55 protein-coding genes and 1 other RNA gene (2 of these 56 cut by a window edge) are annotated in these 57,671 nt (G+C 46.5%); 48 read left to right on the top strand and 8 right to left on the bottom strand.

What is annotated here, in order from left to right; translation table 11 throughout:
• From addA to J2Z28_RS00835, 4 genes are all read left to right on the top strand, one after another.
• On the top strand, window positions 1-92 hold the 3' end of the coding sequence (gene addA, locus J2Z28_RS00850) for a helicase-exonuclease AddAB subunit AddA (protein WP_211080816.1). It extends 4,327 nt beyond the left edge of the window; the window shows 92 of its 4,419 coding nt (coding positions 4,328-4,419); its start codon lies off the left edge, out of view; the stop codon is at window positions 90-92.
• Between the two features lie 59 nt (window positions 93-151).
• Window positions 152-1,336: an exonuclease SbcCD subunit D gene (locus J2Z28_RS00845; protein ID WP_211080815.1), complete on the top strand. Its 1,185-nt coding sequence runs from the start codon at window positions 152-154 to the stop codon at window positions 1,334-1,336.
• A complete protein-coding gene (locus J2Z28_RS00840; RefSeq protein ID WP_211080814.1) occupies window positions 1,333-4,749 on the top strand; it encodes an SbcC/MukB-like Walker B domain-containing protein in 3,417 nt (1,138 codons plus the stop codon). Before J2Z28_RS00845 ends, J2Z28_RS00840 begins: the two co-directional genes overlap by 4 nt.
• A 590-nt stretch (window positions 4,750-5,339) precedes the next feature.
• Complete coding sequence (locus tag J2Z28_RS00835) at window positions 5,340-5,684, top strand: hypothetical protein (protein WP_017687233.1); 345 nt, start codon at window positions 5,340-5,342, stop codon at window positions 5,682-5,684.
• 763 nt (window positions 5,685-6,447) lie between these two features.
• Here J2Z28_RS00835 and J2Z28_RS00830 read toward each other — a convergent pair.
• Both J2Z28_RS00830 and J2Z28_RS00825 read right to left on the bottom strand, forming a co-directional pair.
• Entirely contained in the window at window positions 6,448-7,581 is a 1,134-nt protein-coding gene (locus J2Z28_RS00830) for a bifunctional cystathionine gamma-lyase/homocysteine desulfhydrase (protein WP_211080813.1), read from the bottom strand.
• A gap of 1 nt (window position 7,582) precedes the next feature.
• Window positions 7,583-8,506: a PLP-dependent cysteine synthase family protein gene (locus J2Z28_RS00825; protein ID WP_211080812.1), complete on the bottom strand. Its 924-nt coding sequence runs from the start codon at window positions 8,504-8,506 to the stop codon at window positions 7,583-7,585.
• 248 nt (window positions 8,507-8,754) lie between these two features.
• Between J2Z28_RS00825 and J2Z28_RS00820 the strand changes: the two genes are divergently transcribed.
• The 24 genes from J2Z28_RS00820 to rnpB all read left to right on the top strand — a co-directional run bounded on the left by J2Z28_RS00820 (window position 8,755) and on the right by rnpB (window position 31,550).
• Window positions 8,755-9,114 carry a histidine triad nucleotide-binding protein gene (locus J2Z28_RS00820; RefSeq protein ID WP_017687236.1) on the top strand — a complete coding sequence of 120 codons (360 nt, stop codon included), beginning with the start codon at window positions 8,755-8,757 and terminating at the stop codon, window positions 9,112-9,114.
• A gap of 232 nt (window positions 9,115-9,346) precedes the next feature.
• A complete protein-coding gene (gene rpsU / locus J2Z28_RS00815; RefSeq protein WP_005547957.1) occupies window positions 9,347-9,520 on the top strand; it encodes a 30S ribosomal protein S21 in 174 nt (57 codons plus the stop codon).
• A 15-nt stretch (window positions 9,521-9,535) separates the two neighbouring features.
• Window positions 9,536-9,979 (top strand): GatB/YqeY domain-containing protein, encoded by a 444-nt coding sequence (locus J2Z28_RS00810; RefSeq protein ID WP_017687237.1) that lies wholly within the window; start codon window positions 9,536-9,538, stop codon window positions 9,977-9,979.
• A 223-nt stretch (window positions 9,980-10,202) separates the two neighbouring features.
• Window positions 10,203-11,585 (top strand): NfeD family protein, encoded by a 1,383-nt coding sequence (locus J2Z28_RS00805; RefSeq protein WP_051153847.1) that lies wholly within the window; start codon window positions 10,203-10,205, stop codon window positions 11,583-11,585.
• 166 nt (window positions 11,586-11,751) lie between these two features.
• Window positions 11,752-12,762: a flotillin-like protein FloA gene (floA, locus tag J2Z28_RS00800; RefSeq protein ID WP_017687239.1), complete on the top strand. Its 1,011-nt coding sequence runs from the start codon at window positions 11,752-11,754 to the stop codon at window positions 12,760-12,762.
• 13 nt (window positions 12,763-12,775) lie between these two features.
• A complete protein-coding gene (locus tag J2Z28_RS00795) occupies window positions 12,776-13,375 on the top strand; it encodes a hypothetical protein (RefSeq protein ID WP_211080811.1) in 600 nt (199 codons plus the stop codon).
• A 178-nt stretch (window positions 13,376-13,553) separates the two neighbouring features.
• Window positions 13,554-13,847 (top strand): sporulation protein YqfC, encoded by a 294-nt coding sequence (gene yqfC / locus J2Z28_RS00790; RefSeq protein WP_211080810.1) that lies wholly within the window; start codon window positions 13,554-13,556, stop codon window positions 13,845-13,847.
• A complete protein-coding gene (gene yqfD, locus J2Z28_RS00785; RefSeq protein WP_211080809.1) occupies window positions 13,844-15,037 on the top strand; it encodes a sporulation protein YqfD in 1,194 nt (397 codons plus the stop codon). Before yqfC ends, yqfD begins: the two co-directional genes overlap by 4 nt.
• A gap of 6 nt (window positions 15,038-15,043) precedes the next feature.
• Window positions 15,044-16,015: a PhoH family protein gene (locus tag J2Z28_RS00780; protein WP_017687243.1), complete on the top strand. Its 972-nt coding sequence runs from the start codon at window positions 15,044-15,046 to the stop codon at window positions 16,013-16,015.
• A 16-nt stretch (window positions 16,016-16,031) separates the two neighbouring features.
• Window positions 16,032-18,281, top strand: coding sequence for an HD family phosphohydrolase (locus J2Z28_RS00775; RefSeq protein WP_211080808.1), 2,250 nt, complete (start codon window positions 16,032-16,034; stop codon window positions 18,279-18,281).
• Window positions 18,282-18,315: 34 nt separating this feature from the next.
• Window positions 18,316-18,813, top strand: coding sequence for an rRNA maturation RNase YbeY (gene ybeY, locus J2Z28_RS00770; protein WP_211080807.1), 498 nt, complete (start codon window positions 18,316-18,318; stop codon window positions 18,811-18,813).
• A complete protein-coding gene (locus J2Z28_RS00765; RefSeq protein WP_017687246.1) occupies window positions 18,813-19,184 on the top strand; it encodes a diacylglycerol kinase family protein in 372 nt (123 codons plus the stop codon). The genes ybeY and J2Z28_RS00765 overlap by 1 nt, the downstream gene beginning before the upstream one ends.
• 342 nt (window positions 19,185-19,526) lie before the next feature.
• Window positions 19,527-19,940, top strand: a complete 414-nt coding sequence (locus J2Z28_RS00760; RefSeq protein WP_017687247.1) for a cytidine deaminase — start codon at window positions 19,527-19,529, stop codon at window positions 19,938-19,940.
• A 39-nt stretch (window positions 19,941-19,979) separates the two neighbouring features.
• Entirely contained in the window at window positions 19,980-20,879 is a 900-nt protein-coding gene (gene era / locus J2Z28_RS00755; RefSeq protein WP_017687248.1) for a GTPase Era, read from the top strand.
• Between the two features lie 104 nt (window positions 20,880-20,983).
• Window positions 20,984-21,124, top strand: a complete 141-nt coding sequence (locus J2Z28_RS00750; protein ID WP_074095877.1) for a YqzL family protein — start codon at window positions 20,984-20,986, stop codon at window positions 21,122-21,124.
• A gap of 33 nt (window positions 21,125-21,157) precedes the next feature.
• Complete coding sequence (gene recO, locus J2Z28_RS00745; protein ID WP_211080806.1) at window positions 21,158-21,910, top strand: DNA repair protein RecO; 753 nt, start codon at window positions 21,158-21,160, stop codon at window positions 21,908-21,910.
• A 410-nt stretch (window positions 21,911-22,320) separates the two neighbouring features.
• The gene (gene glyQ, locus J2Z28_RS00740; RefSeq protein ID WP_017687252.1) at window positions 22,321-23,208 is read left to right on the top strand and encodes a glycine--tRNA ligase subunit alpha; all 888 of its coding nucleotides are present in this window, start codon (window positions 22,321-22,323) and stop codon (window positions 23,206-23,208) included.
• The gene (gene glyS / locus J2Z28_RS00735; protein WP_211080805.1) at window positions 23,201-25,276 is read left to right on the top strand and encodes a glycine--tRNA ligase subunit beta; all 2,076 of its coding nucleotides are present in this window, start codon (window positions 23,201-23,203) and stop codon (window positions 25,274-25,276) included. Before glyQ ends, glyS begins: the two co-directional genes overlap by 8 nt.
• Before the next feature lie 229 nt (window positions 25,277-25,505).
• The gene (locus J2Z28_RS00730; protein ID WP_017687254.1) at window positions 25,506-25,973 is read left to right on the top strand and encodes a YaiI/YqxD family protein; all 468 of its coding nucleotides are present in this window, start codon (window positions 25,506-25,508) and stop codon (window positions 25,971-25,973) included.
• A 47-nt stretch (window positions 25,974-26,020) separates the two neighbouring features.
• A complete protein-coding gene (dnaG, locus tag J2Z28_RS00725) occupies window positions 26,021-27,841 on the top strand; it encodes a DNA primase (protein ID WP_211080804.1) in 1,821 nt (606 codons plus the stop codon).
• Window positions 27,842-27,884: 43 nt separating this feature from the next.
• Window positions 27,885-29,024 (top strand): RNA polymerase sigma factor RpoD, encoded by a 1,140-nt coding sequence (rpoD, locus tag J2Z28_RS00720; protein ID WP_017687256.1) that lies wholly within the window; start codon window positions 27,885-27,887, stop codon window positions 29,022-29,024.
• A gap of 184 nt (window positions 29,025-29,208) precedes the next feature.
• Window positions 29,209-29,967 carry a tRNA (adenine(22)-N(1))-methyltransferase gene (locus J2Z28_RS00715; protein ID WP_133385556.1) on the top strand — a complete coding sequence of 253 codons (759 nt, stop codon included), beginning with the start codon at window positions 29,209-29,211 and terminating at the stop codon, window positions 29,965-29,967.
• Window positions 29,943-31,058: a Nif3-like dinuclear metal center hexameric protein gene (locus tag J2Z28_RS00710; RefSeq protein ID WP_211080803.1), complete on the top strand. Its 1,116-nt coding sequence runs from the start codon at window positions 29,943-29,945 to the stop codon at window positions 31,056-31,058. The genes J2Z28_RS00715 and J2Z28_RS00710 overlap by 25 nt, the downstream gene beginning before the upstream one ends.
• 82 nt (window positions 31,059-31,140) lie before the next feature.
• An RNA gene (gene rnpB / locus J2Z28_RS00705) (RNase P RNA component class A) lies at window positions 31,141-31,550 on the top strand.
• Between the two features lie 258 nt (window positions 31,551-31,808).
• On the opposite strand, the gene J2Z28_RS00700 is transcribed toward rnpB, so the two are convergent.
• A complete protein-coding gene (locus J2Z28_RS00700) occupies window positions 31,809-33,038 on the bottom strand; it encodes an aminotransferase-like domain-containing protein (protein ID WP_211080802.1) in 1,230 nt (409 codons plus the stop codon).
• A 107-nt stretch (window positions 33,039-33,145) separates the two neighbouring features.
• Between J2Z28_RS00700 and pdxR the strand changes: the two genes are divergently transcribed.
• Window positions 33,146-34,666 (top strand): MocR-like pyridoxine biosynthesis transcription factor PdxR, encoded by a 1,521-nt coding sequence (pdxR, locus tag J2Z28_RS00695; protein ID WP_211080801.1) that lies wholly within the window; start codon window positions 33,146-33,148, stop codon window positions 34,664-34,666.
• An 86-nt stretch (window positions 34,667-34,752) separates the two neighbouring features.
• Window positions 34,753-35,010: a hypothetical protein gene (locus tag J2Z28_RS00690; RefSeq protein WP_017687261.1), complete on the top strand. Its 258-nt coding sequence runs from the start codon at window positions 34,753-34,755 to the stop codon at window positions 35,008-35,010.
• A 100-nt stretch (window positions 35,011-35,110) separates the two neighbouring features.
• On the opposite strand, the gene J2Z28_RS00685 is transcribed toward J2Z28_RS00690, so the two are convergent.
• Window positions 35,111-36,985, bottom strand: coding sequence for a S8 family peptidase (locus J2Z28_RS00685; RefSeq protein ID WP_211080800.1), 1,875 nt, complete (start codon window positions 36,983-36,985; stop codon window positions 35,111-35,113).
• A 283-nt stretch (window positions 36,986-37,268) separates the two neighbouring features.
• On the opposite strand from J2Z28_RS00685, the gene J2Z28_RS00680 reads away from it, so the two are divergent.
• The 6 genes from J2Z28_RS00680 (at window position 37,269) to thiI (ending at window position 42,078) form a co-directional block, all read left to right on the top strand.
• Window positions 37,269-37,775 (top strand): YpuI family protein, encoded by a 507-nt coding sequence (locus tag J2Z28_RS00680; RefSeq protein ID WP_062835484.1) that lies wholly within the window; start codon window positions 37,269-37,271, stop codon window positions 37,773-37,775.
• A 165-nt stretch (window positions 37,776-37,940) separates the two neighbouring features.
• The gene (locus J2Z28_RS00675) at window positions 37,941-38,159 is read left to right on the top strand and encodes a DUF1540 domain-containing protein (protein ID WP_074095869.1); all 219 of its coding nucleotides are present in this window, start codon (window positions 37,941-37,943) and stop codon (window positions 38,157-38,159) included.
• 35 nt (window positions 38,160-38,194) lie between these two features.
• Window positions 38,195-38,608 carry an MFS transporter gene (locus J2Z28_RS00670; RefSeq protein WP_211080799.1) on the top strand — a complete coding sequence of 138 codons (414 nt, stop codon included), beginning with the start codon at window positions 38,195-38,197 and terminating at the stop codon, window positions 38,606-38,608.
• Between the two features lie 149 nt (window positions 38,609-38,757).
• A complete protein-coding gene (locus tag J2Z28_RS00665) occupies window positions 38,758-39,510 on the top strand; it encodes a lytic transglycosylase domain-containing protein (RefSeq protein ID WP_211080798.1) in 753 nt (250 codons plus the stop codon).
• Between the two features lie 172 nt (window positions 39,511-39,682).
• Window positions 39,683-40,831 carry a cysteine desulfurase family protein gene (locus tag J2Z28_RS00660; protein WP_211080797.1) on the top strand — a complete coding sequence of 383 codons (1,149 nt, stop codon included), beginning with the start codon at window positions 39,683-39,685 and terminating at the stop codon, window positions 40,829-40,831.
• Window positions 40,832-40,836: 5 nt separating this feature from the next.
• The gene (gene thiI / locus J2Z28_RS00655) at window positions 40,837-42,078 is read left to right on the top strand and encodes a tRNA uracil 4-sulfurtransferase ThiI (protein WP_026080966.1); all 1,242 of its coding nucleotides are present in this window, start codon (window positions 40,837-40,839) and stop codon (window positions 42,076-42,078) included.
• A gap of 123 nt (window positions 42,079-42,201) precedes the next feature.
• Here thiI and J2Z28_RS00650 read toward each other — a convergent pair whose 3' ends face one another.
• Window positions 42,202-42,912, bottom strand: coding sequence for a TerC family protein (locus tag J2Z28_RS00650; RefSeq protein ID WP_211080796.1), 711 nt, complete (start codon window positions 42,910-42,912; stop codon window positions 42,202-42,204).
• A gap of 87 nt (window positions 42,913-42,999) precedes the next feature.
• Here J2Z28_RS00650 and J2Z28_RS00645 point away from each other — a divergent pair, with 87 nt between their 5' ends.
• The 6 genes from J2Z28_RS00645 (at window position 43,000) to J2Z28_RS00620 (ending at window position 48,772) form a co-directional block, all read left to right on the top strand.
• Entirely contained in the window at window positions 43,000-43,659 is a 660-nt protein-coding gene (locus tag J2Z28_RS00645; protein WP_211080795.1) for a TerC family protein, read from the top strand.
• A gap of 297 nt (window positions 43,660-43,956) precedes the next feature.
• Window positions 43,957-44,451, top strand: coding sequence for a hypothetical protein (locus J2Z28_RS00640; protein WP_211080794.1), 495 nt, complete (start codon window positions 43,957-43,959; stop codon window positions 44,449-44,451).
• A 177-nt stretch (window positions 44,452-44,628) separates the two neighbouring features.
• Window positions 44,629-46,473 (top strand): translational GTPase TypA, encoded by a 1,845-nt coding sequence (gene typA / locus J2Z28_RS00635; RefSeq protein ID WP_211080793.1) that lies wholly within the window; start codon window positions 44,629-44,631, stop codon window positions 46,471-46,473.
• 299 nt (window positions 46,474-46,772) lie between these two features.
• Window positions 46,773-47,069 (top strand): YlaH-like family protein, encoded by a 297-nt coding sequence (locus J2Z28_RS00630; protein ID WP_079349632.1) that lies wholly within the window; start codon window positions 46,773-46,775, stop codon window positions 47,067-47,069.
• A 90-nt stretch (window positions 47,070-47,159) separates the two neighbouring features.
• On the top strand, window positions 47,160-48,221 hold the full coding sequence (locus tag J2Z28_RS00625) for an LCP family protein (RefSeq protein WP_211080792.1): 1,062 nt from the start codon (window positions 47,160-47,162) through the stop codon (window positions 48,219-48,221).
• A gap of 98 nt (window positions 48,222-48,319) precedes the next feature.
• Window positions 48,320-48,772 carry a pyridoxamine 5'-phosphate oxidase family protein gene (locus tag J2Z28_RS00620; protein ID WP_017687276.1) on the top strand — a complete coding sequence of 151 codons (453 nt, stop codon included), beginning with the start codon at window positions 48,320-48,322 and terminating at the stop codon, window positions 48,770-48,772.
• 7 nt (window positions 48,773-48,779) lie between these two features.
• Here the strand turns inward: J2Z28_RS00620 and J2Z28_RS00615 are convergent, their stop codons facing one another.
• Window positions 48,780-49,475, bottom strand: coding sequence for a YhcN/YlaJ family sporulation lipoprotein (locus J2Z28_RS00615; RefSeq protein ID WP_211080791.1), 696 nt, complete (start codon window positions 49,473-49,475; stop codon window positions 48,780-48,782).
• Window positions 49,476-49,627: 152 nt separating this feature from the next.
• Between J2Z28_RS00615 and J2Z28_RS00610 the strand changes: the two genes are divergently transcribed.
• Both J2Z28_RS00610 and J2Z28_RS00605 read left to right on the top strand, forming a co-directional pair.
• A complete protein-coding gene (locus tag J2Z28_RS00610) occupies window positions 49,628-50,962 on the top strand; it encodes a PhoH family protein (RefSeq protein WP_024628438.1) in 1,335 nt (444 codons plus the stop codon).
• A 221-nt stretch (window positions 50,963-51,183) separates the two neighbouring features.
• Window positions 51,184-52,455, top strand: a complete 1,272-nt coding sequence (locus J2Z28_RS00605; RefSeq protein ID WP_211080790.1) for an ABC transporter substrate-binding protein — start codon at window positions 51,184-51,186, stop codon at window positions 52,453-52,455.
• 99 nt (window positions 52,456-52,554) lie between these two features.
• Here J2Z28_RS00605 and J2Z28_RS00600 read toward each other — a convergent pair whose 3' ends face one another.
• Window positions 52,555-53,634 carry a hypothetical protein gene (locus J2Z28_RS00600; RefSeq protein ID WP_211080789.1) on the bottom strand — a complete coding sequence of 360 codons (1,080 nt, stop codon included), beginning with the start codon at window positions 53,632-53,634 and terminating at the stop codon, window positions 52,555-52,557.
• 184 nt (window positions 53,635-53,818) lie between these two features.
• Window positions 53,819-54,055 (bottom strand): DUF2626 domain-containing protein, encoded by a 237-nt coding sequence (locus J2Z28_RS00595; RefSeq protein WP_017687281.1) that lies wholly within the window; start codon window positions 54,053-54,055, stop codon window positions 53,819-53,821.
• Between the two features lie 314 nt (window positions 54,056-54,369).
• On the opposite strand from J2Z28_RS00595, the gene J2Z28_RS00590 reads away from it, so the two are divergent.
• The 4 genes from J2Z28_RS00590 to J2Z28_RS00575 form a co-directional block, all read left to right on the top strand.
• A complete protein-coding gene (locus J2Z28_RS00590; protein ID WP_036674824.1) occupies window positions 54,370-55,020 on the top strand; it encodes an RsfA family transcriptional regulator in 651 nt (216 codons plus the stop codon).
• 150 nt (window positions 55,021-55,170) lie between these two features.
• On the top strand, window positions 55,171-56,130 hold the full coding sequence (locus J2Z28_RS00585) for a ketopantoate reductase family protein (RefSeq protein ID WP_211080788.1): 960 nt from the start codon (window positions 55,171-55,173) through the stop codon (window positions 56,128-56,130).
• Window positions 56,130-56,504 carry a DUF3397 domain-containing protein gene (locus J2Z28_RS00580; RefSeq protein ID WP_036614898.1) on the top strand — a complete coding sequence of 125 codons (375 nt, stop codon included), beginning with the start codon at window positions 56,130-56,132 and terminating at the stop codon, window positions 56,502-56,504. Before J2Z28_RS00585 ends, J2Z28_RS00580 begins: the two co-directional genes overlap by 1 nt.
• 153 nt (window positions 56,505-56,657) lie before the next feature.
• Window positions 56,658-57,671, top strand: partial view of a peptide ABC transporter substrate-binding protein gene (locus tag J2Z28_RS00575; RefSeq protein WP_211080787.1) — the 5' portion only. The gene runs 684 nt beyond the window's last position; 1,014 of the gene's 1,698 nt are visible here — the first part of the coding sequence; the start codon lies at window positions 56,658-56,660; its stop codon lies off the right edge, out of view.

Below are 57,671 nucleotides of genomic sequence, written 5' to 3'. Positions count from 1 at the left end.
TGTATGGACGGGCCATTGAAGATATATTGGGACGGAAAGTTGACCGGAAGTGGCTGTACTTTTTTGATGGTGGACATGCAGTGAAATTGTAAAAGAACTGGATCGGAATTCAAAACCATGGATTTTATATGGGAGAGGGGTGGAACGGACGATGCGTATTTTGCATACAGGGGACTGGCATTTGGGAAAAACGCTGGAAGGACGAAGCCGACTGCGTGAACAGGAAGATTTCGTTGATGAACTCGTCAGGGTGGCTGATGAGCAGCAGGCGGATGCCATATTGATGGCCGGGGATGTGTATGATTCGGTGAATCCTCCCGCAGCGGCGGAACAACTATTTTATGAAGCGGCAGCACGTCTGACGGAGCATGGAAGACCTCTTGTGGTGATTGCAGGAAATCATGATCAGCCAGAACGTGTAGCTTCTGTAACTCCACTTGTGAACAGGCAGGGCATTACACTCGTAGGGATGCCTACTTCAGAAGCGGTAACCATTCATGCAAAGCGAACCGGAGAAATTGCACAGATTGCCGCACTACCTTATCCTTCTGAAGCCAGATTGAATGAATTGCTGACAACAGATGGGGACGAAAATGTGCTTCGTCAGGCATACAGTCAACGGGTGGGCATGTTAATGCAGCGTCTGGCAGCTTCTTTTCGCCCGGATACCGTGAACTTGGCCATGAGCCATATCTATGTGCTCGGCGGACTTGAGAGTGATTCGGAACGTCCGATTCAGATCGGTGGGGCCTACACGGTAGACCCTTCGTCTTTATCGACTGGTGCGCAATACACGGCGCTCGGACATCTTCATCGTGCACAGGCTGTCAAAGGAGACGGTGTGATTCGATATAGCGGTTCTCCTCTCGCCTACAGCTTCTCAGAAGCGGGGCAGAGCAAGTCTGTCACGATGGTTGATCTGGCACCGGGTGGAGCAGCACAGGTAGAAGAAGTTTTGTTAACGTCCGGGCGTCCACTTGTTCGTTGGCAGGCGCGGGGTGGTCTGGCAGAAGTATATCGCTGGCTGGACGAGGGACGTGATCCGCAGGCTTTTATCGACATGGAAGTGTGGCTGGACGAGGCAATGTCCCTGAAGGAGATTCAGCAGCTGCGAAAATCACATGAAGGTATCATTCACATACGCCCCGTGTATCCCGAGATGGCTGCAGCAGGAATTTTGGAGCAACGATCCGAGTTACCTGTACATGAACTGTTCCGTAAATTCTATCAGCGTCAGACCGGTGGTGCACAGCCGGAAGACAGCCTAGTACAGCTTTTCCTGGAACTTGTGGATGAAGACGAGCCGGGAGTGCGTGAGGAGGTCGAGGAAAGATGAAGCCAATTCTATTAAAAGTTGCCGGACTGCAAAGTTATCGGGAGATGCAGGAAATTGATTTTACCGTACTGACGGAGACGGGACTATTCGGTATTTTCGGTCCAACGGGTAGTGGCAAATCTTCCTTGCTCGATGCCATCACACTCGCCATGTACGGAAAAGTGGAACGTGCGGTGAACGGCACGCAAGGCATTATGAATCATGCAGAAGATTCGTTGTCGGTTGCTTTTACATTTGAACTGATGTCAGCTGAAGGCACTCGGAGGTTCCGGGTAGAGCGACGTTTCAAACGAAATAATGAAGTGTCGGTGAGTAACACGATCAGCAAATTCATAGAGACGGTCAATGGCGAAGAACAGGTACGTGCCGACAAATTGGCAGATGTGAATCGCTGCGTTGAAGATGTGATTGGTTTGAAGATGGATGATTTTACACGGGCAGTGGTGCTTCCGCAAGGGAAGTTTGCCGAGTTTTTGTCACTCAAAGGCAGTGAACGTCGCCAGATGTTGCAACGATTATTCCATCTGGAGAAGTACGGGGACCAGTTGGCCATCAAATTAAGTCGACGGGTCAAGGATAATGATATGGTTCACCAATCTCTTGCTGCGGAGCAACAGGGACTTGGTAATGCCAGCAAGGAGACACTGGAAGAGACCAAACGTCTTCTTCAAACCGCAGTTCAACAGTCTGAATTGTCCCGCAAAGCGTTGGATGAAGCTGCGAAGGAAGCCGAACAGCTGGGCAAAACACGTGAGTTAAGCAACGAACGGCAGGCCCGTACGGATGAACAGCAGAAGCTGAAAGCACTGGAACCACAGATAGAGGCTGGCGAACAACGGCTGAAACAATCCGTTGCGGCAGATGTAATACTGCCTGCATTGCAGACGGTTCGAGATGCCACAGCTACACAGAAGCAGCGGCAGGATACCGCCGAGACAGCTCATCAGCAAGCACTGGAACATGAGCGTCTGGCTGTTCAGGAAGCGGAGAAGGCCGAGACGGCACGTACGCAAATGACTGAGGAAGAACCGAAACTTTTGCTGCGCCTGGAGCAACTCGAACAAGCGAAAGAGCTGCAACGGGAACGGGACGGACTTCAAGCCGATTGCTCGCGTCTCGCGCAGCTTCTGGAACAGGGACAAGGCGAACAGACTGCGCTGGGACAGCAGCTTGAGAAAGAAAAGGAGTTGCAGCAGCGTGGGCGTAAACGGCGTGAGGAACTACAGGAGAGCCTCAAGCCAAATGAAGTGAAATCAGAGGAACGCAGGCAACTTCAGGCTGCGCTTGAACTGAAGCATCGTGTGGATACTGCCGCGGAGCAGCTGCAGCAAAACAGGACTGACATGCAAGCTTATAAGCAGTCGGCAGAACAGGGAGCCGACAAGCTGAAGGGGGCGGCTGAGGAAGAAACACGCCTGAGTGATCAGCGTCAGCATCTGGTAGAACAGGCGTCAGCAGGTCTTGAGGCCTTGCTTGGCTGTGAGCAGGACATCAGTCGCGAACAAAGCCTGCTGGCCCTTGCGGAGGAACAGCTGCGTGGCACGATGCGTGAGCAGGAGCTGCACCGGCTGTCCTCCGCCTTGCGCGCCGAGCTGCGTGACGGCGAGCCATGCCCGGTGTGCGGCTCGCCGCACCACCCGCTCCCGGCTGCGCCGCCGGGAGAAGGTCCGCACGCAGGCGATGCGGACCTGGAACTGCTGCGCAGCCTGCACGCGGAGCTGCAGGAGCTGCGCTTTGGGCTGCGCCAGCAGCTGCACGAACGTCGCAGCCTGCTGACGCAGCTTGGCGCTGCGGCCGGCTCCGCTGCCGCAGCCGAGGCCGCGCCTGCGGCAGCGGAGCCCGAGCCCGCCGGGTCGCCCGAACACGGGCGCTCCCCGGCAGGCTGGGCATCGCGTGCCGCTGCGCTGCGCGAAGCCGCGCAGGCGCTGGCTGCCGCAGCAGCGCCGCTCCAGGCCGAAGCCGCCGCGTTGCAGCAGGCGGCTGTGGGCGCGCAGCAGCGCCGCATGGAAGCGGCAGCAGCGCAGGAGGCCGGCCGTGCCGGGCTCGCCCAGGCGGAGCGCAAGCTGGCCGAGAGTGAGGCCGCAGTGGTTGCCTTGCAGGGCCGCTGGGCCACGGAACTGCCGGGCGTCGCTCAGGAGGAGGCCAAGGCCCTCTATCAGGCGATGCAGGAGCGCGATGCGCGCGCCGAAGACATCAAGGAACGTCTGAACAAAAGCGTGACATTCCTTGAGGAAAAAGATCAGAGCATCCAAACTCTCCAGCAGAAGCTGGTTGAATTGGACAAACAACTGATCCAGTGGCAAACGCAGTGGCAGGGCAATAGTAAACAGCTGGCCGAGAAGGAAGAACGCCTGCGCCAGTGGGTTGGAGAGCAGCGGGTAGAAGATCTGATTACTGCGGCTCAGGCTCGTCTGGATGGACTGCGGAAAACAGCTTCGGACTCGGCACAACGCTTCAAAGAAGCGGACACGCTGAAGCAGGAATCAGCGAAGAAAGACGTTATGGCTCAGCAGGCAGCCGCCTCGGCAACAGAACATCTGCAACAGGCACAGGAACGGTGGAAGCAATTGCTGGAACAGTCCCCGTTTGACTCGGATGATGCTGTTGTATCCGCGGCAATTCCTTCACATGAAGCAGAACGACTGGCAGGAGAGATCCAACAGCACCGTGAACGTGAGCGTGAACTGGCATCCCAGTTGCGTGAATTGGAACAAAAGCTGGGTGGTGCTGCCGTATCGGAGGAACAGTGGTTAGCCTGCACCGAACGTTTGCAGCAAGTCCGAATTGAAGATGAGGCAGCCCTTCGTGCCAAGGCACGCGCAGAACGTGATTTGGAGGATGTGGAGCAGCGACATGTTCGCTGGACCGAACTGGAGAACAAGCGGGTGGAGGTAAGCCGTCAAGGCGAACTGCTCAGCAAGCTGCAATCCGCGTTCAGAGGCAATGCTTTTGTCGAGTATATTGCCGAAGAACAACTGATGCAGGTTAGTCATGCGGCATCTCAGCGTCTGCGCTTCCTGACCAAACAGCGTTATTCACTGGAGGTGGATTCCGGTGGTGGTTTTGTAATCTGTGATGATGCCAACGGGGGAGTCAAACGACCGGTATCGACGTTGTCAGGTGGTGAGACGTTCTTGACCTCATTGTCACTGGCTTTGGCATTGTCGGCCCAGATTCAGCTGCGAGGTCAGTACCCGCTTCAATTCTTCTTCCTGGATGAAGGGTTCGGTACACTTGACCCGGAGTTGTTGGATACCGTTATTACGTCTTTGGAAAAACTGCATGACGACCGATTGGCTGTCGGTGTAATCAGTCACGTGCCTGAACTTCGTGCACGCTTGCCGCGCAAACTTGTGGTGATTCCAGCAGGTGAGGCCGGAAACGGCTCACGGGTGGTCTTGGAGACACTGTAGAGGGCAATGTGTAAGCAATATAGGACATAGAAGCGCCTCTAATAGTCCAAGCAAAATGAATAATAGAGGTTGTTCAAAAAGTCCGCTTTTGATTACGAATGGTGCCTAGCGGCATCATCAACATCGAATATGGAATTCAGCCGAAATAAGTAGGGGCTTATGAAGGTTGTTTCCTTCGGAAATATTGCGGTTGCTCACGTAGCTCTATCTATGCTCCGCTACTCCATTTCTAGCTTTATCCCGTCTTTTTGGTACTGAAAACCGCCCTTTTTAAACACGCACTATTACCGAATATTATTATTGTAAAAATATTTCTTTTCTTGCTTTTATAACATAGCGGAGTGAGTTTCATCACAGATACAGGTTCATCCTGCTGTTATACTACAGTTAAGCCGACAAACTTTATTTAAGTACCCCGGCGGACATCTGATCAGGACGTTTCCTGAATAGATGTCCGCGCAGCAGACTTCCAAGGAAGCCGCTCACGGGGTGCTTCTTTTTTTTGTGTTTGCTCGTCAGTAGTGTCAATTCGCCCAGTTCTGAATACCATGAAAAGGTGATCAAGAGCAGAATCAGGGAGGCGTTGGCAAGTGGAAAAAGTGGAAGCGAAGAAAATATGCAAGGAACACATGCACCGTTATGTATGTGTACAGATGAATGACGGTATGCACTACGATGGCATTATGGAAAATGTGGATGACGAAATGATCTACCTGGCTGTTCCCGTTGGACCGGAAGCCATGGTGAATCATGCGAACTGGGCTCCAAATGCAATGCCGGGAGCAAACTATCCGATAGGTCATACTCGCGGATTTTACCCAGGATACGGGTACCCTACTCCTTATCCATATTATGGTTATGGACGTAGACGTTTTAACCGGCTTGTGCTCCCGTTATTTGGGCTTACAGCGTTAAGTCTGTTACCGTATTATTGAGATTGAATATCAGGCATAAACTATAGTGAGTCATTCTCATGCACCTTATGAAAGTTTTTGAAAAAGAATAAGTTGAGGATGGCTATGTTTCATTCATGGATACTGTAAAGTATGAAATAGAGCGGTCTTATCACATATGGAGTCCAGCCTGATGTATCGCGACAGTCATTGCAATACAACGGGCAACATACCGAACATCCAAAAGGTCATGCCTGTGCAGAAGCGAACTTCTGTAAGGCATGACCTTTTTTTGAACCTAATTAGTGTAAGGTCGATGATGAACGGATAGTACATAGCGTGTATTCAAACTTGCTGAAAGCAGAAGCTGGCCTGAACGTGTCCGCAGCAGACGCGAACCGCATCCTGAATATGTGAGAACGTGCCTATGTGCGAGTAAATGATTAAGACACCGCAAAGCTTTAATTCTCTATTCGATAAAAATCTTCGCTTCGGGATGGAATCGCTGCTGTTCTCTTGCCCACGGTTGGAGGAGCAGAGCATGGTGTGCGAGCGCTGACGAATCTGAGGCATCTTATTCAAGCCTTTGAAGCGCCCGCAGAATTTTAAGGAATCTGATACACGTTATAACCGAATAAAGAGCTGCTTTCAGCATTTTTTTGAGGTTATTTTGGGAAATAACGTGCCTACTGTTCCTTATAATTTCAAATGAGGGCCTGAACGCCAAATAAGACGTCCTGTGTTCCTTAGAAAATCGTCGACTACCCATTCGCGAGCATCAGGCAGTATGGACTTCAAAAAGCCCTTAACTTAATGCAGATTTCAAATCCTCAAGTAAATCTTCAACATCCTCGATCCCAACGGAGATACGAATCAAACCATCCGTGATCCCCAATTCTTGCCGACGTTCATAGGGAATGGAAGCATGTGTCATTCGGGCAGGTACAGAGATTAAACTCTCCACCGCGCCCAGACTTTCAGCCAATGTGAAATAACGGACTTTGCTTAACACTTCATCTACTTTCTCGGCACTGCCTACATCAAAGGAAACCATACCGCCATATCCTCTCGCTTGCGTGGAAGCGAGCTTGTGCTGCGGATGGTCGGGCAACCCGGGATAATAGACTTTGCTCACTGTTGGATGTTGATTCAAAAATGCTACAAGCTGCTCTGTATTGCGTTCTTGCGCTTCCATGCGCAATCCTAATGTTTTAAGACCTCGCATTAACAGCCAGGAATCCATAGGTCCCAGGACTGCGCCGATGGCATTTTGAATGAAATGCAGGTCTTCTCCAAGTTGCTCGCTGTTGACAACCGCAAGTCCTGCCACGACATCACTATGACCACCGATATATTTCGTTGCAGAATGCAGTACAATATCTGCGCCCAGAGCCAGCGGGGTTTGCCAATAAGGCGTACTAAACGTGTTATCCACGATGAACAGCAATTCATGTTGTTTTGACCATTTCGCTACAGCAGCAATATCGGTGACCTTGAGTAACGGATTGGTTGGTGTTTCTACATAAATGGCCTTTGTATTGGATTGCAAAGCCTGCTCCAGTGCTTGTAGTGAGGTGGTATCTACAAAGGTAGACTCGATCCCCAGACGATTCAGCACTTTGGTGAAAATGCGATAGGTCCCGCCGTATACATCATCCGTCAGAATGACGTGATCTCCAGTTTTCAAGAGAGACAACACAGCGTGAATTGCAGCCATGCCCGAACTGAAAGCAAAACCGCGAACGCCATCCTCCAGCTCTTTAATGATTTCTTCCAACGCATGACGGGTAGGGTTGCCTGTACGTGAATACTCGTATCCTTTGTGTACGCCAACCGATTCTTGCTCATACGTGCTTACTTGATAGATCGGTACACTCACTGCTCCAGTGTGTGGATCACCAACAATACCTGCATGAATCAGCTTGGTTTTTGGTCTCATTTTATTGTCCTCCATTATAGATATTTTGGCTTAAATACCGTTCGCTGCTATCCGGGAAAATAACGACGATGTTACTTCCGGGGGCTGCGCGACCAGCTTCGTTTAATGCGGCTTGCATAGCCGCTCCTGAGGAACTTCCTACCAGTAAACCTTCCAACAAGGCTAGATCCTTGACCCGCTCAAAGGCATCTTCATCTGAGATCGTATGAATGGCATCAAAGTAACTCACATCCATAAAAGAAGATAACGTTTCGACTCCTATTCCTTCTGTACGATGTGGTCCCGATGGACCTCCTGCGAGAATCGAACCTTCGGGTTCGACGATACATGTTTTGATTGACGGGTTTTGCTCCTTCAAATAGCGGGATCCTCCCATGAAAGTACCGCCTGACCCGGCTCCGGCGACATATACATGCACCTGTCCGTTCAAATCACGCCATATCTCAGGGCCCAGATGTTCATAATGTGCGAGTGGGTTATCCGGATTGGAGAACTGACCTGGAATATACGAACCTGGTATTTCTTTCGCCAACGATTCCGCCTTGCGTATGGCACCCGTAATTCCTTCGGATGTGGGTGTGTTCACAACCGTAGCTCCAAGGGCTTTCATCAATTGCTGCTTCTCGACGCTGAACTTCTGAGGTACCGTGAAAATAACCTTTAAATTCAGGCCTACAGCGGCCATTGCAAGACCAATTCCTGTGTTGCCTGCGGTAGCTTCAATCACTGTTCCACCTGGCTTAACATCTCCTCTTGCCAAGGCCTTCTCCAATAAAAACTTGCCGATCCGGTCTTTCACACTTCCTCCAGGATTCATGAATTCCAGTTTGGCGAACAGGCGGATTCCTTCCGGTAATGGATAACGAGTTAATTCAAGCAGAGGTGTATTACCTATAAGTTCCTGTATATGTTGATAAACGGTCAAATTAACCAATCTCCTTTTTTACGTTCATTAACCATACATATTTGTTTACTCGGGAAAAGTGCGTGATAAAACCATATTTCGATAAAATGGCTTGTAATACATCCAATTTCGTATAGTATTTGGCTCGATGATAGATGGAGAGTTGACCTAGATTACCTGGTTGTGTGCCTAGAGATTGGACGTGGGTTTTTACTTCTAGTATGATAGAAGGGAATACATACATTGGAATACAAAGGAGGGTATGAACTATGGATTGCTTATTTTGCAAAATTGTAGAGGGCACCATTCCCTCCAATAAAGTACTGGAGAATGACCATGTTATCGTGTTTCATGACATCCAGCCCGCTGCACCGACACATGTTCTCGTCATTCCGAAGAAACATATTGCTTCGATGAATGAAGTTACCGCAGAAGATCTGCCTTTGATCGGTGAGATTCATCTGGCTGCTCAAGAAGCGGCCAAGCGCCTTGGTGTGGAGGAAACAGGATATCGCTTGATCAACAATTGTGGTAAGGATGGAGAACAAACCGTTCATCATCTGCATTACCATTTGTTGGGTGGTACCAGGCTTGGCGTGTTGACAAGTCTGTCCGATTCTCACAAATAAACGAGCTAATGGGTACTACTATTGAGGATTTAGTCATATGTATTAAATCCATGAATGTGTGACCAAATGCTTATATAATGAATCCATTTCATAATACCTTTGAGTTATGAAATGGATTCAAATAAGTGATCATTACATTGAGGTTGACACCTTTATTATCTTTCGCCTATAATGTAAGATGATGAACCGTGTTATTGCTCTTGGACGGTCTGGTCGGAGGGAGGGAAAACTGGTGTCTGAAACTAAAGTTCGCAAAAACGAGACTATTGATGCTGCACTTCGTCGTTTTAAACGCTCCATCGCTAAAGATGGCGTATTGGCTGAGGTGAAGAAACGTAAGCATTATGAGAAGCCAAGCGTAAAGCGCAAGAAAAAGTCCGAGGCTGCTCGTAAGAGAAAGTTTTAGGAGGATTTTAATTACATGAATCTTAGCGAACGATTGAACGAAGATATGAAGCAAGCGATGAAGAGTAAGGACAAGTTCAGACTCTCCAACATTCGGTTGATTCGTTCGACGATCAAGAATCTTGAAATAGATTTGAAAAGAGATTTGGATGACAACGAAGTGCTTGATATCCTGAGTCGTGAAATCAAACAGCGCAAAGATGCCCTCCAAGAATTTGACAAAGCGGGCCGTGAAGATCTCGCGGCAAATGCAAAAGCGGAAATTGAAGTACTCATCCAGTACCTTCCCACACAGCTTACCGAAGAAGAAATTAAAGTTATTGTACAGCAGACCATCCAGGAAACCGGTGCTTCTTCGAAAGCCGAGATGGGGAAAGTCATGGCGGCCCTTATGCCGAAAGTTAAAGGCAAAGCGGACGGCAAACTGGTAAATCAAGCAGTTCAACAATTTCTGCAATAAAGCAAATCAATAAACACCTTCTGACTTGTCAGGAGGTGTTTTTTCCATTTATCAGAAGGCATGATGTCCTTGGGATGGCGAAATTTCTTTTTAATGGTTAATATATATTATTATGGATTTTTATTCTTGCATTTGATCGAGTTTTCAAATATAATTTTAAGATTTTGAAACGAAATGTTGCATTGCACGTAATAAATACCATAAGCTGGACAGTATAACATTAATGGAAAAGGGGGGGACTATTGTGAAGGGAAAGCGCCGGAAGAAGCTTACGGGGCCATTGATGCTCTTAATGCTGCTGACGCTGTTGCTTCCTGTCTGGATTGGATCACCGTCAGCGCATGCAGCTGAGAAGAGTGGCGCCGTATATATTATTCCGGTTGATAAACCAATCGAGCAGGGACTTGGCAAGTTCATGGAACGCGGGTTCAAGCAAGCAGAAGAGATGAATGCTGGGCTGATCGTTCTTGATATCAATACGCCGGGAGGCCGTGTCGACACTGCAGAAGCATTGGGTACCCTAATTAAGGACAGTCCGATCGAGACTGTTGCATTTGTCCGTGGAGATGCTGCTTCAGCCGGGAGTTTTCTGGCTCTGAATGCAGATAAGATCGTAATGTCACCAGGAAGTATGATTGGTGCGGCAGCAATGGTGGACAGTTCGGGTAAACATGTTGATGATCCAAAGCTTGTTGCATTCTGGAAAAGCAAAATGCAGGGAGCGGCTGAAATCAGTGGTCGTGATGGCAAGATTGCAGCTGGAATGACGGATGTCAACATCGTTGTTGAAATGCCAGAGATCAATAAAACGAAGCAAAAAGGTGAGATTATTGCTCTCTCGGCTGAAGAAGCGCTGAAAGTTGGTTATGCCGACCACATCAGCAACACACCGGAAGAAGCGGCAGCTTGGCTCGGTTACAGTCAGGATGACGTATTTAAGGTAGAACGAACGACAGCGGAGAATATCTCCTCTTTTCTTACCAATCCGGTTGTTATGACTGTGTTATTGTTCCTCGGAATCGCGGGTGTGATCATTGAATTGATTGTTCCTGGTTTTGGAGTTCCTGGTATTGTAGGTATCGTGTGTTTCGTGTTGTATTTCTCGGGTAATTACATTGCGGGATTTGCCGGAGCAGAGACATGGGTGCTATTTACCGTCGGACTCATCATGATGATTCTGGAGATGTTTATTCCGAGCTTTGGTATTCTGGGGATTTTGGGATCCATTGCGCTTGTTGCAGGTGTTGTGAGGGCTGCTTATGATACGAGTGATGCATTCGTTTCCCTGGGTATCGCTTTCGGAGCAGCATTGGTAGTGATTGCGATTATCGCAGTACTGTTTAAAGATCGAGGGATATGGAATCGGTTCATACTGAGTGACAGCATGTCTGCTGATCGGGGTTATTCATCAGCCACAGAACGCAAAGAGCTGGTTGGTCTGCAAGGAATCAGTCTGACACCACTTCGTCCTTCTGGAACAGCGATGTTTGAAGGGGAACGAATTGACGTTGTGACCGACGGAGATTTTATTCCCATCGATACTCCGATTATTGTGATTAAAGCGGAAGGTACCCGGATTGTGGTTCAGCAAGCTTTGCCGGTGTAACCCGCTCTGTTGTCGAAGCGGATTAACGCTTCGGCAATGTACATAACCACGTAGCTGAAGCTGCCAGCGAGGTGGTGCATTCTTTAATTTAGCAGCGGATTCAAGAGTGTCTTCTCTTCTCAAATATTTTTATCAAATTCAAATTGCAAATGGAGGAAATTAAACAATGGACACATCTATGATTACGATTTTGCTCATTGCGGTAGTAGGTATTATCGTATTGAGCGTATTCTTCAGCTTTTTCCCGGTTATGCTCTGGGTTTCAGCGATTGCATCCGGCGTACGCGTAAGTATTATTACACTGGTAGCGATGAGACTGAGACGTGTAACGCCTAGCCGTATCGTAAATCCACTGATCAAAGCTACCAAGGCGGGTCTTAAATTAACCATGAACCAACTGGAAAGTCACTTCTTGGCCGGTGGTAACGTTGACCGTGTTGTAAACGCTCTGATTGCTGCACAACGTGCCAACATTCCACTCGAATTTGAACGTGCAGCTGCTATTGACCTCGCAGGTCGTGACGTATTACAAGCCGTACAAATGAGCGTTAACCCACGAGTTATCGAAACACCGATTGTCTCTGCGGTTGCCAAAGATGGTATTGAAGTTAAAGTTAGAGCACGGGTTACGGTTCGTGCCAATATTGACCGTCTCGTCGGTGGTGCTGGTGAAGAAACAATCATCGCCCGTGTTGGTGAAGGTATCGTAAGTACGAACGGTTCCTCCAATTCTCACAAAGACGTCCTGGAAAATCCGGATCTGATCTCCCGTACCGTATTGTCCAAAGGTCTGGATGCAGGTACTGCTTTTGAAATCCTGTCCATTGATATTGCGGACGTTGATGTAGGTAAGAACATTGGTGCCTTCTTGCAAACAGAGCAAGCAGAAGCTGACAAACGTATCGCTCAGGCGAAAGCAGAAGAGCGTCGTGCAATGGCCGTAGCGCAAGAGCAAGAGATGAAAGCGCGCGTAGTGGAAATGAGAGCACGTGTGGTTGAATCTGAATCCCAAGTACCTCTTGCCATGGCTGAGGCACTTCGCAACGGTAAAATTGGTGTGATGGATTACATGAACCTGAAGAACATTGAAGCGGATACTCAAATGCGTAACACATTGGGAAAACCTGGTGAAGGTTCGAATTCCAACGATCAGGGTGATTCCAAAAACGGAAGATAGGCGGTGAGTGCAAATGGGCCTATTTGAATGGATTTTTGATAATTTGTACATTGTAGCGGTTATTGGTTTTGCACTCTTCTCCTTCTTGGGGAAAGCTGCCAAATTGGCTGATCCGAACAAAAAGCGTCCTGCCAATGGGATGCCTACATTTGGAGGCAGTGGTGATGCAGGCCGGGATGAACGTTCAAGAGACAATTCATCTCCGCAGCAGTCTTCCGGACCTGCAGACCCGCGTTATGATGAACAGTATGACGATCGGTATGATGACGTGCAATATGAGAATCAGTATGATCAGCCGTATTCGGAGCCTGCTGCAACTTCTCGCCCCGCAACTGACTACAGAAGTGAGGGCACGATGAGTGCGATGGCAAATTCACTTGAGGAACAGATGAGAGGTATGGAAGAACAGCAACGTTTGATCGAAGAACGCTTGAATCGCATATCTTCTGCGAATAAGCCAGTTGTGTCTGATTCCAGTTGGGATGAGACCAGCACCGATGGATCGGGAGCGTCTCCGCTTCGTCCGGCAGACATTCGCACAGGTGTCCTGTGGGCAGAAGTACTGGGTTCCCCTCGTTCCAAACAGCCGTTTGGTACAAGAGGGAAACTGTAACAAGTCAAGCTATTGGACGGAATAGAGTCGTCTCTGGTGAGCAGAAAGCCGCCGGAGACGGCTTTTTCTGTGTTCTATCCTTTTTTCTCAACAATTGTCCCTAACACGCCCCGGAATTTTCATAAATTCATGAATCTGCGCATAAGTTGAACTGTAGAGGAAGGGGGAAGACCTTCGAATGACCCGGATCAGCCGCAAGCTGCGCAGATGGACCAGTGAAGTGTTGGATCTGCCGCAGGATGTGCTTTATGATATGCCACGGTTAACCCTGATCGGCAGTAAGCAACTGTATATAGAGAATCATCGCGGTGTCATCCATTTCACACCGGATCGCATCGTGTTGGCTCTTTCCCAAGGCCAATTGGAGATCAGAGGAAATGCCTTGGTGATACGTAACATTTTGCCGGATGAAGTAGCTGTTGAAGGAACGATTCTGGATATTCATATGAATGGAGTGGAGGGGAACGGATGAAGCAGCCCAGTCTGTATAAACTGCGGGGAGCAGTCCGAATCACGGTCACTGGGGGAGACATTGAAACACTGATCAACACGGTGGCAGAGCAGGGACTGGAAGTGTGGAACCTGCGTGCTCACGATGGACGCGTGGCAGAGATGAACATTCTGCTGCCGCATTTTTTCAGGTTGCGTCCTGTGTTGAAACGGACAGGCTGCAGGGTAAAAGTAACCCATCGCAGCGGTTTCCCTTTTTTTGCGGCCCGTTTATTGCGGAGGAAGTTCTTTCTTGGGGGTATGCTATTTTTTGTGGCAGCTTTGTTTGCGTTGTCTTCGATGGTATGGAGTGTGGAGGTCAAAGGTAACGTCACCATTCCCACCGACGAGGTGCTTGCAGCAGCGAAGAAAGAGGGCATATATCCTTTGCAATGGGGGTTCCGTCTGCAAAGCCAAGACAAGCTCTCCAGGCAGCTTGCACTCGCTCTGCCGGATGTAACCTGGATTGGCGTGAGTAAAGAGGGGACAACCATTACCATTCAGGTCGTAGAATCGGCGCAACCAAAGCGCGAACCATTACTGAATCCCAGACATCTGATCAGCAAGTCAGATGCTGTCATCACTCAAATCTATGCGGAGCAGGGACGCCCTGTTGTTCAGAAGGACATGCGTGTCAAAAAGGGTCAGGTATTAATCTCGGGGATTCTCGGGGATGAGGAGAACACCAAAACCATCGTTGCCAAAGGCGAAGTTCGTGGTCTGGTATGGCGTGAGTACCAGGTAGAGGTTCCGCTAGTGCAAAAACATAATACAATGACAGGTGAGAGCAGAGAACGTTTTTACATGGTGCTGGGGAATTGGGCGATCCAACTGTGGGGGTACGGAAGTACACCGTTCAGTTCATTTGATACTGAGAGTAATCATAGACCATTGACGTGGCGATCCTTTACACTGCCCATGGGTTGGCTGACAGAGAAAGATCTGGAGACCCGAGAGCATGAGGAACAACAGACGATAGAATGGGCCAGAACGAAAGGATTGGAAGGAGCAAGGAACGATATTATCGCCAAAAACGGTAAAGGAACAAAAATTATAAGTGAAAAAATTTTGCATGAGAAGAAAGAGAATGGTAAAGTTTATATGAAAGTCTTATTTGAAGTAGAAGAAAGCATTGCGGAAGAACTTCCGCTAGTCCATAGTCAAGGAGAATGAGGATATTTGTCAGAGCAAACACGCAGCATACAAATCTCCCTCCAGAGTGCGGGAGAGGGTCAATCTCTTTTTGGACCCCAAGATACTTTTCTTAAACTGATTGAATCCGAGATTCCTGCCCAGATTGCATCCCGTGAAGCGGAGATTGTGATTTTCGGCAACGCACAGCAGGTGGAATCGCTTGAACAATTATTTGATGTGTTACTGCAATTGATACGCAACGGATATGTGTTAACTGAAAGAGATGTGAAGTATGCGATTGAACTTGCCAAGGATATGCGGGCAGACCAGCTATTGGATCTGTTCAAGGGCGAGATTACGACAACGTACCGAGGTAAACCAATCCGTGTTAAAACCATTGGACAGAAGCACTATGTAACTACAATTAAAAAACGTGATATTGTATTTGGCATTGGTCCTGCCGGTACAGGTAAAACCTACCTTGCTGTTGTACTGGCTGTTGCCGCAATTAAAGAAGGCAGCGTCAAACGCATTGTACTTACACGGCCTGCTGTTGAAGCAGGAGAGAGCCTTGGGTTTTTGCCAGGTGATCTTCAGGAGAAGGTAGACCCGTATCTGAGACCGCTGTACGATGCCCTGTATGACGTTATGGGACAGGAACAGACCGCGAAGGCATTGGAGCGTGGGTTAATCGAAATTGCACCACTCGCCTACATGCGAGGGCGTACCTTGGATGACTCGTTCATCATTCTCGATGAAGCACAGAACACAACGCCGGAACAGATGAAGATGTTTCTGACCCGTCTTGGTTTTGGCTCCAAAATGGTCATCACCGGAGACGTGACACAGATTGATTTACCGCGTGGTAAGAAATCCGGGCTTGTGGAAGCGAATACGATCTTGAACGAAGTTAACGAGATTGGATTTGTCTATTTTGCCGAGCAAGATGTTGTGCGGCATTCTCTCGTCCAGAAAATTATCGTGGCTTACAACCACGCCGCAGAAAATCAAGCATAGAAAGGGATTGTCTAAAGTGACCTCGAAGGAACCGTCAAAAGGCAAATCTTTTCAGAATAAGGCTACAGGATGGAAGTATAGCGTGTGGGCACGCTATCTTCTGTTTTTGTTTCTGGTGATTCTTTTCTACGTGAGTCTGGCTTCCAAGCTGCTCCCTGAGCGCTATGATATTCAGGAAGGGACACGGAGTGAAGTAGACATTGCTGCGCCCATGCAGATTCCGAATAACAAGGCCACACTCAAAGCACAGGAAGAAGCTGCTGAACGGGTACAGCCGATGTTTCAGATTGTCCAGTTGCGAAACGAAAATTTGATGACTACCCTGCTTGATCGTGTAGATCGATTAAATCAGGATGATCAGATTTCAAGTCAGGACAAGATTGATATTTATCGGGATGAAATTCCGCAGCGCCAGAAGGATTTTGTGACCAACTATATCAATAATAATCGGAAAGCCGGTACATACTCCGAGACTCTTTTGGAAGAGATCAGAAATGTGGTACAGGAGCAAAGCTACCGTATTCCCGAAGAAACCTACATCAAAATCTCACGTCTGACATCAGATGATATCCAGGAGATGAAACCAGTTGCGAGGGATATTGTTGCCCGGTTAATGACGGATCAGATCAGCGACGCAACCACTGCCCGTGCCAAAGTAGCTGAGATGGTGAGTGTCAGTTCTCTTAGTAAGCGTACGCAACGTGAGGTCGTGCAAGAGCTTGCTCGCCTCGTAGTGACCGCTAACCGCTTCTACGATGAAGAGGGAACCAAGGAAGCGAAAGTTCAGGCGCGTGAGAACACGCAAACCGTCTTTATCAAGCAAGGGGACACATTAGTTGCCAAAGGTGAGATGATCACCCCGGAGATGTATACTTTGCTGGATGAGAATGATTTGCTGAAAAATGAAGTGAACTACTGGCCGCAGCTTGGACTTCTTATGTTCTCCTGTCTGTTGTCGGCAGCAATTCTGATGTATATTCAGCAATGCAGCGGAACGCATTTTAAATATAATAATGCGCAGCTGTTGATGCTTGTTCTTATTTTTATTATTACGATTGTAGTTATGCACGTGACGGCGATTATTCAGACCAATGAGACGTCATACGTGGGCTTCCTTGCACCTGTTGCGGTAGGGGCAATGTTAATCGCGTTGTTGCTGGATACGTCGCTCGCCTTTGTATGTTCGATCTTGATCGGTATGTTGTCCAGCATCATTTTGAACACGCATCAGGGTCAGCTTTTTGACTTCGAACTAGGGTTCTTCGCCGTGGTAGTTTCGTTTGTTGCGATCTTCGCAACGCATCGGGCTAGCCAGCGATCGACGATCCTGAAAGGGGCCATTATGGTCTGCCTGTTCGGGTCCATAGCCGTCTTCACCCTGGCTTTGATTGACTCGGGAGATTGGAACCGAACCACGACACTGTATGGCATTGGATTTGCATTTGCGGGTGGCGTATTAACTGCCATACTGGTCATTGGGCTGATGCCATTTTTCGAAACTTCATTTGGCATTTTGTCAGCGCTCAAACTGGTGGAACTGTCTAATCCGAACCATCCGCTTCTACGCAAGTTGCTCACGGAGACACCGGGTACCTATCATCACAGCGTTATGGTAGGGAATCTGTCCGAAGCTGCAGCAGAAGCCATAGGAGCTAACGGATTGCTCTGCCGAGTCGGTTCGTATTATCATGATATTGGCAAGACGAAGCGCCCCATCTATTTTATTGAGAATCAGAACAATATGGAGAATCCGCATGATTCAATTGATCCGAAACTGAGCAAGTCCATTATCGTTGCCCATGCGCGCGATGGTGTGGAAATGCAGAAGGACTACAAGCTGCCCAGACCTATTCGGGATATTGCGGAACAGCATCACGGCACAACATTTCTCCACTATTTCTATCACAAAGCATTGCGCCAGGCTGAAGAAGCAGGCGTTGAGCCTGATTTCACGGAAGAAGATTTCCGTTACCCTGGGCCGAAGGCTCAGTCCAAGGAATCGGCTATTGTTGGCATTGCCGATAGTGTGGAGGCTGCTGTGAGATCTTTGCGCAAACCGACAGTGGAGCAAGTGGAGTCCATGATTGAGAAGATTATAAAAGGACGATTGGACGATCATCAATTCAATGATTGTGACCTTACGATGCGTGAACTGGATATCGTCGCCAGAACATTGAAGGAAACGGTGATGGGTATCTTCCACTCCAGGATAGAATATCCGGAGGAGATTAAGAAACCAAAGCCGACTTCACCCGAAGCAGGCTAATTCAATAATATTAGTAGACAGGAGTTATGAAAGAATGAGTCTTAACCTGGCATGGAATAATGAACAACAGGATAAAGAAATTACAGAACCGATGATTGCAATGCTGGAACAGCTGCTGAATCTCGCCGGAGAAGCGGAAGATGTAGCAGACGGGGAAGTGGCTCTGACTTTTGTGAACGATGAGCAGATCCATGAGTTGAACCGTGATTATCGCGGTATTGACCGTCCTACGGATGTATTGTCTTTTGCAATGAACGACACGGTGGATGAAGAACTCGATATTATCTATGAGCTGGACGAAGATGAAGAAATGGAAGAAATGCCGGATGTTCTTGGAGACATTATCATTTCCGTACCACGGACCATCCTGCAAAGTGAGGAGTATGGACACTCATTTGAACGTGAGCTTGGTTTTCTGTTTGTCCATGGTTTCTTGCACCTGCTCGGATACGACCATCAGGATGAAGCTAGTGAGGCTGAAATGATGGGCAAACAAGAAACGGTATTGGCCCAGGCCGGGTTGACACGATAATGAAAAGACGCTCCTGGGGTCTGGTATTCCGCAATGCTGCGGAAGGAATCGCATATGGGTTGCGGACTCAGCGTAATGTGAGAGTTCACACGGGAGTGGCTATTTTGATGTGTGTAGCCGGCTTTTTTTTCAGAATCTCAAGAACGGATTGGATGTTTGTGCTGACCGCTGTCTTTTTGGTCCTGGTGACTGAATTGATGAACACGGCTGTAGAGGCAGCAGTTGATTTGGCACATCCCCATATCCATCCGCTGGCAAAAGCGGCGAAGGATACCGCGGCCGGGGCAGTTCTGCTGGCTGCGGTATTCGCCGTCATCATCGGTTGTATCGTTTTCATTAAGCCGGTGATGAGCTGGCTAGGTTTGTACTGATTTTGTATTAACTTTGATTCGTTTTGTGATTTTAATACTACACAAATTTGTGAAGTTAGACCGTTTTTTAAGTTGAACTTGTTGACATTACACGATAACGAAGAGGACAGAAATAAACCTGTAGAAGCGAAGCGTTCGCCTGAAAGCTTTCTGAAAGAAAGCTACATCGGAAGCATGAGCTTATCCCCGGATTTTCACATTGAAAAAGTGAATCAAAAAATCTGGGGATAACAGCGATCGAAGGGTTATTCTGGACTCGGAGTGACTAGTGTAAAATTGGCTTTGGTTGAGCTTAATTCGTAGGCACTAACTTTATATTGCACCCTAAGGGAGAGAATAATGATGGATAACGGTTTGTTAATGCAAGAAGCAATTAAGGCACGTACGAAGGCGTATACGCCTTACTCCCATTTTGGTGTTGGCGCGGCTTTGCTTGACAGTGAAGGTCATGTGCATCATGGTTGTAATATTGAGAATGCTGCGTATACACCAGGTAATTGTGCTGAGCGTACAGCGATGTTCAGTGCCATTGCAGGTGGGCAGAAGCCTCGCAGCTTCAAAGCGATTGCCATTGTGGGAGACACGGATGGTCCGATTGCTCCATGTGGCGTATGTCGTCAGGTCATGTACGAACTGTGTGAACCCGATATGAAAGTCATCTTGGGGAACTTGAAAGGTGATCTGCAAGAGACCACCGTTGCTGAACTGTTGCCTTGGGCTTTTGGGCCTTCTGATCTGAATTCCGCCAAAAAATAAACCAATACATTCCAGGCCTAGGCGCCTGAGGAGGAACATATGAAAAAACAAAAATTCAAATCCGGTTTTGTAGCCATTATCGGACGTCCTAACGTTGGTAAATCCACTTTGATGAACCAAGTCATCGGACAGAAAATTGCAATTATGTCGGACAAGCCGCAAACAACCCGTAATAAAATTCACGGTGTATATACATCGGACAATCAACAGATCGTTTTTCTGGATACACCAGGGATTCATAAACGTCAGTCCAAATTAGGCGATTATATGAACCAGACCGCTTTGAACACACTGAGTGAAGTAGAAGCAGCCTTATTCTTGATTGATGCTTCCGAAGGTATGGGCGGTGGTGACCGCTATATTGCGGAACAGCTGAAAAATATCCGTACGCCTGTCATTCTCGTCATGAACAAAATTGACAAAATTGAGCCGGAAGCGCTGTTACCACTTATTGAAGAGTATCGCAAATTACACGATTTCGCTGAAATTGTCCCTGTGTCTGCCAAGCATGGCAATAATGTCAGCACATTACTGGAACAGCTCGGCAAGTATTTGCCTGAAGGTCCACAGTACTATCCTGACGACCAGGTTACTGACCATCCGGAGCAGTTTGTATGTGCCGAGTTGATTCGTGAGAAAATTTTGCAAATGACTCGTGAAGAAGTGCCTCACTCCATTGCTGTAACGATCGAAGATATGAAAGTGCAAGATAACGGTGTCGTTTATATCTCGGCTGTCATATTTGTGGAACGGGATTCGCAAAAAGGGATCATTATCGGGAAGCAGGGTGCCCTTCTGAAAGAAGTAGGTAAACGTGCTCGACATGACATTCAAAACTTGCTTGGCTCCAAAATTTTCATGGACCTGTGGGTTAAAGTGAAAAAAGACTGGAGAAATCAGGATCGAGTTCTGCGTGATCTTGGCTTCGGGCGCGACTGATCATCCGCGTTGTATCCAGTAATTGCAACACATAGTTTACCTTGCAAGACTCCATCCTATTTGGTAGATGCAGACGTCATTTCCGAAGAGAGGATGAAATTCCGATGCGAGATTTTTCGTGGAAGGTTTTTGCGATGACGGGGGACGTGGAGTCCTATTTGTTATATACCGAGGCGTGTAACTCGTTAGGACAGGAGTCGGATAATGCAAGGGAAGTGATTGAAGATGAAGAAGCCGAAGGATAACTGGCTGATTCGGGAATGGTTAGGTGACGAGGCATGCTATACAGGGTGGAAGGCATTGTCATCCGCAGCATGGACTACGGCGAAGGGAACAAAATCATTACACTTTGCACCGAAAGCGGCGGGAAAGTAGGGGTACTCGTCCGCGGTGCCAAAAAGCCCAAGAGCCGACATGCTGCACTGGTGCAGCCGTTTACGTTTGGTCAATATGTTTATTTTCGCAATACGGGTCTAGGTACACTGAATGCTGGAGAAATCGTTGAATCCTATCATGAATTGCGTGAAGATCTGGTCAAGGCCTCCTATGCCTCTTATGCGTGTGAACTATTGGATCGCGTGCTTCAGGATGAAGAGACAGGTACTTTTTGGTTCAAACAGTTAAAGGCGTGTTTGCAGGCGTTGAAGGATGAGAAAGATCCGGTTGTTATTACAAGTCTGTACGAAATGAAAATATTACAGGCATCCGGATATGGTCCACAGTTCGATGAGTGCATCTCCTGCAACCAGGAGCGACCAGATGAGCAGTTGTTTATAAGTCCCAGACTAGGTGGCGTCTTGTGTCGAGCGTGCAAACATTTTGATCCTCCAGCGATGTCAGTTAGTCCAAAGGCTCTGAAGTTGTTGCGTTTGTTCGCACAGTTGGATCTGCAGCGCTTGGGGAATATATCAGTGAGTGAATCTACCCGTGATGAGATCAAAAAGTTGATGCGTGCTTTTATGGATCATCAGCTCGGTCTGAATCTTAAATCCCGTTCTTTCCTCGATCAGATGGAGAAGTACGGGATTTGAGGCGTTTTGGTGGAAGTGAAACTATATCTTGACTTCATACTAGATTTTATATATTATGAAATATAATTTCTCTTTATGAGACATGCATTGAACGAGAAAGTAAAAGACTGGATTTATTACATTTATGGAGACAAGTCGTTGTATAACACTTGGGAATCATGAATGAGCGAGCCGGGGATGGTGGGAGCCTGGCTGAATCGGTTTTTGAAACGGCACTCGGGAGCATGAATGGACACGGAAAAGTGGGCTGGAACGAACAGGATCATCTTGTTTGATCTAAGCCAAGTAGGGTGGAACCGCGGGAATAGCTCTCGTCCCTACGTCTGTACAACAGGCGTAGGACGGGGGCTATTTATTGTTGTCTTCACCGTCCTAAGCTTGCTAACAAACCATTGAAAAGGAGCATGATTATGAATTTTCAGCAGATGATTCTAACGCTGCAACAATTCTGGGCCGAGCATAACTGTATTATTGTCCAGCCATACGATACGGAAAAAGGGGCAGGTACGATGAACCCGATGACCTTTTTACGCTCGCTTGGACCCGAGCCTTGGAAAGTGGCCTATGTGGAGCCTTCTCGTCGTCCTTCGGACGGACGTTATGGCGAGAACCCTAACCGGCTGTACCAGCATCATCAGTTCCAGGTAATCATCAAGCCTTCACCGGACAATATTCAGGAAATTTACCTGGAAAGTCTAAAGCGTCTGGGCATTGATCCGCTCAAACATGATATTCGGTTTGTTGAAGATAACTGGGAGAACCCTTCCCTTGGTTGTGCAGGTCTTGGTTGGGAAGTATGGTTGGACGGAATGGAAATTACACAATTTACGTATTTCCAACAGGTTGGTGGAATCGAGACAAATCCGGTAGCTGTTGAAATTACGTATGGTATGGAGCGTTTGGCTTCTTACATTCAAGATAAAGAGAATGTGTTTGATCTGGAATGGGTGGAAGGTATCACTTATGGTGATGTATTCCGTCAGCCGGAATTCGAACACTCTAAATATACGTTTGAAGTATCTGATGTCAAAATGCTGTTTACACTCTTCAACATGCATGAAGAAGAAGCAAACAAGGCCATGGCGCAGCATCTGGTATTCCCGGCATATGACTATGTGCTGAAATGTTCCCACACGTTCAACCTGTTGGATGCACGTGGAGCTATCAGTGTAACGGAACGTACGGGTTACATCACACGTGTTCGTAATCTGGCTCGCCAAGTCGCTGCAACATATATGGAAGAGCGTGAGAAGCTGGGCTTCCCGCTGATCAAGAAAGGGGGAGCCGAGCATGTCTAAGGATCTGTTGTTCGAAATCGGGCTGGAAGAAGTACCTGCACGCTTTATGCGCGCAGCAATCGCACAGCTGCAAGAGCGTGTCGTGAAATGGCTTGACGCATCCCGCATTGCTTATGGTGAAGTGAATGCATATGCTACACCGCGCCGTCTGGCTGTTTTGATTCAGAATGTGGCTGAAAAGCAGGAAGATATCGAGGAAGAAGTGAAAGGTCCTTCACGCAAAATTGCCCTGGACGACAGTGGCAATTGGAGCAAAGCTGCACTCGGATTCGCTGGCAGTCAAGGTGTTGAACCAGACCAATTCACGTTCAAAGAATTGAACGGTGTCGAATATATCTATGCAACGAAGAGCAGCAAAGGTGTGGAAACAGCTTCTGTAGTTGGCGAAGGATTACTTTCTGTATTACATGCCATGGCGTTCCCGAAATTCATGCGTTGGGCTTCCTATGATTTCAAATTTGTACGTCCAATCCGCTGGATTGTAGCTATGCTCGGCAGTGAGGTTATCGATCTGGAAGTGACAAGTATTAAGTCGGGTAATGTAACTCGTGGACATCGGTTCCTCGGTAAGGAGGCCGTGATCTCCACTCCGTCTTCATACGTGGAAGTGTTGCGTTCCGAACATGTCATTGCTGATATCCAGGAACGTGAACAGATGATTGTATCCCAGATTCAGGCACTGGCTGCGGAGAAAAAATGGGATATTGCGATTAAGGAAGACTTGCTGGAGGAAGTTTTGTTCCTGGTGGAAACACCTACCGTATTGTTCGGGACATTTGACTCCTCATTCTTGAATATTCCACAAGAAGTATTGATTACTTCCATGCGTGAGCATCAGCGTTATTTCCCTGTACTGGACAATGAAGGACAATTGTTGCCATTCTTCGTGACGGTACGTAACGGCGGAAGTGATTCACTGGACGTTATTGCCAGAGGGAATGAAAAAGTTCTGCGTGCACGTCTGTCTGATGCCAAGTTCTTCTATGAGGAAGACCAGAAGCTACAGATTAAGGATGCATTGTCGAAGCTGGAAAGTATCGTCTTCCAGGAAGAGTTGGGAACAGTTGGAGATAAAGTACGTCGTATTCGCAAGATTGCCGATGGGCTTGCTGCCAAACTGCAAGTATCCGGTGATGTTGCTGAATCCGTTAGCCGCTCAGCAGATATCTGCAAATTCGATCTGGTGACACTGATGGTGGGAGAATTCCCGGAACTGCAAGGTGTGATGGGTGAGGATTATGCTCGTAAAGCTGGTGAAAAAGAAGAAGTGGCCAAAGCGGTATTTGAACACTATCAGCCACGTTTCGCTGGAGATCAATCCCCTGCTTCTCTTGTTGGTGCCATTGTGAGTGCTGCGGACAAAATGGATACAATCGTGGGTTGCTTCTCCATCAACATCATTCCAACAGGTTCTCAAGATCCGTATGCGCTGCGCCGTCAGGCTGCAGGTATTGTACAGATTTTGCTGGATCACAAGCTTCCGCTGACATTGTCAGACGTATTCGGAGTAGCACTTCAAGTGCATGCCCAGATGAACCTGTTGAAACGTGCAGATGAAGAGGTTCGTAAAGATCTGCAAGACTTCTTCGGGCTTCGTGTGAAAAAATTGTTGTCCGAAACAGTTCGCTACGACGTAGTGGATGCCGTAATTTCTTCCGGATTCGATGATATCAGCGCTGTGGTGCCAAAAGGTGAGGCGTTGATGGCGGCTGTTCTGACAGGAGACGCATTCAAAACAACGGTTGAATCGTTCAACCGTGTGGGTAATCTGGCTGCCAAAGCATCCAATGCTTCCGTACATCCAGAACTGTTCACAGAAGATGGAGAGCGTCAGCTACACGAGGCATGGAGCAAAACGAATGCAGAATATCGTCAGGCGTTGACGCAGCATCATGCTGCTGAAGCACTGGCTATTGCATCTGCCTGGAAGGATGGTATTACCTCATTCTTCGATTCGGTCATGGTTATGGCCGAAGATGAAGCTGTTCGGGCGAATCGACTTGCCTTGCTCGCGGCGATTGATCGTGACTTGAAAGGATTTGCTGATTTTTCCAAGTTGGTTTGGTAATTGGGCGTATTTCATGAGTCCTTTTCAACAGACTTTACGCAAAGCTAAAATTCAGTATTAAAGAAGGATATATGAGGGTATAAATATACGGAACGGGTTGTGAAATGTATTTTTGACAACCGCTCCGTATTTTAGCCTTTGATTTCCCTCGTTCCGGCAGAAGGATTTTGCCTGGCCGGGGTCGTATATAACAATATGCAGCTATTTTATGAAACCGGGTGGTCTGGGTTTGAGTGAGTTAAATATACGCCACATTGTTGTGGATGGTGATGCTTGCCCGGTTAAAACCGAGATTGCGCAAACCGCTCGCCTTTTCAACATCCCCGTATTGTTAGTCTCTTCATTTGATCATTTGCTTCAAGGAGGAGAAGGGGTACGAACCGTGCAAGTGGATCGCAGTGATCAGAGCGCAGACCTGTATATTGCTAATCATATTAAGCCATATGATGTGGTTATCACTCAGGACTATGGACTTGCGGCACTTGCGCTTGGCAAACGTTGTTATGTTTTGTCCTTTCGTGGTCGTGAGTTCAACGATCGTGACATTGATTTCATGTTGGATTCTCGTCATACTGCGGCCAAAGCACGAAAAAGAGGCCATTACGGGAAAGGCCCAAAGCCTTTCACAGAGCAGGATCGAGAAATGTTTCAACATAAACTGACAAAACTTTTAAAAGATTTGCAGGAGAATGTGTAAGTTTATCGAATTATATTTACGTGTTGAAGAGATGAAGGTGGCCAGAGATGAGTACCGGACAAGGCGGTATACCCGAAAGTATTATTGAATCGGTGTTACAGCAGAATGATATTGTCGATACGGTGAGCCGATTTGTGCATCTGACCAAACAGGGGAAGTATATGAAAGGCCTCTGTCCTTTTCATTCCGAGAAGACGCCTTCGTTCACCGTTACACCTGAGAAACAAATTTTCTACTGCTACGGTTGCGGCACGGGTGGAAATGGCATCAAATTCAGGATGGAAATCGAAGGGTTATCCTTTCCCGAGGCTGTCAAGACGATGGCGGAAGAAAGTCACATCTCTATGGGGGACTGGCAAGGGCGTGAATCTGCTCATGTGAATCCGGAGACAGAACGTCTGTTGGAGGCTTATGAGCTTACCGCGAAGCTGTATCATTTTTTGTTGAAAAATACAGAGCACGGCAAAACAGCCATGGAGTATTTACGCTCACGAGGTTTTGGCGATAAGTTGATCGACCAGTTCCAGATTGGGTTTGCACCAAATCGTTGGGACACCCTGGTACAATTTCTCGAGAAACGCAACTATCCGCTCGAAGAGATGGAAAAGGGCGGGCTTCTGTCACCTCGAAATGAAGGTCAAGGGTATGTGGACCGATTCCGAGACCGAATTATGTTCCCGATTAATGGCAGAAGCGGTAAGCCGATTGCATTTGCAGGACGCATATTGGGAGACGGGCAACCGAAGTATCTAAATTCACCGGAAACCCGGTTATTTAACAAAAGCCGTGTTCTCTATAATCTGCATCATGCCAAAAATGCAATTCGCAAACAACGGCAAGCCATTTTGTTCGAAGGATATGGTGATGTCATCTCCGCATGGGATCAGGATATTCAGAACGGTGTAGCGGCAATGGGTACGGCGTTAACCGAGAATCAGGCACTGATGCTCAAAGGGATGTGCGACGAAGTCATCATATGTTATGACGGCGACAGAGCAGGACAGGCTGCTGCACTCAAAAACTTCCCTATTCTTGAGGAAGCCGGATTGCAGGTCAAAGTGGCTCTCATTCCCGAGGGACTTGACCCGGATGATTTTATCCGGAAGCATGGTGGTGAACGGTTCCGAAACCAGATTGTGGACGGTGCTGTGACAACTACAAAATTTAAACTTATAAACTTAAAAAAAAGCCATATACTGCTAGAGGGTGGCGGACAAATCGCCTATTCGAAAGAAGCAGTAAAGTTGATTGCCCCCTTACCTTCTCCAACAGAGCGGGAAGTGTATCTTCGTGAACTGGCTGCAGAAGTGGACGTATCCTTCGAAACATTGAAGCAGGAGTGTAATGAAGAACGGGAGGCGATGAAAAATAACCTCCAGTTTGGGGATAATAACCCGAAAAGGTGGAATAATGGTAGGCAACAAAATAGGCAGGTGCCTACACCCAATCTGTTGCCGGCTTACCACGCTGCCGAACGCAAACTGATTGCCTGGATGTTGCAGGATGATGAGGCTGCCCAGTACGTGAATGAGCATCTTGGTGAAGCTTTTAACTTGGATGATCATGCAGCTATTGCTGCTTATCTATATGCCTACTATGCGCAAGGCAAACCGTCGGATACAAGCCGTTTTATGTCTTCACTGCATGATGATCGCCTGGAAAAAACGGTCAGTTCAATCTCGATGATGGATGGTCCAGGTGAATGGAGTATTCAAATGCTCGATGATTGCATCAGGGAAGTGCTGAAGCATCCGCGTAAGAAAGAGTACGATTTGAAAAAAGAAGAAATGATTGCTGCAGAGCGGGCAGGTGATTCTGTACGCGCGGCACAGATTGCAATTGAAATGATTGCCCTAGAGAGACAGTGAACGTCTGATGATTAGATGTTTCTAGGGAGGAGGGAGTCGAATTATGGCGAATGATCAGCATACTGAACTAGAAACAGAATTGACACTGGATCAGGTTAAAGATCAATTGATTGAATCAGGTAAGAAAAGAGCTTCGCTGAATTACAAGGAAATTATAGAAAAACTCTCTCCTTTTGAGCAGGATGCAGAGCAAATGGATGAGTTCTATGAGCAACTGAGCGATCTGGGTATCGATGTGGTAAATGAAAATAATGAAGAGGTTACACTTCGTCCTAGTGAAGATTCCGAGAACAACACCAGAGAGGGAGAGGACGAATTCCACTTTGATGATGATCTGAGCTTGCCGCCAGGTATTAAAATCAATGACCCTGTCCGTATGTATCTCAAGGAAATTGGTCGTGTGCCATTGTTGTCGGCAGATGATGAAGTACAACTGGCTAAACGGATTGAGAACGGTGATGAAGAAGCCAAGCGTCGTCTGGCTGAAGCAAACCTTCGACTCGTAGTCAGTATCGCCAAGCGTTACGTTGGACGTGGAATGTTGTTCCTTGATTTGATTCAGGAAGGTAATATGGGTCTGATCAAAGCGGTTGAGAAGTTCGACCACAAAAAAGGATACAAGTTCAGTACGTATGCCACATGGTGGATTCGCCAAGCGATCACTCGTGCTATTGCTGACCAAGCGCGTACAATTCGTATCCCTGTGCACATGGTGGAGACGATTAATAAGCTGATCCGGGTATCCCGTCAGCTGTTGCAGGAACTTGGGCGTGAACCGACACCAGAAGAAATCGCTGCTGAGATGGATCTGAGTGTGGAGAAAGTTCGTGAAATTACGAAGATTGCTCAGGAACCGGTTTCTCTGGAAACACCGATTGGTGAGGAAGATGACTCCCATCTGGGTGACTTCATTGAGGATCAGGAAGCACTTGCTCCGGCGGATGCTGCTGCGTATGAGTTGCTGAAAGAACAGCTCGAAGATGTATTGGATACATTGACTGAACGTGAAGAGAACGTGCTTCGTCTACGTTTTGGTCTGGACGATGGACGGACGAGAACGCTGGAGGAAGTCGGCAAGGTATTTGGTGTTACGCGTGAGCGTATTCGTCAGATCGAAGCCAAGGCTCTTCGTAAGTTGCGTCACCCGAGTCGTAGTAAACGACTCAAGGATTTCCTCGAATAATCGAACTATGGGAGACTTTCCGCAAGACGCTTTAGCGGCGGCGGGGTCTCCTTTATTTTTAATTTAAACGTCTTGATTTCTTGGTTTTGGAAATTCATCCTTGAAATGTTTTATTGGATTTTATTTTATCGCTTTTCCTTGTTCAATGCAAATCAATAAATTAAATGAATGGTGTAGGTGCTTCATGAAACTTTCGAATCGATTACAGCGAATACATGATCAAATTCCCGATGGCAGCCGCATGGCTGATATCGGTTCAGACCACGCGTTGCTGCCAGTAGCCGCTATCCGCAGTGGGAAAGCTGCAAGTGCAGTAGCCGGGGAAGTCAATCCTGGCCCTTATGATGCTGCATGCAAACAAGTCAGCGATGCTGGCCTGAAAGAAAAAATAACGGTACGCCGTGGAGACGGATTGGATGTAATCTCTGCAGGAGAAGTGGATGTCATCACCATTGCAGGCATGGGTGGTGCCTTGATTGCCTCTATTTTGGACCGAGGTTTATCCAAACTGGAAGGAGTCCAGTTACTTATTTTGCAGCCAAATGTGGGTGAGGATATCCTCAGACGCTGGTTGCTGGAGCATCACTGGGTGGTTGTAGCAGAACAGTTGCTCGAAGAAGATGGCAAGATCTATGAGATTATAACGGCGATGCCACAATCTGTAAGCCCGATTGCCAATGTAGAGGTGTATCGTGCACGTCCGCTTCAAGGCGGGGCAGAATTAACGGAAGATTTGCTGCTGCGGATGGGACCTTATTTGGTGGATCGACCGACGGATGTATTTTTTGCCAAATGGGAAAGTGAGATCATCAAACTGCAAGGGGTTGTAAACTCCATCTCCAAATCCGATCAGGATTCTTCCCGGGACAAGGCGGCTGAGGTAGAGCGTCTTATCGCAAACTTGAAGGAGGTTTTGGCATGTTTGCCAAAGGTCAAACTGTAATTCAACTGATGGAGCAACTCGCTCCCAAACATCTGGCTGTACCGGATGACCGCATTGGTCTGCAGCTCGGCAGTTTGCAAAAAGAAATCAGTCACGTGTTAGTTGCTTTGGATGTGACGGATGAAGTGGTGGACGAAGCGATTCGTATTGGTGCCAACCTGATTATCGCTCATCACGCTATCATTTTCCGTCCAGTTAAATCACTGAGTACAGATACACCTATGGGTAAATTGTATGAAAAGCTGATTAAACATGATATCGCTGTCTATATCAGTCATACGAACCTGGATGTGGCCGAGGGTGGTATGAATGACTGGATGGCCGAGGCACTCGGTATCGAGAGTAAAGAATCGCTGGAAGATGTACACACAGATCATCTGTACAAGCTGGCTGTCTTTGTGCCTCGTACCCATCATGAACAGGTTCTTCAGGCCATTCTGGAAGCCGGAGCGGGGAGTATCGGTCAATACAACAAGTGTAGCTTTAACACGGAAGGTACAGGAACATTTGTACCTGGTGAAGGGACTCAACCGTTTATCGGTACCCAAGGGCAGATGGAGCGTGTGGAAGAAATGCGGATTGAGACCATCGTACCCCAAAGTCTGCGCAGTAAGGTCATTCAGGCGATGCTTAAGGCTCATCCGTATGAGGAAGTGGCCTACGACCTCTATGCAATGGATTTAAAGGGCCGTACGCTCGGTTTGGGACGCTTGGGACCCCTTAGGGATCCTAAGACATTAGGTGAGCTGGTGGAGGTCGTGAAGACCCAATTCAATGTGCCTCATGTGCGTGTCGTAGGAGATCTGAACAAGCAGATCAAAAAAGCAGCGGTTCTTGGCGGCTCTGGCAGCCGTTACGCGCTCACTGCCCGCTTCAAAGGTGCGGATGTTATTGTGACTGGAGATATCGATTACCACACGGCTCATGATGCGTTAATGGCTGGTATGTGTATCATCGACCCGGGACATAATTCCGAGAAGATTATGAAACCAAAAACAGCGGATTGGCTTCGTTCCCGTTTGGAAGAAAAACGATATGATACGCAAGTTACAGCTTCAGAGGTAAATACGGAAGTATTCCAGTTTATCTAAAAAGACCGTTGATGTGCAGCTCCCAGTAATATTAAGCTTGTCTGGGAACCTAAATGCCTGTATACTATGTAATGTTGTTCGGAAAGCTTGACAGACAATCGCTGGTGGCCTTTGTTGCCACGAGAGGAAAGTCCGGGCTCCACAGGGCAGGATGCTGGATAACGTCCAGTCAGCGCGAGTTGAAGGATAGTGCCACAGAAATGGACCGCCGATGGCCGGATTTTCCGGTACAGGCAAGGATGGAACCGAGGTGTAAGAGACCCCGAGGAACGCTGGTGACTTCGTTCCTGGTAAACCCCATCTGGAGCAAGACCTAATGGGACACAGCCGCCTCTTTGGAGGAGGCAACCTTAGCCCGAGGTGTGTCTAGGTTGGTCGCTTGAGTTGTGCAGCAATGTATGGCCTAGATAGATGATTGTCGCTTCTGGTGGGAGGGTAGTTCCCGTATGAACCACGAAGAGCACAGAACCCGGCTTACGGTAAGCTTTCCTAACTGCAACAACAACACTATTGCAAACACAATGTAGTCCACCTATCAGTCGAGGACAACTCGTATGAATCATCCGATGGCCTGACTGATCAGAAGGACCCATGAATATCTAAAAAACATAACTCCTGTTGATAACAGGTTCTATAAAAATAAGGCGGCAGTTCCGAGGTTCTCGGGCCTGCCGCCTTATTTTTGTTACTCAATATCAAGTTATTAACCTTCATACGCTAATGGAATAGTCAAACGTTTATGACAGTTCATTACAGTGTAACAACACTGTCCGATGTTAAGGAAGCATGCCAGCGTTGGATAGCGCGATCCATTCTTTCCACAGCTTCCGGAAGAAGCTCAGGGTCCGTATGAGTAAAGTTGATTCGCATGCGGTTTAACTCTGGTGTACCTGCATAGAAGGAATCACCCGGGACAATGCACACTTTCTCCTGGATACCGTAAGTGAACAGATTGCTTGCAAGCATGCCTTCAGGCAGTTGCAGCCACAAGAACATGCCACCTTGTGGTGAATTCCACGAGATGCCTTCCCAAGCTTTGGCTGCCATAAGAGTAGTCAGTGTTTTCATGCGTTGTTCGTAATCCTCTGAAATATGACGGATATGCGCATCCAGATCGAAAGATTCAAGCAGTGCATGAAGCGCTCTTTGGTCAATGCTGCTGGAGTGCAAGTCAGCACCTTGTTTGGCTCGTGCTGCCATTTTGACAATATCGGGAGCAGCCAGTATCCAGCCAGTACGAAGGCCAGGTGCTACCGTTTTGGAGAATGTACTGGTGTAGATAACGTTGGAAGGGCCGTCATAGGATACTGCATCCAGTTCTGCGAGAGCAGGGACATCCAATTGCTCCGGATTGAACCGAATTTCACCATAGGGATCATCTTCCAGAATGAGTACACCATACTTGCGGCAAAGATCCACAGCCTGCTGTCTTCTTTCTCGCGACCATACTTTTCCCGTAGGATTGGAGAACGTGGGGTTAATATAGACAAGTTTTGGACGATGCAACTGGAGCTGTTCCTCAAGAGATTCAGGCAACATACCGTGATCATCACAGGCTACGCCGTGAGATTCAGCCTGATAGGAATGAATGACTTGCAGAGCTGCGAGGTAGGTTGGTGATTCAACCAATACGCGGTCACCCGGGTCGAGAAGGATGCGGCAAACCAAGTCAATGGATTGCTGTGAACCCGTAGTGAGAAGCATGTGATCGGGTGAAGCGGGAATGCCCTTGGATTCAAGACGTTCGGCGATTTTGGCGCGAAGAGGACGGTAACCCTCAGTCTCCGCATATTGAAGAGCGGCTGCTCCGCTCATAAATACTTTTTCATATGCAACGCGGATGGCTTCCAGCGGGAATGAAGCCTGGGCTGGTAATCCACCGGCTAGTGAGATCATTCCAGGTGCCTGAGCGGCCTGGAGCATGTCGCGAACGACAGAGGACGGGGTGTTTTGTGCCATTTTGGACCAAGGGATACTCATGTTATTCTCATCTCCTGTTATTCACTGTTATACTGATATTATAAACTATAATAGACGGACTACACTATAACAGTAAAATGAAGATCATAACAGTTGGGGGAGCACATATGCATATTGAATTAAGGCGGGGAAGCAGTACCAAATTGTACGTGCAAATTGCGCTAACGATTGCCGATCGCATCAGATCAGGACTCATTGAACCTGGAACCCGACTTCCTTCTATTCGTAAAATGACGGCGGATTTGGGTGTCAGCCTGGTCACTGTATCCAAAGCGTATGCTGAACTCGAAGCGATTCAATTGATCACTTGCTCCCAGGGAAAAGGTTGTTATGTGAGAGGTACATTGAACGTGGATCAGATGGAGGATGTGGACCGAACGAAGCGAAACAATGCCAACAGCGAATCCAGTACGTCATGGAATTGGCAGATGGCACTGGTGGATTATTTACCGCGAGCGCAGCTCTGGAGACATTTTGATACCTCACCTCAAGTGCGGTATGAACTTCATATGTCAGCGATTCAGCCTGAACTGTTGCCTACACGCGAGATTATCGACAGCGCCTACCGACTCTCCTCTGATCATACAGAGCGTATGGCAGCGTACGGATCTTTTCAGGGAGATCGGGAGCTTAGACAGATCTTCGCCGAACATTTTGCCGAGCGTGGACTACAGGTGGCACCTGAACGCATGCTAATTACAAGTGGTGCTCAGCAGGGAATTGATCTTGTGGCACGGACTTTTGTCGGACCTGGGGATGTTGTATACATGGAGGCACCAAGCTATACCGGAGCTATTGATGTATTTACGAGTAGAGGTGCAAAGATCATTACGGTCCCGATGGATGACGAAGGCATGCGTATTGATCTGTTGACCCGGTTATGTGATACCTATCCGCCCAAGCTGATCTATACGATCCCGACCTATCACAATCCAACAGGTATTACGATGAGTGCAAGAAGACGAGCACAACTTCTTAATCTTGCGCAAAGCTACCATTGCCTTATTCTGGAGGATGATCCGTTTGCAGATCTTTATTTTAGGGACCCTCCCCCGGCTTCCATTAAATCGATGGATGGGACAGGTCATGTCGTATATATCAAAAGCTTCAGCAAGGTGCTCTCTCCCGGTTGCCGTATAGCCTGCGCCATTGCTGACGGAAGTGTATTGACCCGGCTTGTGGCTGCGAAATCTACGGCGGATTTGGGCAGTCCGCTGCTTACACAAAAGGCGTTGCAATCCTTTATTCAGAATCAGTACGGTGCCTATGTATCCCGATTGAGGGATGAGTTGTATTCCCGCTTGTGCGCAGCATCTGAAGTGCTGGAAGAGCATGCTACTATGGGCATGCAATGGCGCTTGCCGGAGGGAGGACTCAATCTGTGGCTCCAACTTCCGAGTAACTTGGATATGCGTGAGTTGCATCATCAGTCACTTGCTGCAGGGGTCTCTTTTCTGCCGGGTTCCGCCTGTTATGTAGGGGAGATGGATACCCCAAGTCTGCGCATCTGCTTCACTGTAACAAACGTTGAGCTTTTGTGTGAAGGGCTTCGTGTACTGTGCCGAGTTATTGACAGAGTAACACCTGGGCAGGGTGGGACAGTGGCGGACAGGCTACCGCTCATATAATTTTTCGGAGTATGGACATACATCCAATCCACTTTCGATCTGCTGCAATAGGTTATAGTATCACCAGAAAGGGAGTTGGTTTTGAAATGAACCATTACTGTCCACCGCTTTGCCCAATTGTCTGTGACCCGATCCAGGTTGTTGAGGATTATTACATCCCACAAATCGTGCCTGTAATCCACCCGATTGAAGTGATCAAAAAACATCACTGTGTTCCAATTCACCACCACATGTACCCTATTGTTGTCAAAGAAGAAGATCCTTGCTATGTATCCAGCCATAATGCGAAGAAAAAATCCGTGAAAAAATCAAGCAAAGCCCGCACAACTTCTCGCAAACGCTAATTGCAGCGGGGCCCCGGGGAATTGGATATCCAAACCAAAGAGCAGCGTACGCCCCGGGGCGCAGCTGCTTTTGTATTTTTACTGAGTAGAGTTATTACGGTTACTGGGTATACTTTTTCATCGTATTATCCATTTGTTGTCTGACATGTTGCGGCCAGAACTGCAAAGGAGCGCTGTTGCCTGATGCGGCTTGCAGTGCCTTATAGACATCGATTTGCCCATAACCGAAATACTTATCGTGACCCGGATCACCGAGATCAATAACACTTTGGCGCATCAAATCCATCACTTCCGTGTTGGTCAAGTCCGGGTTTAACGAACGAATCAAACCTGCAAGTGCGGCTACATGGGGGCTAGCCATGGACGTTCCAGACAAGGCCGCATACTGATTATTTGGATAGGTACTGGCGATACTGGACCCTGGGGCCATCACATCTACATAATCCCCGTAGTTGGAATAGGAAGCTTTGCTCATATCCGGGTCCGTAGCAGATACAGCAAATACTTCCGGATAGGCAGCAGGGTATCCTGGACGCTCCGTATTATCGTTCCCCGTGGCTGCAATTAGGACGATATCCCGGTCAAAAGCGTATTTAATGGCATCATGAAGAAATTGCGCATCAGCATAATTGCCCAGACTCATATTGATAACTTTGGCTCCATGATCGGCTGCCCAGATGATGCCTTCGGCAACGGCATACGTGGTACCAGAACCCGAGTTGTCGAGTACTTTAACCGGTAGTACCTTGTTATACCAGCTCATGCCTGCCACGCCTTCATTATTGTTGACAATAGCGCCGATAATGCCTGCGACGTGTGTCCCATGTCCCACATCATCCATCGGTTGGCTTCCCGGCTCGACCACATTATAACCCTCAAGGAGCTTGCCCTTCAGGTCAGGATGATTCATATCAACCCCCGTGTCGACCACGGCAACGATGACATCCTTGTTTCCCTTGGTAATATTCCAGCCTCTGTTCGTCTCGATCGCAGGCAAATTCCACTGATAATCGGAGAACAAAATATCATTGGGTATAGTTACATCTGTTTGTTCAGTTGCAGTATCATTGGTTAAATACATATAGTGGGGCTCCATATAGAGTGGATTCCATTTGCTTTCGAAATAACTATGCAATTGTTTGTAACTCATGTGTTCTGACCGAAAAACATACGTGTATCCCAGCTTGCGTGCAGATTGCGCTCTCAGATCGGATTTAATGATACGCATATCCCGTTCACCGGGATCTTGGCGAAAACGGATGACGATTTCATTTTCGTAAAAATGACTGGCATTGGCATTATCATGTCCGGTTTTTACCGTGATTTCGTTAAGGGTATCTGGGTGAACAGACTCTATCTTGAACTTACCTTCACGCGGATAAGGGATCATGCGCAGATTTTTGCGCTGATGTTGTTCAACAGAATTCAATACGTTCTGACTGAACAAGGCAATCACAGCTCTTTTGCCATCTTTGGAGGGTTGCCCCATAACAAAATATTTTTCTTTCCCCAAAGGAAAAGAAGAGGATTCAAAACTTTGACGTTTGTTGGCCGCTTTTTTGGCAAGGTTCAGCGCATGTTGAAGCTTCTGTTGTTCCAACTTGCTTCCTTGTGTGGAGGCGTGATCAAAGGGCTTGTTAAAAGAGCCATTGGTATTCATGAGATGAATGGATCTGATATGTTCATGTGAACTTTGGAGATCATTCACATATCGGCTTACCTGCGCAGCATTCATTGTGGCGGTTTTCTCCAGCATGATACTGAGATGTTGCTTGGCATCCATGCGGGTCAGGAGATCTGTTGCTTTGATGTCCTGCACTTTCAGTCGCTGTTTGTTCGTGTGCTCTTCATGAGCAGAATCGGGCAGGGCACTTGGCTTGGGTTCGGGACGATTGGATGTTGGAAGCAGGAGTGTCAGGGCGAGTGCTCCTGCACCAGCTGCAAGGGCCCAGTTAATCCATTTCGGTCTGGACATGGTGGATGGAACCTCCTTCGTTCATTTTGGACAATCATTAACAGTGCTTCGTCGTTGTCACTGGTTATATCTATCGTTAGAAAAAGCGGATATTTTTATGCAGACGAGTTCGAGTCTGACTGCGTATAATAGGCATGTTTAACGGCAGAAGCGGAAAGCATGATTAAGGGATACCGCTCGTCATCTTTTTATGGTAGGATTATAGCTGAGAATTCAAAGGTCAGGGGAAAACCACCGTTGGCCGACCTATATGTAAGGACTTATTTAAGGGGGAGCTACCTTTATGTCAGCAGCCAATGTACAGAAAACATGTGAGTCAACTAGGGAAAAGTTAAAACCGGCTATCGATCGGATTGAAAAATTTTTGAATGAGAATGCTTTGCCTGAACTGGATCAGAATCAGACGGAAGAATCAACAGCCTTCTACAAAGGATTTCTTTCAGATCTCCGTCATTTGCTCGTTTTTTCTGAAGTTTCTTACGAAAAACTTGGCGTTGTGCTGCGTCGTGCCAACTTTGATGTCGATTTTGCCGAAAAGGCTCTTTATAATACGTATCATCAATGCGTAAACAGCTTTTTCTATCCCAAAAATGAATGTTATTCCGAAGACGGAAGATACGCTTACACAGGACAAGATGCCATTCGTTTCCGTGACAAGCCAATCCGTGCAGTACGGGATGTTATTCTTGAGGTTTCCAAAACGTACGAAGAATTGCGCGATGATCTGGCATATTATGAAAGTGATTATTTGACTCAGCGCCGTATGCAAAATCAACGGAATCACGCCTAATTAACGTTTAAACCTGAATATGAAATTGGACGAAACCGCCCTTGTGGCGGTTTTTTTGTGTTTTTAATGAGAATCAGACGAGGTGTGATCATGTCATCATCTGGCATTTTGACGGGGAATATCAGGTTTGTGGCGGGGAGACAATAGTAGTCGAGGTGATAAAAAATGAGCCAAGACAAACCAATTGTCAAATGCAGCGTCTCCAACTGCAACTTTTGGGGAGAGAACAACTTCTGCCACGCTGATGCCATCATGATTGACATCGACCAACATGCCACCCGTCGTCTGCATGAGGAATTTGCCGGTGAGACATTTGACTCCGATCACCATGATCACGCACGCACATCCTCTGCAACATGCTGTCACACGTTCAAACCCAAGTGAGCAGTCATCCCTATTCATAACGGAGGTGCTTCCCAATGAAAAATGACGATAATAACATTCATTCCACTGATCGCCCTGAGACCAAGGGGGAAGGTGAAAAACAGCGTATGCGTGTCGATTATCCAAGAAAAGTACATCGCGAAGAATACGGGGCAGAGGTCGCTCCTCCGACTGTCGTAAGAACTGGAGGTACCGAACGGGCAGAGCCTGTACCTGAGAAGCATGAGGCAGACCGGGTCATGGAATCAACAGGCAAGGTTGCGGGTTACATGGGACTTGCCTTTGGGATCGCGTCTTTGTTCATGTGGTCAATCGTACTTGGACCGGCCGCAGCTGTACTGGGTTACTATGCATATGTGAATGGTCGTAAGACAGCGGGAGCCTGGTCCATTGGACTGGGTATTGTAGCCACGCTGAGTTATTTTTTTATGATTCCATTTGCTCGCTAGAGTGTAAAATGTTATTTAAAAAGCCTTCTGTTCTCACCCAAATGTGGTGAACTACAGAAGGTTTTTTTTTGAAAACAATGGAACCTTGCTGTAAAACGATGTAGAATAAGGTCATAATACGCTTAATTATACGGGAGTGGGTATAACTCATGCAGATTGATCCAAGCGGATCGCGGCAGTTGTTGGAACTGCAATTGTCCAATGTGAATAACCAAACCAGTGGATCACAATCGGATGCTGGTTCAACAGTGGATTTCGCCAATGTGATGGACGGGCTGTTAGGTACGGGTGCCATTTCGACAAACAATACGGATTCCACCGCTACGGTCTCCAAAAGATCCAGTGATGGATTGTTGTGGTTACAACTTGGAAGCACGTACAACCCGGATATAAGTACATCAGGATTATCCTCTGCCTCCAATAATATTGTTGAGTCTTTGTTATCTGTGTCCAATACAGGAATTGTGGATTCCGGTGCATCTGTACCTACGGATTATGAATCTTTGATAGCCGAAGCAAGTGCCAAATACGGTGTTCCTGAATCATTGATCAAGGCCGTCATTGACACAGAGTCCAATTTCAACCCAAATGTCGTGTCCTCTGCCGGTGCCAAAGGGCTCATGCAATTAATGGATGGCACGGCTGCAGGGCTGGGTGTGAGTAATTCATTTGATCCTGCCCAGAACATTGATGCGGGTACGAAGTATCTTTCCCTTCAGCTCCAGCGTTTCGGTGGAGAAGTGAAGATGGCACTTGCTGCATATAATGCAGGACCAGGTCGTGTTTCACGTCTGGGCGTGTCGAGTGATAGCGAACTGATGAGTGTACTTAACCGTCTGCCTTCCGAAACTCAGAATTATATCTCCAAGGTGGAGAAGGCACAGTCGAAATATGTGATCTAAACTCACAGATAGACATTTGCGATAACACATCATAGGCAGGATGAGATCAAATGTGGGAGCAGAAGCGCTTGAAACGCCTGTTCCCGGTTGGTCTTTTTGTGTTGTATGGGTATCGTGTTACAATGCTCACTGTAGGTTCAAGAACGAAGAGATAAGGGAGGTCTAACCTCATTTGAAATATTTTGATTATGCTGCAACCACACCTCCCCATCCTGATGTGATTCGTACGATGGCCGAAATTATGGAGACACATTTCGGTAATCCGTCCTCCATCCATGGGTATGGAGAGCGTGCCGATCAGTTGCTGCGTCGTGCTCGATCTGGATGTGCTGCGGCAATCGGCGTTAAGCCAGAAGAGATTGTATTTACTTCCGGTGCGACAGAAAGTAATAATCTGGCGATAAAAGGTGCGGCATTACGTTATCAGTCACGAGGCAGACACATCATCACAACAGCTACCGAGCATGCCTCTGTGTACGAAAGTTTTATGCAATTGCAGCAGTGGGGATGGGAAGTGACATTAGTTCCCGTGAATTCCGATGGAGAGGTCAACGCTGAGCAGGTTGTAGACGCGATCAGGCCCGACACGGTGCTTGTGAGTCTGATGCATGTAAACAATGAAACAGGAGCCATCCATCCGATTGCAGAGATCGGCAATCAGCTCAAAAAGAAAGCACCACGGGTGCTTTTCCATGTGGATGGTGTTCAAGGCTTTGGAAAAATGAAGGCTACACCTGCCGCTTGGGGTGCAGATCTGTACAGTCTGTCTGCTCACAAGATCCGTGGACCTAAGGGGGCAGGTCTCCTGTATGTGCGAAGTGGAGTGGAGCTTACGCCACTATTGTCAGGAGGATCACAGGAGCAAGGCCTAAGAGCAGGCACAGAAAACGTGGCGTTGCTGGTAGGCATGGCAAAGGCCATGCGAATGGCAGCAGAAGATCAGGTTGATTTTGCCCGGCGTACAACGGTGCTCCGTGATCGATTGATGGAAACGATACGTGTTATTCCTGAATTTGAATTGAACAGTAGCCCAGAGGGTGCACCTCATATTGTGCACTTCTCCTATCCCGGGATGAAGGCAGAAGTGGCGCTGCACACCTTGGAGCAACTTGGCGTAACCATATCGACCCAATCTGCCTGTTCTTCGCGTTCGGCTGAACCGAGTCGGGCTCTACTTGCGATGGGCAGAGATGCAGCTTGTGCTGGTGGCGGATTGCGTATTAGTCTTGGAGATGAACATACAGAAGAAGATGTAGCCTTGCTTGAACAGGCTTTACATCAGATGGTGGCGCAGTTGCGGCCCCTCGAAAGGCGGATGTAATGGATATGAAATATGATATGCTGCTTCTCCGTTTCGGAGAGTTTATGTTAAAAGGGAAAAATCGTGCCCGATTTGAGAAAACGATCATTACACAGGTGAAAGCTTTGCTTAAACCTTATCCAGGAGCGAGCCTTCGCAAAGAATATGGCCGTGTCTATGTGGATCTTGGCGGTGAATCACATACTGAACTGATTAAGGTGCTGAAGCGGGTATTCGGTGTGATGTCGATTAGTCCGGTTAAAGTTACTCCATCCGAGCTTGATGAGATTGTGAAAACAGCAGTCGCATTTATGGACGAAAGGGAAGACGAATTCAAGGAAGGCACCACATTTAAGGTAAATGTAAGGCGGGTATGGAAAGAGTTCCCGAACTCTTCCCATGAAATGAATCATCTGGTCGGTTCCCCGATCCTTCGGAAGTTTCAGCAATTGAGTGTTGATGTTCGCCAACCTGATATTGAACTGCGAGTGGAAATTCGTGATCAGGGTACTTATATTTTCAACGAAACCATTCCGGCAGTAGGTGGCTTTCCACTGGGTACGAATGGCAAAGCGATGGTACTGCTATCAGGTGGAATAGACAGCCCGGTGGCAGCCTGGTCTTCCATGCGCCGTGGACTTGAAGTGGAATGTGTACATTTTTACAGTTACCCGTTCACAAGCGAGCGCGCCAAAGAGAAAGTCATTGATTTGGCACGTGCCCTTGCTGATCATGCAGGAACAATCAAGCTGCACCTGGTTCCATTTACAGAGATCCAAACGGCATTTACCCAGCTGGGTCAGGACAATCTGATTATTACGCTGATGCGACGTTCAATGCTGCGAATTGCATCCAAACTTGCCGAGCGTGAGCGGGCACTCGCACTGATCACCGGGGATAGCCTGGGCCAAGTAGCGAGTCAGACTCTTCCGAGTATGAATGTCATTGGTCGTGCGACGGATCTGCCACTTTTGCGACCACTGGTTATGATGGATAAACAGGAGATCATTACCCTGTCCAAACAGATCGGAACGTATGACATATCTATTTTGCCATATGAGGATTGCTGTACTCTCTTTGTGCCAAAGTCACCTTCAACCAATCCAAATCTTCGAATTGTGGATAAAATTGAATCTACAATGAGCCATCTGTCAGAATGGGTGGATCAAGCGGTGGAACAAACTGAAACGATTACTCTGCATGCCGGTGAAACTTCTGTGGTATCGAATCAGACAGGTGATAATGACATGAAGGATGACTGGTTCTAAAATCAACAAAAATTAGCATGCCTTACATAATAAGGGCTATGTAAACTGCAAAAAAAGGACTGTTCGATGAAATATCGTTCAGTCCTTTGCTGTATTCAGATGTTAATTTTAGTTTAAATTAGCCTACGAATAGGAGCGCTGCTGTTCCCCGCCAGATCCCTTGTGGCTGGAGCTACTGGAGCGTTTGCGATAACCTGCAAAGACTACGCCTGCAATAACCACAACGATGAAGAGAATGCGCAATGCCGGATGTTCAGTAAAGTAAGGCAAGAGTCGCTGCTCCTCAGTGATCATATTAGAAGCCGTATACCCGAGAACAATGGCTCCGACATAGATGATCCAAGGAAAGTGATTAATTAGCTTGATAAACAGGGTGCTGCCCCAGACGATAATGGGTACGCTGATCAGGAGTCCGAGAATGACAAGCACGAGATGCTGCTGTGCAGCTCCGGCGACTGCAATCACATTATCTAATCCCATGGCTGCATCCGCGATTACGATGGTACGAATAGCCGTCCACAGAGAAGTTCCTGCCTGGATATCATTGTGTTCATCTCCCTGATCCGCCAATAATTTATAGGCGATCCAGATCAGAAGTATGCCTCCCACAAGCAAGAGCCAAGGCACCTTAAGCAACCATAAAACAACAACCGTTGCCAAAATTCGAATCAGAAGTGCGCCGCCCGTTCCGTATAGAATCGCCTTTTTCTGCACGGAAGGGTGCAAATTTCGAGCTGCAAGACCAATGACGATGGCGTTGTCTCCAGCCAAAATGAGATCAATAAAGACAACGTTCAGCAAAGCCAGCCAGAATGTGGGACTAAATAGCTCCATTCCATATGTCACTCCTTATATAAAGTTCAATCATTAAGAATAGCATGGACAACTCTGACATACAAGTTAATGTGGGGGGATGAGGACATGGATACAGTATGGCTTTTAACTGAAATCTTAATGATCAATCTGGTATTGAGTGGAGATAATGCGGTTGTTATTGCGCTTGCCAGCAAGGATCTGCCACCGATACAACGGAAAAAGGCGGTATGGTGGGGGGCTTTTGGTGCCGTTCTGTTACGCTGTGTATTAACCTTCGTAGCGGTATTACTGCTGGGGATTCCGTTTATCCAAGCTGCAGGTGGGCTGCTGCTACTCTGGATTGCAGTAAAGCTGCTGCTTCAAAATGAGGATGAAGTACATATTCGAGAAGCTTCTACGACCTGGAAAGCTATTCAAACCATTCTGATTGCCGATTTTGTAATGAGTCTGGATAATGTTTTGGCCATAGCGGCTTTGGCAGATGGGGATTTGGCTTTGATCGTCATCGGTATTGCAATCAGTATCCCCATTGTTGTATGGGGGAGCGGGTTAATTGTTGGTTTGTTGAAGCGATTTCCTATTCTTGTATTCGCCGGATCAGGCATCCTAGCCTTCACAGCAGGTGAGATGGTGATGAAAGACCCCAAGTTAGGAGAATGGCTGGGAGGTATGGCATCAGAGGTGCATACGCTGCTACCCGTAGCAATGGCTTGTCTTGTGGTTGCGATTGGAGGCGCACATAAATTTGTGCGGAAGAACGCATAGTTTAATTTCGGATAAAAGCTTGAACATATGACCGTCTGAACCGTCCGGTTTAGGCGGTTTTGTGTTGAGAGAATACGCTTGTCACTACAACAACCATTGGGCTAGTCATAAGTTGCGCATTTTAGGGTAATACAAGTAAAGGACGCATGCAAAGTGCGACATAAAGTATAGTTTTTTGCCGAAACATCGGATACACTAGAAGCATGATTACAGGTTTGAATATCAACAGTCAGCATGGAATTCGTATCGTTTATGAAGAAATAAAGTACATAGCCATAGTATAAGAGGTGATTGTAGATGAGGATGAGAAATGAAAAAGCGATTGGACTATTTATTGCAGCTGCGGGAATTATTATTCTGCTTGGCAAGTTTGGCGTGTTTGGATTTATTGGTCGTAATTTCTGGCCTTTGCTGATCCTGCTGCCAGGCATCGCCCTTCATGCGTTATATTATGCGCGTATTTCACCATCGTGGTCACTTGTTCCTGCCGGCATACTAACGGTGTATGGTGTTTTATTCAGTATAACGAATACATGGGGCGCTGGACTTATGAGCAGGCTGTGGCCAGCATTCTTGCTTGGGATCGCCATAGGGTTACTCGAATATAGTATGGCTGAACGGCGAAGACCGGAATATGTGTTACCTGCAGCTTTGATCCTTGGTGCGGTGTCCATCATATTATTCGGATTTACCTTGCTGCAAACGGGAATAATCTATGTACTTGCTGTCCTTTTGATCTTGGGCGGAGTCTGGTTATTGCTTGGACGAGGACGTCAAGGGAGAGGCTGGTAACATTCCCAGTGGTCTTTTCGTGCGAAATATCTTGATTTTTACCTATAATAAACTATAATATAAGGGATATAGACATGCGTCGGGATATCACCGACGCTTATTTTGTGAGTAACCTGCGAAATTGCGGGAAGTTTAAGTAGATATGATTTGAAATTGGAAAGGATATGGATACAAAACATGCATTCAAGAGAACACATTCGCAATATTGCGATTATTGCCCACGTCGACCACGGAAAAACAACACTCGTTGACAAGTTGCTCCAGCAATCCGGTACTTACCGAGATCACGAAACGGTACAGGAGCGCGTAATGGACTCCAACGATTTGGAGCGTGAACGCGGTATTACGATTTTGGCCAAAAACACGGCTATAACTTATAAAGATTACCTGATTAATATTGTGGATACACCAGGACACGCCGACTTCGGTGGTGAAGTTGAACGTATCATGAAAATGGTTGACGGTGTATTGCTCGTTGTTGATGCTTATGAAGGCTGTATGCCACAAACGAAGTTCGTACTTCGTAAAGCACTTGAGCATAACCTGACACCAATCGTTGTTGTAAACAAAATTGACCGTCCAGCGGCACGTCCGACTGAGGTTATTGATGAAGTATTGGACCTGTTCATTGAACTGGGTGCCAACGACCAACAACTCGAATTCCCTGTTGTATATGCTTCCGCATTGAACGGAACATCCAGCATGGATAATGATCCTGCCAAACAAGATGACAACATGATGGCGATCTACAATACCATCGTTAGTCATATCCCACACCCTACCGAAAATGTTGAAGAACCGCTTCAATTCCTCGTTACTTTGATGGACTACAATGAATACCTTGGCCGTATTGCCATTGGTCGTGTTAACCGCGGTGTGATCCGTCAAGGACAATCGGTAACGGTTATTATGCGTGATGGTAAGAGCAAAACTGCACGTATCGAGAAACTGTTTGGTTTCCAAGGTCTCAAACGTATTGAGACGGAAGAAGCAGGAGCAGGCGACATCGTTGCCATTGCAGGGATCAAGGACATCAACATTGGTGAAACCATTGCCGACCCTAACAACCCGGAAGCTTTGCCAGTTCTGAAAATTGATGAGCCAACACTGCAAATGACGTTCCTCGTGAACAACAGTCCATTCGCAGGTCGTGAAGGTAAATGGGTAACTTCCCGTAAACTTCGTGAGCGTTTGTTCAAAGAGTTGGAAACAGACGTTTCCCTTCGTGTTGACGAAACGGATAGCCCAGATGCATTTATCGTTTCCGGACGTGGTGAGCTTCACTTGGGTATCCTGATTGAAAATATGCGTCGTGAAGGATATGAGCTTCAAGTATCCAAACCAGAAGTTATCGTAAGAGAAGTTGATGGTAAGAAAATGGAACCTGTTGAGCGCTTGTTGATTGATATCCCTGAAGAGAGCATGGGTTCCGTAATGGAGAGCCTGGGCGCACGTAAAGCAGAGATGGTTAACATGGTTAACACAGGTAGTGGTCAAGTTCGTCTGGAGTTCCTGATTCCAGCACGTGGTTTGATCGGGTATAGCACCAACTTCCTGACATTGACTCGTGGTTACGGTGTAATGAACCATGCATTTGACAGCTACGCTCCAGTAGTATCCGGTCAAGTGGGTGGACGTCACCAAGGCGTGCTGATCTCAACTGAAACGGGTACATCTACGTTCTATGGCATGATGGGCGTTGAAGATCGCGGTACGCTCTTCTTGGAGCCGGGTACTGAGATCTACGAGGGTATGATTGTTGGTGAACATACACGTGACAATGATATCGTTGTTAACATCTGCAAAGAAAAACAACTGACTAACGTTCGTTCTTCGGGTAAAGATGATACGGTTAAAATTAAAACTCCGATTATCTTCTCATTGGAACAGGCGCTTGAATATCTGAATGAAGATGAATATTGTGAGATTACACCAAAATCTATTCGTCTTCGTAAAAAGATCCTGAATAAATCCGAGCGTGAGCGTTCAGAAAAACAACGCAAAATGGCTTCTAAAGCCTAATAACAACAAAATAAACTATATAAGTTAGCATTTGATGGAATACAGAAGTTAACGATGTTATGCACAGTGGAAGTAGTGAAGGGATCGGAATCGATTCTGTAGAAGCGAAGCGTTCGCCTTTATCCCCGGATTTTACCATTGAGTAAATGGATCAAAAAAATCTGGGGATAACAGCGATCATAAGAACGATCCGATACCGGAACGGTCACCTCCGATGTGTGTTTTACTCAGAGTTATCGAAAGGGTTTCACAATAGTTAACTTATATCCTAGCATGAACACGAAAGGAGCTGGCTGTGCATGCAAGCATGGTTCGCATCACACCCGATCGTAGCCTACATCGTCATCTTTGTATTGATTACTTACGTATATAACAAGGTGTTTCGGGTACGTCAGAAATTGCCACTTGGTAAGGAAATCGTTCTCTATATTTTGATGGCGATGGGCACATTCATGCTTCTTGTTTTTCAGATCGACAAGCTGCCCATCATTCAATGTTTGTTGGTCGCGGTTGGTTTGATGTTGTTAGTGAGAGTGCGTTATTTTATTGAAGGTCGTCAAAAGAAAAAAGCGGAAGCTGCCGCTCGAAACTCATAAATCCTGTCTTGTACAGACCATCCGTTTTCCTTAGGGAAAGCGGTTGTCTTTTATTTAGACAAAAACAGATGTGATAAAGGTGTTGAAGATATGAACTCAAATTCGAACGGACTGCCTCCACGGAGACAGGCACCGACGCAATCGGGTGCTTCTGGATCGAAGAATGGCAATGGCAAGCAGCCTAAGAAGAAAAAGAGAATGAATGCTTTTGGCAGAATCCTTTTAAGTCTATTGGTTATTGCCATTGTGGTAGGCGGTGGATATGCGTACTGGGTATACAATCAAGTCGTGGATACAGGCATCGATAAAGCGGTACCTCCCGGGATGTCAGCCACAACCAAACCGATCACGATGCTGTTATTAGGCACAGATAACCGTCCTGAAACTGGCACATATCTCTCGGATGTTGTTATGGTGGCTTCGTTGAATCCGGAGACCAAGACGGCAACCATTGTATCTTTGCCTCGAGACACGCGTATTCAATTGGATGGGTACAAATCCAACAAGCTGAATTCCTATTATCCAAGATTCAAAGCACAGGAAAAAACCACTGGCAAAAATGCAGAGGATCAGATGAAGGAAATGATGGGCAAGTATTTGGATGTAGATATTAATTATACAACCGTCCTGAATTTCCAGGCTTTCCGTGATGCTGTCAATGCCGTGGGTGGCGTGGATGTGACTGTGGATAAAAATATGTGTTATAGAGATACAGCCGATGGTACAGATATCAATCTGGTCGCAGGCGCACAACATCTCGATGGTAAAGCAGCACTAGATTTTGTTCGTTACCGCAAATCCAATTGTAATCCAAAGACTGATGAATCCAATGACTTTGATCGTAACAAACGTCAAAACCAAGTGCTGAACTCCATGCTGGATCAGATGAAATCTCTTGGGGGCATTACAAAGATCAGCAAAGTGATTGGTGCAGTTGACAAGAATATGACGACAGATGTGGAATCGGAACAAATGAAAAACTTTATCTCGACGTATTGGAACATTTCCACTTCGGATGTGCATTATACTCCGGTTACCGGAGAGTGGAGAAGTCCATATGTGTATATTAATGAGACGGAACTCGCCAATGCAAAGCAGGCATTACAAGATACACTTTCAGGTAAAGTAACGGCTTCACCTTCAGGCGAATAACCTTCATTCTTTTGGGATTGGAAGCACGTTAATCGGTATGCTATAATAACATAAACCAAGTACAAGAATTGCATAAAGAAGGTTAGGGGGCTGGTTGAATGTCCGAAGCCGTCACACAATTAACTGAATCTCTTTTACAGCAATTCAAGAATGAGACCTTTGTGCTTCTAAGCACAGTGGATGTAGAATCCGGAGGTCCGACTTCAACAGCCATCTCCTGGATTTATGCGGAGAATGCTTCTACTTTTCGTGTAGCAATTGATCATCGTTCACGTTTAGTGAATAACATGATTACTAATCCGCTCATTACGGTCACTGTCTTTGGAGAAGAGACGGTGTACGCAGTGAACGGACGTGCTGCGGTACGACAAGATCCGCTGCTGGACGTTCCATTTAATATGTGCTGTTTCGACATTACAATTGAAGCGGTGAGGAATGCTCTGTTTTACGGCGCTCAATTGTCCTCGGTGCCTCAATATGTCAAAATATATGATCAGCGTGCTGCTGAGAAATTAGATGAGCAGGTTTTTGCTGCCATGAAAAAAGCCTAGTGAGAGATCACTGGGCTTTTTGTTGTCTTTTGTCAGATGAATGCAGCTGCTGCATTTGTTGTTTTTGATTCATGGGTTCATCCGGATTTTGACGGACTTTGACGTCTTTCGGGAGTTGAGGGATAATTCGTCCCACCATGTCAGCGAGTTCTGAAGCAAAACCCGAAATTGGGTGCCCTTGACGAATATGTTCACCAATCTCTTTAATTCGTTCAGTGACATCTGCATCTGCAGTAACGATGGAATCTATACCTTCGGGGTCTTTGCGAAGTGCTTCGGCAACAGAGTACTTAATGGTACCCACCCGAGCACGTTCCAGTTCACCATCAACATCGATGCCAACTACGGCTGTATTACCGAGTATGACGCAGTTCGCATCTTCAACACCTTCCACTTGCTTGGCAAGGGCTTTAAGGTGATTGATTCGTTTCTCATTTGGCATCCGGCCACTCTGTGCATCATCCGCAATGTTGGTATCATGGACTTCACCTGTATTCTCATTGAGACGGTCCAAACGTGAAGGATTCATCCGATCTTCCTGTGCATTGAGCATGTGAGATCCTTTCCTTTGATCTTGCTGAGTTGTTACATTTCCTCCGTAACCTTTCGCATGTGTACCTTGATTCGGCGAAGCGCTGCGTGTGGAACTGTTGCAACCTGTAAGTATAAAGATCAGAAGCAGCGTGCAAACCCATATTTTCATAAATGTTCATCCTTTCTTGGAGTTTTTCAGAATGGTTGACAATTATTTTGCCCTAGTCGAATACATTTATGTATGGGATCATGATTGTCCATGCCGCTGCTGAAAGATCACACTATTCATGCCTTTAACGACGCCGCTTTGGAGGGGATTGAATGAAAAAGATTTTTGTATTGGATACCAACGTGCTTCTGCATGACCCCAATGCCATATTTGCCTTTGAGGAACATGAGGTAATCATTCCCGCGGTTGTACTGGAGGAGATCGACTCCAAAAAAAGAAATGCCGATGAAATTGGGCGTAATGCCCGTAATGTATCCAGACTGTTAGATGGATTACGTGAGCTGGGCCACTTGCACAGCGGGGTACCTTTGGCTAATGGAGGTAATCTGAAAGTAGAGCTGAATCATCGGAGTTTCGTGAAAGTTCAGGAAATGTTTGGTGAAGTGTCCAATGATAATCGCATTTTGGCTGTCGCACTGAATTATCAGATTGAGGAAAATGAAAAGGAAGTAGTCGAGCGTCAGGTCGTGCTTGTCAGTAAAGATGTACTTGTGCGTATCAAAGCGGATGTACTTGGTCTGTTCACACAGGATTACTTATCAGATCGGACGGCAGGACTTAGTGAGTTATATCCAGGATATACGGCCCTAAAAGTTCATCCGTCAGTGATTGATGAGTTTTACACATATCGTTTTTTACCGATCAAACCGTTGCAGTTGTCTTATTCGTTGTATCCGAATGAATTCGTCATTCTCAAGGATGAGATGGGAACCAATAAATCTGCTTTGCTTAAAGTTAATACAGAGGGAACAAAGCTGGAGCCGCTTTTCCTCAGTAATGATAATGTCTGGGGCATCAGCGCACGTAACGCACAACAACGCATGGCACTGGAACTGCTTTTGAATGATGACATCCCGCTTGTTACCATCACCGGTAAAGCTGGAACAGGGAAAACCTTGCTGGCACTTGCAGCAGGTCTGCTTAAGGTAGAGGATGATCATAAATACAAAAAACTGTTAATCGCCCGTCCTGTCGTTCCGATGGGGAAAGATATCGGTTATTTGCCTGGTGAGAAGGAAGAAAAACTTCGTCCATGGATGCAGCCGATTTATGATAATCTCGAGTTTTTGTTTGACACCAAAAAAGCCGGAGATATCGATAAAATTCTAATGGGGCTTGGCAGTATTCAGGTGGAGGCCTTAACGTATATTCGTGGAAGATCGATACCTGGACAGTTTATCATTATTGATGAAGCTCAGAACCTGTCGCGCCACGAAGTGAAGACCATTGTATCAAGGGTCGGTGAAGGCAGTAAGATTATTTTGATGGGAGACCCCGAACAGATAGACCATCCGTATCTTGATTCTGCCAGTAACGGTCTGACGTATATCGTGGAACGGTTCAAACAAGAGGGAATCAGCGGACACATCATGCTCGAAAAAGGAGAACGGTCCAAGCTGGCACAGCTTGCAGCTGATTTATTGTAATATTTAGGGGATTTATTTCCCGGAAAATGTTGTTATTGAAGCCGGCTTCTGGAGCCGGCTTTTTGCTGAAAAAATAAGTAAGCGTTATTACACAGAACTCGATATGCTCGTATTATGCAAAAATCTGAAAAAGTGTTTTTCGGCAGGGTAGGACAAGAGTACTACTTATTTGTTACAATAATTGCTGCAGGAAAAAACTAGGTGAACAGGGAGGGGAGTTAATGAAGCGTAGACATCAGGTTGTTTTATTCGCGGTATTGCTGCTTTCGTTAACGATCTTGTCACCGAGTTTTGACTTTAGAGGTTCGCAGCTCAATCAGGAACGCGATCAGGAGAAGAATGCTTTTCCTGGGTCTTCATCCCGTAATGAAGATGCTCAAGCTCCGCTGGAGATTGTAGTGGCCATGTCGGATGAAGAGTTTCAAGCCTTTCAAAAAATAGCTAAAGAAGTTGCTGCTTCCCAGCTGGTAGAGATTAATCTTCGGAATGAGAAGCCGGATACATATAAGCATGTTTTGGATCTTGAATTTTCACTAGGGGAGAACGGTGATGTTGTTCTGCTGGATAGTGAGGAAGTGCAATACTATGCCCAGAAAGGGTACCTGTATCCGTTAAACGGAACAACATTATCGAAGTCACTAGGAGATACGGTAGTTGGGTTACGGGGAATGACAGAGTGGAATGGTTATCAGTGGGGAATGCCTTTTGATTTTGATCCGTACATTTTGGCTGCCCAATCTTCATTTCTGAAGAGATCTGGTCTGGAGTCATTACCTCGCAATAAAGATCAGTGGGTCAAACTTACTCAACAAGCCGTTGCGGAAGGCATCCGTTTGATTACAATGAACATCAATGATATGTACGGGACGAATGCGTGGCTGAATCATTTGGAACCGAGGATGGCACCAGATCAAGTTCAACGAACACAATTAGATTCGCAAACGGGGGATCTTCAGCAGGGGATTCAGTTGATGAATCAGATTCAGCCCCTTATTAGGCTTGAGTCTACCAATTCGGAGTTCTCTCCAACTGCTGACCAGAACGGCACACCGATGGTTGTATCATTGTTATCTCAATTATTAAGTGCGGATCAAGCGAGTAAAGTTGATAAAGATTCTTTGGAGCGGATTTCTTTCGAAACCTTGGAAACTGTAAACTCCAGAAGCCTTGTCATTACTGCAGGTTCGGTTGAGGCTGAGGAGGCCAGTAGATGGATTGAAGGAATGACGTCCGCTACGACACAGCTGAAATGGTACCAACAGGTTAACCGGTTGCCCGCAAAGCAACAGGAGCTGGATTTGGAGTCTGAGAAACTCGTTGGACGTTATGACATGGCAAAGGGACAATCCTGGTTCTCGACCACCCAAGATGTCCCTGCTGCAACGACCGAAAGTCATGCTCTAATAACTCGTTTTCATAAAAAAGTACAACAATTCTTAAAGGGAGAAATTACAGCGAATCAATACGTAGACAGTATTAGAACGACGAATTAACTTTAAGTTCGTGTTCAAAAAGTCTGGATTTCAACTTCGATGCTGATGATGCTACAAGGCATCCTTCGTAATCAAAAGCGGACTTTTTCAACAACCTCTTTAAAATGATATAGCTAGTTTTACTTCCAGTACGCCTTCACTTGTTGAAACATCGGTTGCTTTGACAAACGACAGGATTTTCTGTGGATAGAACCCAAGGTCAAATTCTCTTTCTAGCATTCGGCGAGTGGTGTCTGGCAATTCAAGCTGGTTAAATACAAGTTTGTCCACATGAAAACGAATGGAGTTTTTGGGTTCATTTTCTACCGTATAATGTCCTTCGATGCTTAATTGCAACTGATCCCGCTGACCGGAAGCTATAATCTTATCCTGGTTAAACTGAAAGGCAAAGTCTTCAAAGATTGAATTCTGGGAACGCAGAAATGCATTAAGCTCATCCTGCCCAATTCGAATCGTATACGTTGTTCCAGTCGTGGATATGCCTCCGTTTTGTTTTTGGATAAAATCAGGCAGGTTCTGCATGGCAGATGCCAATGCTTTGAAATATCGTTTCACCTCATAGATGCCGATATTCTCCCAATAAAGGGTTAATTCATCCATCAGTTTCTGAATCGCTGCCGCATCTCCGCTGGTGGCTATTTGGGCATCCACTTCTTTTTGCAAGGCGACTACACGTTCCCGCTGCTTCTGAAGATTAGCCTTCATTTCGGATAATTCTGCTGTAGTCTGACGAATCTGAGTGGAAGTCTGTTGCAGGTTGCGATAACGGTCCTGATACTTGTCCAGCACAGCCTGATCCCGTCCGATAATAATCTGGTAATAATCATACAGTACAAACAGGTCTTTGAATGACCTGGCTCCCAGGACCGTCATGAGGAGGCTGTCGCGTTCTCCTGTGTAGTAGGACCTCACTACAGCTCCGGCCCGATCTTGCTGAATATGTATCTGCTCTTCCTGTTCCTGAAGCTGGACGGATAATGTCTCGTATTGTTGAGCTAGCTGCTTCTGCCTTTCGGCGATGCGTTCGATCTCATGATCGATTTCAACGATGGATAGACTTTTTTGTAATATCTCACGTGTATCCTCAGGTGAAGACTCTCCGTAGGCATAGGCTAAAGGTAGCTGGAGGAATAAAATGATGCATAATATAAAGGCGGAAATGCCGTGTTGACGTTTCACCGATCCATTCTCCTTTCCACTTCTTAAATGACAATCGTACAGGCTTGTTGTCTTCCAGACAATATATGAAACAAATACGTGAAATATCCTTAGTGGTTACATAACACCATGAACATTCATTTAATCTGAACACAACAAAAAAGCAACCCGACAGATATCGGATCACTTTGATGCTGCAGGTGGATTAGAGCGGCAAACCCATTTCGAATACGGTCCAGTAGCTGAACCCCGTGAATGTTACGATCATATAACCCCAGAAGAGCAATATGTACGTTCGCTCGGTAAATTTCAAGTATCCCAAAATGACAAAAAACGCAGTCTGCAGGAAAAAAAGCAAAGCCATTTCGACCAGATCTCCCGCAAAAGCCATCAGGCCAATTGCAAGCGTGAAGAACCCGAGTACCCGAAACATGCGTGCCACGGTAAATCCTCCTCTCCTAAGTACGTTCATAGATTGTCTACACAACATTATACCGGGAAAGGAAAAACGTGTAAACAAATTTGGATATGAAAGCGAATTCTTTTTTTGCTCAAAGTAAGTATAGAGGGATATGTTTTACGTATGTCACGTATGAGCAAGCCTGAATGTGGAAATACATTTTAGTATGAAATCAATTCTATGAACTCTATGAGAGGCATAAGAATGAATGAAGCAGCTTTTATACCTAATTCACATACCGGGCTTCCGGTAATGCGGACGGTTATTTTAGGATGTTGTTAGGAGGGTATTATAGCATGACTGCAGTGAGACAGGATGCTTGGAGTACAGAAGACGATTTGATATTGGCTGAGGTTACTTTGCGTCATATTCGTGAAGGCAGTACACAATTGGCCGCTTTTGAAGAGGTGGGCGAAAAAATAGGCAGAACATCTGCCGCATGCGGTTTTCGCTGGAACAGTTGTGTACGTAAAAAGTATGATTCTGCCATCAGTAACGCCAAGGCACAACGACAAAAACGAAGTTATCTCAGAAAGCAACCAGCTATGCTCGGACCGCAGGTTGCAGCACTGTCTACACTGGACACTGAAGAACATCTGTACAAATCAGATGGGATCTCAGACGATTCATTATCGATGGATGCAGTAATCCGCTTCCTGCGACAATGGAAGGGAACGGTGCAGGAGAGTAGTCGTCAACTCAAGATGCTGGAGAAGGAGCTTCGGGAGAAAGAAGATGAATTGCTTGAACTACGTCTTGAGAATGACCGTCTCTCCAAGGAAGTGAATGAAGTACAGACGGATTACCGTGTGGTGAATGACGACTACAAAGCTTTGATTCAGATTATGGATCGGGCTCGCAGACTCGCATTTTTGTCCGAAGAAGAAGAGGAACTTAAGACACGTTTCAAGATGGATGCCAACGGGAATCTGGAACGAATTGAATAACAAGTTCAGACGTTTGATTTGTGAAAGTCAGGTATGAGCCCGCCACACCTCCGTTACACAACGGCAGGTATGACGGGTTTTTAGTTTGGTGTTTTTGTTCTATTATAGATAATAGAAGAGCAACTACTGAAGCGGAGAGGAGTGCATCATATGATTATCGACATCGTAGGAGCGGGGGCACTTGGTCTTTTGTATGGCGGGAAACTGCTGGCGTCAGGTAACCAGGTCAGATTTTGGACGAGAACAGCAGCTCAGGCAGACCTCCTCAGCCATGATGGAGTAACCATTGTGGAACAAGACGAGGAGATACATATTCTATCGGATCAAATACAGGCGAAACCAGTAAGTGAGCTGACTGACACATGGAAGAACACACCAGGTGAATGGTTACTGCTCATGATTAAGCAGACAAGCATTGATGATTTCATTAATGAGATTAGTCCATTACAAGATTATGTGCTGAATGTCGCTTGTTTTCAGAATGGGATGGGCCATCTGGCCAAACTTCAAGCAGCTTTGCCAAAGTCGCTTCTGTGTAGTGCGGTTACAACTGAAGGTGCGAAGCGTACACAAAGTCAGGTGACTCGTGCAGGTACAGGTGAAACCAGGCTGGGGAGGTACAACATACATACAGTAGCTTCTACCTCTATAGAGGAGAAGAGAACATTTACTCTGTCAGGATCGTTGCAGCAGGCAGGATTTGACTGTACAGTGTCGAATGAAATCGATAAGCTGATATACAGGAAACTATTGATTAATGCAGTCATTAACTCGCTTACAGCACTATGGCGAATCCCTAATGGAGAATTGATCGTCAAGGAAGAACGAAAGAGGCTAATGCGCCAGTTATATGATGAAGTATTGTTAATCTACTCTGCAAGTGGAATATGTATGGATCAGGATATGTGGGATCAACTGATATCGGTCTGTCATTCTACTGCCACGAATACTTCCTCCATGCTTGCGGATGTTCTCGCTGGACGTGGTACAGAAGTGAGGTCAATTAACGGTCATATTGTAAAGATGGCACAGAAGTTGGACCTTGTTGCACCTACAAATGAAATACTGCTTCATCTGATTGAAGGAATGCAACCGGAAGGAGTGAATTAATGGGACTTTTTATTGTATTAAGCATATTACCCTTTTTTCCGTTCTTTCTTGTCTATTGGGGCATGTACGTATGGAAAAAAGACAAACGTAAAGCATTGCGAATGGCAATGGATGTAACTACTTTTTTTCTTGTATTTTCAGTTTCAGCGTTATTCAACTTAACATTTGATTCGAATTTTGGTTTTTATCTGACATTAATACTCATACTAGTAGCACTTGGATTCATCGGGGGTGCGCAAAATCGACTAAAAGGGAAGGTCGATAGGGGTAGAATGTTCCGGGCCGTATGGCGCATGTCTTTCGTCATCATGAGTTTCGGGTATGTTTTGTTTACTTTATTTGGATTATTTAGATACTTCATGCAACAGATGTAAGGTTACATAACGCAAAAGAGGCAAAAAATGTGTCGATTCTGTCGAAAACTGAAAAAAACATTACTTTCTGAAAAAGTAATGTAGATTTTTTTGACCGGTGGTTGTATAATCTATAAACATATAAACCATATCAATTTAGGGGGAACGTGTTAGATGAAAAGGAAAAGTCTATTAGTCCTTTTGACGCTGATTTTGGCGTTCGGTACCGTACTTGCAGCGTGCGGATCGAAAAACGAAGGCACAGGTAACACCGATACTGGTTCTGCAAGCGAAGGAAATGGTCTTGCAAAAGATCAAATTCTGAAAATCAACCTGTCAGCTGAACCTCCTACGTTGGACCCGGCTCAAGCAAAAGACAGCCAAACCAACACAGTTCTGAAATTCTTGTACGAAGGTCTTGTACGCATCGATGCTGATGGTAAAGAACAAGCGGGCGTAGCTAAAGACTGGACAATCTCCGAAGATGGTTTGAAATATGTTTTCAACCTGAACCCGGATGCTAAATGGAGCAACGGTGATGCAATCACTGCCGAAGACTTTGTTCGTTCTTGGGAACGTGCTTTGAAACCGGAAACAGCTTCTCCATATGCATACCAATTGTACTATATTAAAGGCGCTGAAGGTTACAACCTCAGCAAAGATGAAACATACAAAGGTACTAAAGTCACAGATTTCTCACAAGTAGGCGTTAAAGCTACTGATGAGCACACATTGGAAGTAACGTTGGAAAACCCAACACCTTACTTCTTGGGTCTGACAGCATTCTACACGTACTACCCAGTACATGCATCTGCTGATACAAATGACAAATTCTTCACAGACTACAAAAACATGATCGTTAACGGACCATTTGTAATGGATCAATATTCTAAAGGTCAAAAAATTGTTGTGAAGAAAAACGATGGTTACCATGCAGCTGCCGATATTAAATTGACTCAAATCGATATGTCTCTGACAAACAGCAGTGCTTCCGAACTGCAAGCTTACAAATCAGGACAATTGGACTACACTGGTGCACCTAACGGTGAAATTCCATCCGACCAAATTCCTTCTGTAAAAGCGGAATTGTCGGACGAGTTCAAAGCTACTGGTATTGCAAGTACGTACTACTACCAGTTCAACGTAAACGAAGCACCATTTAACAACGTTAAAATCCGTAAAGCATTT

It is taken from the genome of Paenibacillus xylanexedens (assembly GCF_017874615.1).
In the GTDB taxonomy this organism is placed as follows: domain Bacteria; phylum Bacillota; class Bacilli; order Paenibacillales; family Paenibacillaceae; genus Paenibacillus; species Paenibacillus xylanexedens.
The sequence above is the reverse complement of the archived record's forward strand: the minus strand, read 5'-3'. Positions and strand labels throughout refer to the sequence as shown.

Bases quoted from the DNA above. Each gene is read 5' to 3' on its own strand.
- J2Z28_RS00605 (WP_211080790.1), top strand. From the start codon at position 51,184: ATGAAGCGTAGACATCAGGTTGTTTTATTCGCGGTATTGCTGCTTTCG.
- J2Z28_RS00580 (WP_036614898.1), top strand. From the start codon at position 56,130: ATGGGACTTTTTATTGTATTAAGCATATTACCCTTTTTTCCGTTCTTT.
- floA (WP_017687239.1), top strand. From the start codon at position 11,752: ATGGACACATCTATGATTACGATTTTGCTCATTGCGGTAGTAGGTATT.
- J2Z28_RS00675 (WP_074095869.1), top strand. From the start codon at position 37,941: ATGAGCCAAGACAAACCAATTGTCAAATGCAGCGTCTCCAACTGCAAC.
- rpoD (WP_017687256.1), top strand. From the start codon at position 27,885: ATGGCGAATGATCAGCATACTGAACTAGAAACAGAATTGACACTGGAT.
- J2Z28_RS00640 (WP_211080794.1), top strand. From the start codon at position 43,957: ATGAGGATGAGAAATGAAAAAGCGATTGGACTATTTATTGCAGCTGCG.
- J2Z28_RS00615 (WP_211080791.1), bottom strand. From the start codon at position 49,475: ATGAAAATATGGGTTTGCACGCTGCTTCTGATCTTTATACTTACAGGT.
- ybeY (WP_211080807.1), top strand. From the start codon at position 18,316: ATGAGTCTTAACCTGGCATGGAATAATGAACAACAGGATAAAGAAATT.
- J2Z28_RS00665 (WP_211080798.1), top strand. From the start codon at position 38,758: ATGCAGATTGATCCAAGCGGATCGCGGCAGTTGTTGGAACTGCAATTG.
- J2Z28_RS00820 (WP_017687236.1), top strand. From the start codon at position 8,755: ATGGATTGCTTATTTTGCAAAATTGTAGAGGGCACCATTCCCTCCAAT.
- J2Z28_RS00585 (WP_211080788.1), top strand. From the start codon at position 55,171: ATGATTATCGACATCGTAGGAGCGGGGGCACTTGGTCTTTTGTATGGC.
- yqfC (WP_211080810.1), top strand. From the start codon at position 13,554: ATGACCCGGATCAGCCGCAAGCTGCGCAGATGGACCAGTGAAGTGTTG.
- J2Z28_RS00650 (WP_211080796.1), bottom strand. From the start codon at position 42,912: ATGGAGCTATTTAGTCCCACATTCTGGCTGGCTTTGCTGAACGTTGTC.
- J2Z28_RS00750 (WP_074095877.1), top strand. From the start codon at position 20,984: ATGCGAGATTTTTCGTGGAAGGTTTTTGCGATGACGGGGGACGTGGAG.
- dnaG (WP_211080804.1), top strand. From the start codon at position 26,021: ATGAGTACCGGACAAGGCGGTATACCCGAAAGTATTATTGAATCGGTG.
- J2Z28_RS00845 (WP_211080815.1), top strand. From the start codon at position 152: ATGCGTATTTTGCATACAGGGGACTGGCATTTGGGAAAAACGCTGGAA.
- J2Z28_RS00715 (WP_133385556.1), top strand. From the start codon at position 29,209: ATGAAACTTTCGAATCGATTACAGCGAATACATGATCAAATTCCCGAT.
- glyS (WP_211080805.1), top strand. From the start codon at position 23,201: ATGTCTAAGGATCTGTTGTTCGAAATCGGGCTGGAAGAAGTACCTGCA.
- J2Z28_RS00590 (WP_036674824.1), top strand. From the start codon at position 54,370: ATGACTGCAGTGAGACAGGATGCTTGGAGTACAGAAGACGATTTGATA.
- J2Z28_RS00670 (WP_211080799.1), top strand. From the start codon at position 38,195: ATGAAAAATGACGATAATAACATTCATTCCACTGATCGCCCTGAGACC.
- J2Z28_RS00690 (WP_017687261.1), top strand. From the start codon at position 34,753: ATGAACCATTACTGTCCACCGCTTTGCCCAATTGTCTGTGACCCGATC.
- J2Z28_RS00765 (WP_017687246.1), top strand. From the start codon at position 18,813: ATGAAAAGACGCTCCTGGGGTCTGGTATTCCGCAATGCTGCGGAAGGA.
- J2Z28_RS00805 (WP_051153847.1), top strand. From the start codon at position 10,203: ATGGAAAAGGGGGGGACTATTGTGAAGGGAAAGCGCCGGAAGAAGCTT.
- yqfD (WP_211080809.1), top strand. From the start codon at position 13,844: ATGAAGCAGCCCAGTCTGTATAAACTGCGGGGAGCAGTCCGAATCACG.
- J2Z28_RS00685 (WP_211080800.1), bottom strand. From the start codon at position 36,985: ATGTCCAGACCGAAATGGATTAACTGGGCCCTTGCAGCTGGTGCAGGA.
- J2Z28_RS00680 (WP_062835484.1), top strand. From the start codon at position 37,269: ATGTCAGCAGCCAATGTACAGAAAACATGTGAGTCAACTAGGGAAAAG.
- pdxR (WP_211080801.1), top strand. From the start codon at position 33,146: ATGCATATTGAATTAAGGCGGGGAAGCAGTACCAAATTGTACGTGCAA.
- J2Z28_RS00710 (WP_211080803.1), top strand. From the start codon at position 29,943: ATGTTTGCCAAAGGTCAAACTGTAATTCAACTGATGGAGCAACTCGCT.
- era (WP_017687248.1), top strand. From the start codon at position 19,980: ATGAAAAAACAAAAATTCAAATCCGGTTTTGTAGCCATTATCGGACGT.
- J2Z28_RS00700 (WP_211080802.1), bottom strand. From the start codon at position 33,038: ATGAGTATCCCTTGGTCCAAAATGGCACAAAACACCCCGTCCTCTGTC.
- J2Z28_RS00620 (WP_017687276.1), top strand. From the start codon at position 48,320: ATGTCCGAAGCCGTCACACAATTAACTGAATCTCTTTTACAGCAATTC.
- J2Z28_RS00840 (WP_211080814.1), top strand. From the start codon at position 1,333: ATGAAGCCAATTCTATTAAAAGTTGCCGGACTGCAAAGTTATCGGGAG.
- typA (WP_211080793.1), top strand. From the start codon at position 44,629: ATGCATTCAAGAGAACACATTCGCAATATTGCGATTATTGCCCACGTC.
- thiI (WP_026080966.1), top strand. From the start codon at position 40,837: ATGAAATATGATATGCTGCTTCTCCGTTTCGGAGAGTTTATGTTAAAA.
- J2Z28_RS00760 (WP_017687247.1), top strand. From the start codon at position 19,527: ATGGATAACGGTTTGTTAATGCAAGAAGCAATTAAGGCACGTACGAAG.
- J2Z28_RS00810 (WP_017687237.1), top strand. From the start codon at position 9,536: ATGAATCTTAGCGAACGATTGAACGAAGATATGAAGCAAGCGATGAAG.
- glyQ (WP_017687252.1), top strand. From the start codon at position 22,321: ATGAATTTTCAGCAGATGATTCTAACGCTGCAACAATTCTGGGCCGAG.
- J2Z28_RS00645 (WP_211080795.1), top strand. From the start codon at position 43,000: ATGGATACAGTATGGCTTTTAACTGAAATCTTAATGATCAATCTGGTA.
- J2Z28_RS00630 (WP_079349632.1), top strand. From the start codon at position 46,773: ATGCAAGCATGGTTCGCATCACACCCGATCGTAGCCTACATCGTCATC.
- J2Z28_RS00610 (WP_024628438.1), top strand. From the start codon at position 49,628: ATGAAAAAGATTTTTGTATTGGATACCAACGTGCTTCTGCATGACCCC.
- J2Z28_RS00830 (WP_211080813.1), bottom strand. From the start codon at position 7,581: ATGAGACCAAAAACCAAGCTGATTCATGCAGGTATTGTTGGTGATCCA.
- J2Z28_RS00795 (WP_211080811.1), top strand. From the start codon at position 12,776: ATGGGCCTATTTGAATGGATTTTTGATAATTTGTACATTGTAGCGGTT.
- J2Z28_RS00625 (WP_211080792.1), top strand. From the start codon at position 47,160: ATGAACTCAAATTCGAACGGACTGCCTCCACGGAGACAGGCACCGACG.
- recO (WP_211080806.1), top strand. From the start codon at position 21,158: ATGCTATACAGGGTGGAAGGCATTGTCATCCGCAGCATGGACTACGGC.